Raw genomic sequence first — 57,671 nt, 5'->3', positions numbered from 1 at the left:
CGTCTCCCTGCTGCCGACGCTGTGCGACGCCCCGGGCCCGCGGCTGGACCTGGAACGGACCGAGTTCGCCCAGCCGGCCCTGTTCGCCGTGGACTACGCGCTGGCCGAGCTGTGGCGCGCCTGCGGGGTGCGGCCCGACGCCGTGGCCGGGCACAGCCTCGGCGAGTACGTGGCGGCCTGCGTCGCCGGCGTGCTGAGCCTGCCCGACGCCGTCCGGCTGGTGGTCGCCCGCGCCGGCCTGATGCAGGAGCTGGCGGAGGCCGGGTCGATGTACGCGGTCCACGCCGGCCGCGAGCTGATCGCGCAGCTGTGCGCGGACCTTCCCGAGGACCGTTCGGTGGTGCTCGCGGCCCTCAACGGGCCCGAGGACGTGGTGGTCTCGGGCGCGGAGCGGGCGGCCGCCGACCTGGCGGCCGACTGGGAGCGGCGGGGCGCGAAGGTCACCCGGCTGCACGGCACCCGGGCGTTCCACTCGCCGCTGATGGAGGGGCCGGTCGCGCGGTTCGAGCGGATCGCCGCGACGGTCGACTTCCGCACCCCCCGGATCCCCGTGGTGGCGAACCTGACCGGCGCCGTCGAGCGGGAGTTCTCGGCCGCCTACTTCGCCCGGCACGCGCTCGAACCGGTGCGGTTCGGTGACTGCCTGGCCGCCCTGGCCGCGCTCGGCTGCACCACCGTCGTCGAGTGCGGGCCGCACCCGGTGCTCGGTCCGCTCGTCGAGGCCGTGCTCACCGACGCCGTCGGCCTGCCGACCCTGCACCGGGACGACACCGACGACCACCGCTTCCGGCGCGGGCTGGCCGAGTGGTACGTCCGGGGCGGACGGGTCGACTGGGCCGGGGTCCTGCGGGACCGGGACGGGGAGCACGGCCGGCCGCCGCTGCCGGTCCCGCTGCCGGGCCACCCGCTCGCCCCGACCCGGCACTGGTTCACCGACGGCGGCGACGGACGGCACCCGCTGCTCGGCGCGCCGGTCGAGCTGGCCGGTGCCGGGAGCCACTGGTTCTCCCGCACGCTGACCGCCGGGCAGCCGTGGTACCTCGACGAGCACCGGGTGGCCGGGCGGCCGGTGCTGCCCGCCGCCGCGATGACGGAGTGGGCCGACGCGGCCGTCCGCGAGGTCGCCGGTGACGGGCCCCGGACGCTGCAGGGCGTGTCCTTCACCGCCTTCCTCGCCCTGCCGCAGGACGCGCCCGTCACCGCCCAGGCGGTCGTCGAGCCCCTGCCGGACGGTCACCGGGTCCGCGGCTTCGCGCGGGTGTCCGGGGCGGCCGCCTGGACGGGGCACGTCACGGTGGAGGCCGCCCGGCCCGCCGGGCCGGCCCCGGACACCCGGGTCGACCCCGGCCTCCTGCGGGCCGCCCTGGCCGAGCGGGACGTCGACGCCCTGTACGGGACGCTGCGCGCCCGGGGCCTCCAGTACGGCCCGGCCTTCCGCGCCCTCCGGGCGCTGTGGGCGGGCGAGAAGGAGGCCGTCGGGCTGGTGGAGGCGGACCTCCCGGCCGAGGACCGGGCGGCGTACCGGGCGCACCCCGTCCTGCTCGACGCGTGCTTCCACACGACCGCCGCGTTCCTCGGCGACACCGGGGAGCTGCTCCTGCCGGTGGGCATCGACCGGATCACCGTCCACCGTCCGCTGCCCTCGCGGCTGTGGTGCGTGGCCCGGGACGCCGGAACCGGCGCCGACGGCGAACGCTCCTTCGACCTGGAGCTGGTGTCCGAGGACGGCGAACGGCTGGCCACCGTCGAGGCGCTGCGGCTGCGGCCGGTCGCGCCGGAGCGGATCGCGGCGGCGGCCGGAGCGGCGGCCGGAGTGGCGGCCGGGGCCGCGGTGCGGGGCTACCGCACCGACTGGGTGCCGGCGCCGGAGGCGGGTACCGCCGGCCGGCCGGGCACCTGGCTGGTCTGCGGGACGGACGCGTCGCTGGTGGACGGCTGGTGCGCCGAGGCGGCCGTCCCGGCCCTGGGTCTGCTGGTCGCCCCGGACGCCTCGGACGAGGCGGTGGCCCGGTTGTTCGCCGAGGCCCGCGGCCGGGTGGACGGGGTCGCCGGACTGGTCCTCCAGAGCGCCGGGGACGACGCCGTCGTGCTCGCCGGCACGGCCTTCGCGATCCTGCGCGGGTTCCTGCGGGAGTTCGGCGCGGACCGGCCCGACCTGGTCGTCTGCTCGACCGGCGCGGTGCGGGTGCCGCAGGCGCCGACCCGCCCGGACGCCGGCCAGGCGCCGCTGACCGGACTGGCCAAGGCGGTCGTCGCCGAGTACCCCGACCTCACGTGCGTCCAGGTGGACCTCGAACCGCGCCGGACCCCGCCGACGCTGGCCGGACTGCTGGCGCGGGTCGCCGGCCTCGCGGGGCGCGGCCACCTGGCGGTGCGGGACGGCCGCTGGTACGCCGCCCGGCTGCGGGAGGCCGCGCTCGGCGGCTCGCCGACGGCACCCGTCCGGGCGGACGGCAGCTACCTGGTCACCGGCGGGCTCGGCGCGCTGGGCCTGGCCACCGCCCGTCGGCTCGCCGACCTGGGTGCGCGCTGCCTGGTGCTGACGGGCCGTTCCGTGCCGGCCGAACCCCCGCGGGAGGTCGCGGAGCTGCGGGCCGCCGGTGTGCGGGTCGAGCTCTGGCCCGCCGACGTGGCCGACCTGCCGGCGATGACCGGCCTGTTCGGGCGGATCGGCCGGGAGCTGCCCCCGCTGCGCGGCGTCGTCCACGCCGCCGGGACCACCGACGACGCCCCGCTGGTCGACCTCGACCGCGGCCGCTTCGCCGCGGTCCTGCGGCCGAAGGTCCGGGGCGCGCAGCACCTGCACACCCTGACCGCCGACGCCGGGCTCGACTTCCTGGTGCTCTACTCCTCGCTCGCCTCGCTGACCGGATCGGCCGGCCAGGCCAACTACGCCGCCGCCAACGCCTTCCTGGACACTCTCGCCGAACAGCGGTGCCACGACGGGCAGCCGGCCCTCAGCATCAACTGGGGCCCGTGGGCCGAGGCCGGCCTGGCCGCCCGCCCGGAGCTGCTCGCCCGGCTCGCCCGCGCCGGCATCACCGGGATCGGCACCGACGAGGCCCTGACGGCCTTCGGGCGCGTGCTGGGCGGCGACCTGCCGGTGGTGGGCCTGGCGGCGGTCGACTGGGCCGCGTTCACGGCCGCCGACGACCGGCGGCCGCCGTACACCCTGCTGAGCGGCCTGGCCCCGGCGCGGGCCGCGGAGCCGTCCCTCGACGGGCGGTCGCCGCAGGCGCCGGCGGAGCCGGCCGGGCACCGCACCGCCGAGCAGGCGGTCGAGCTCGCCCTGCGCGACCCGCGGGCCGGGCGGGCCGCCGTCACCGAGGAACTGCTGGCCGCCGCCGGCGAGCTGCTGGGCCTCACGGCGCGCCAGCGGGACGAGCTGCGCCCGACCTTCGGACACCGGCGGCTGAACGAGCTGGGTCTGGACTCGCTGACCGCGGTCCGGCTGCGCAACCGGCTGCTGGCGGACTTCTCCGCGGACGTCCCGCCCTCCTTCGTGTTCGGCGGCAACACCGTCGCCGACGTGGTCGACCTGATCCTGCGGCAGATCACGCTCCGGAGCCTGGTCGCCGCCGACGACGGCGGGGCCGACGAGGCCGGGGACGTCGAGGTCCTCACCTTCTGACCCGCCCGCGGGCCGTGCCGTCGGCCGCCCCGGGACGTCCCGCGGTCTCCGAGGACCGCGGGCCGCCCCGGCGGCCCCGCCCCCGCACCACCGGGCGCCGTCGCGCCCCGTTCCCCACCACCCGACTCGCCCAGCCTCCCCGCGGGGCCAGGCCCGCCAGGGCCCGCGCCCCCGACCGCCCGAACAGGAGTTCCCGGAATGACAGCACACGGACGGCACGGCGACCCGGCCGAGCTGCTCGGCCGGCTCGCCCAGCACGGCGTCCGGCTGCGGCTGGTCGACGGCGACCGCATCGAGGTGCGCGCCGCCGCCGGCTCGCTTCCCGACCACATCCGGCACGAACTCGCCGAGAACAAGGCCGAGTTGATCGCCCTCTTGAAGCAGGGCGACACCGCCCGGCAGGCCGGCGCGCTGCCGCGGGCGGTACCCGACCCCGAGCGGCGCCACGAACCGTTCCCCCCGTCCGACCTGCAGATGTCCTTCCTGGTCGGCAGCACCGCCCAGTTCGAGTACCACGTCCGGCCGCACCAGTACATGGAGTTCGACTTCGCGGAGCTCGACCCGGAGCGCTTCGAGGCCGCGCTCAACCGGATGCTGCACCGCCAGCGCGGCAGCCTGGTGGTGGTGCGGGAGGACCTCCAACTGGAGACCGTCCGCGACCCGGCGCCCGTACGGGTGCGGGTGGCGGACCTGCGGCAGGCCGGCGAGGCCGAGGCGATGACCGCCGTCGAGCGGACCCGCGACGAGATGCAGGCGGCCGAACTCCCGCTGGACACCTGGCCCTGGATGGACGTGCGGATCACCCGCTACGGCGACGGCCGGGCCCGGCTGCACTACAACAACAACAACTTCTTCAGCGACGGCCCGGGCACCGGCCGTTTCCTGGACAGCGTGCTGCGTGCCTACCACGACCCGTCCGAGGCCCTGGACGACCTCGAACTGGGCTACCGCGACTGCGTGCTGGCGCTGGCCGCGCTGGAGGAGTCGGAGCGCGGCGAGGCCTCCCGGGCGTACTGGTGCGACCGGATGGCCGACTGGCCCGAGGCGCCGAACCTGCCGCTGGTGAGCGGCGCGGACACCCGGACCCGGGCCCGGCTGACCCGGCGCGAGTTCACCCTGGACGCCGAGCAGTGGGCCCGCTTCAAGCGGCGCGCCACGGACCACGGCGTCACCCCCACCAACGCGGTGTACGCGGTCTACGCCGAGACGGTGGCGCACTGGAGCGGCTCGCGGCACTTCCTGCTCAACAACATGATGACCCACCGGCTGCCGATCCACCCCCAGATCACCGAGGTGGTCGGCAACTTCGCCTCGCTCTACCCGCTGGAGGTGGACTGGCGGCACGACGAGCCGTTCCACGACCGGGCGCGGCGGCTGCAGACCCGGGTCATGACCGACATGGAGCACACCTACTGGAGCGGGGTGAAGGTGCTCCAGACCCTCAACCAGGTGCGCCGCACCCCGGGCCGGGCGGCCTGCCCGTTCGTGGTCGGCAGCGGCCTGTTCATGGGGCACCTGGACCAGCCGGTCTTCAGCCACCTGGAGACGCCCCAGGTGCTGCTCGACAACCAGTTCTGGGAGCAGAGCGACGGCGGCCTGTGGGTGGTCTGGGACCTCATCGAGGCGATGTTCCCCGCCGGGCTGATCGACGCCATGCACGCCGCCTACCGCGACCTGCTCCTGCTGCTCGCCGACGACCCGGCCGCCTGGGAGCGCCGCTCCTTCGACCTGCTGCCGGCCGCCCAGCGCGAGCGCCGGGCCGCCGTCAACGACACGGCCGGCCCCGTGCCCACGGGCCTGCTCGACCGCGCGCTCGCCCGGCAGGCCGCGCAGCGGCCCGACACCGCGGCCGTGCTGACCGCGGACGGCGCCGTGGACTACCGGCGACTGCACGCCCGCGCCCAGGAGCTGGCCGCCCGGCTGGCCGCGGCCGGGGTGCGCCCCGGGGACAAGGTCGCCGTCGTCCTGCCGAAGGGCGACGAGCAGATCGCCGCCGTGTACGGCGTGCTCGCGGCCGGCGCCGCCTACGTGCCCATCGACCCCGCCTGGCCGCGGGAACGCGTGGGCGAACTGCTCGCCGACACCCCCGCGGCGGCCGTCGTCACCTCGGCCGGGGAACGGGAATCGATCGCCGCCGTCGCCGCCTGCCCGGTGCTGACGGCGGGGGAGCCCGCCGCCGAAGCCGGTCCCGCGCCGGCCCGGGCGGGCGATGCGGGCGACACCGCGTACGTCATCTACACCTCGGGGTCGAGCGGCAGGCCCAAGGGCGCGGTGCTCGACCACCGCGGGCCGCTGAACACCGTGGTCGACATCAACCGCCGGTTCGGCATCGGCCCCGGCGACGTGGTCCTCGGGGTGTCCTCGCTCTGCTTCGACCTGTCCGTCTACGACGTCTTCGGCACCGCCGAGGCCGGCGCGACCCTGCTGCTGCCGCCGCCCGGGTCGGCCGACCCGGGGCAGTGGGCCGACCTGGTGCGCGAGCACGGCGTCACGGTCTGGAACTCGGTACCGGCGATCATGCAGCTGTTCGCCGAGGCCGCCGAGCAGGCCGGGCTGACCTTCCCCGCGCTGCGCGTGGTCCTGCTCAGCGGCGACTGGATCCCCGTCCGGCTCCCGGCGCTGATCCGGCGGATCGCGCCCGGGGCGCGTGTGGTCAGCCTCGGCGGCGCCACCGAGGCGTCGATCTGGTCCATCCACCACCCGATCGACCGGGTGGACCCGAACTGGGCGAGCATCCCCTACGGCCGCCCCCTGGGCAACCAGACCTGGCGCGTGCTGGACCGGACCGGCCGCGACGCCCCCGACTGGGTCACCGGCGACCTGTACATCGGCGGCACCGGAGTCGCGCTCGGCTACCTCAACGACCCCGCCCGGACGGCCGCCTCCTTCGTCACCGACCCGGCCACCGGCGAGCGGCTCTACCGCACCGGCGACCTCGGCCGCTACCGCCCCGACGGCGACATCGAGTTCCTGGGCCGCGCCGACTTCCAGGTCAAGATCCAGGGCTTCCGGGTGGAACCGGGCGAGATCGAACACGCCCTGGCCCGGCACCCGGCCGTACGGAACGCCGTCGTCGTCGCCCGCACCGCCGGCTCGGGACGCCAGCTCGCCGGCTACGCCGTGGCCGAGCGGGGCGCACCGCGTCCGGAACCCGAGGAACTGCGCGGCTTCCTGGCCGAACGGCTGCCCGGCCACCTCGTGCCGAGTTTCGTCGTCGTGCTCGACGACCTGCCGCTCACCGCCAACGGCAAGCTGGACCGCCGCGCGCTGGAGGCCATGGGCCCGGCCTGCGACGGACAGGACCGGACGTACACCGCCCCCCGGACGGAGACCGAGAAGGTCCTCGTGGAGATCTGGGAGTCGGTCCTCGGCATCGAGTCGGTCGGTGTCCACGACGACTTCTTCGAGCTCGGCGGGCAGTCCTTCGCGGCGCTGCGCGTCATCGGCCTGGTCGGCCAGCGGCTCGGGCTGCGCGCCCCGCTCGGGGCGCTGCTGGAGCACCGGACGGTCGCCGAGCTCGCCGCCCTCCTGGAGGCCGGGCAGGAGGAGTGGTCCCCGCTGGTGGCGCTCGACGCCACCGGCGACGGAACGCCGTGGCTGCTCGTGCACCCGGCGGGCGGGAACGTGCTCTGCTACCGGGGCCTGGCGGAACTGCTCGACGGCCCCGCCCACGCCTTCCAGGCGCCCGGCCCGGGCGTGGGCCGGGATCCGCTGGACACGGTGGAGGAGCTGGCCGAGTGCTACGCGCGGGCGCTGCTCGCCGTCCGCCCGCACGGGCCGTACCGGGTGGCCGGCTGGTCCTCCGGATCGGTGATCGCCTTCGAACTGGTCCGGCTGCTGGAGCAGCGGGGCGAGACGGTGGAGCGCTTCGTGGTGATCGACTCCCCGGCCCCCGAGCGGGCCGCTGCCCCCGGGGCCCGGGAGACGGACGGGGCCCGGGAGACGGACGAGGCGGCCGTGCTGCTCTGGTTCCTGGAGGACCTGGACATCGGCTTCGACCCGGCGGCCGTGCGCCCCGGGGCGGCCGCCGAGGTGGCCGCGGCCCCGGCGGCGGAACGGCTCGCCCGGGCCGTGGCGCTGGCCCGCGAACAGGGGCTCGACCTCCCGGACGCCGCCGACCTGGCCCTCAGCTGGCCGGTGTTCCGGGGAATCATCACCGCCTGCCACCGCTACCGCGCCGGGACGATCACGGCCGACACCACCGTGATCCGGGCGGCGCACGGGAGGGTCAGCGAGTTCGCCGACCACCCCCACGCGGACTCCGCCGAGTGGGGCTGGGCCCCGCTCACCACCGGCCGGACCACCGCCGACCGGACCGACGGCACCCACCACACCCTGCTCACCGGCACCCACGTCGCGGCCGTCGCCGCACTCATGACCACGTGTCCGGCTCAGCACTGACCCCAGGGGGACGACCCGCGATGGACCACGACCTGATCTCGGAGCTCCAGCACCTGGGCATCAAGCTGAGGCTCTCCGGCGACAGCCTCGAAGTGATCGCGCCGCCCGGCGCGGTCACCGCCCGGATCCGCGACGAACTCCGGGCCCGGCGCGGCGAGCTGATCGACCTGCTCCGCGCGGCCGGGCAGGGCGCCGGCCCGGCGCCGCTCACCGCGCGGCCCGACCAGCGGCACGAGCCGTTCCCGCTCACCGACATCCAGCACGCCTACTGGATCGGCCACAACCGGGCGCTCGAACTGGGCGGGGTGGCCACCCACTTCTACTTCGAGCTCGACCGCGACGGCCTGGAGGTGGACCGTCTGGAGCGCAGCCTGCGCAAGGTCGTCGCCCGGCACGACATGCTGCGCGCGGTGATCGGCCCGGACGGCCGCCAGCGGGTGCTGCCCGAGGTCCCGGACTACGAGATCCGCCACTACGACCGGGCGGACGCCACCGAGGACGCCTTCGAGGAGCACCTGCGCTCGCTGCGGGCCGAACTGGACCACCAGGTCCTCGCCCCCGACACCTGGCCGCTGTTCGACATCCGCGCCACCCGGCACCGCGAGGGGCTGCGCCTGCACGTCAGCCTCGACCTGCTGATCATGGACGCCTACAGCTTCGACCTGTTCTTCCGCGACTGGCAGCGCCACTACGAGGACGAGCAGTGGGCGCCGGAGCCGTTCGCGATCGGCTACCGGGACTTCGTCCTCGCCGAGGAGGAGAAGCGCGGCGGCGCCCGGTACCGGGCCGCCGAGAAGTACTGGCTGGACCGCCTCGACGAACTGCCCCCGGCCCCGGACCTGCCGCTGGCGATCCAGCCCGGCTCGGCCGAGCGGACCGTCTTCACCCGCCGCCGGGCCTCGCTGCCCCGCGAGCAGTGGGAGCTGGTCAAGAAGACCGCCAGGGAGCGCGGCCTGACCCCCTCGTCGGTCCTGCTGGCGGCCTTCGCCGACGTGCTGCGCCAGTGGACGTCGCAGGGCGACTTCACCCTCAACCTGACCCTGTTCAACCGGCCCGCCGAGGCGCACCCGCAGATCGGCGGGATCATCGGCGACTTCACCTCGCTGACCCTGCTGCGGATCAGCGGCGGCCAGGACGAGAGCTTCGCCCGGCGCACCGCCGGCTTCCAGCAGCAGCTGATGCGGGACCTGGAGCACCTGGCGTACAGCGGCGTGCGCGTGCTGCGCGAGCGGGCCCGCCGGCTCGGCAGCGGCCTCGGCGCCGGCATGCCGATCGTCTTCACCAGCGCCCTCGGCTTCTCGGGCGACGCCGACACGATGGACGGCATGGCGTTCTTCGGCGACTACCGCCACGGGGTGAGCCAGACCCCGCAGGTCTGGCTCGACCACCAGGTGCTGGAGGAGAACGGCGAACTGGTCTTCAACTGGGACGCGGTGGAGGCGCTGTTCCCCGACGGCCTGCTCGACGACATGTTCGCCGCCTTCCGGACCCTGCTCGGCCGGCTGAGCGACGATCCGGCCCTCTGGGACGACCTGGCCCCCACGGTCGGGGCCCCGGCCGCGCAGCTGGAGGAGCGCGAGCGGGTCAACGCCACCGCCCTCGACCTGCCCGGCGGGACGCTGCTGAGCCTCGTGGCCGACCAGGCGCGGCGCACCCCGGACGCCACGGCCGTCGTCTCCGAGGGCGGCGCGCTCGCCTACGGCGACGTGCTGGCCTCGGCGCACCGGCTCGGCCACCGGCTCGCCGGCCTCGGCGCCTCCCGCGGCGAGCTGGTCGGCGTGGTGCTGGACAGGGGCCCGGAGCAGATCCCGGCGGTCCTCGGGGTGACGGCCTCCGGCGCGGCCTACCTGCCGATCGATCCGCAGTGGCCCGCGGCGCGCCGCCGGCAGCTGCTGGAGTCCGGCCGGGCCGCCCTGGTGGTCACCTCGACCCGCTACCGGGACGAGCTGGAGTGGCCCGCCGGGACGGTCCTGGTGACCCTGGACGACGAGGAGACGCTGGCACAGCCGGCCACCGAGCCGCCGACCGCGCCGGCCCCGGAGGACCTCGCCTACGTGATCTTCACCTCCGGCTCCACCGGCGTCCCCAAGGGCGTGATGATCGACCACCGGGGGGCCGTCAACACCGTTCGGGACATCAACCGCCGCTTCGCGGTCGGATCGGCCGACCGGGTGCTCGCCCTCTCGGCGCTGACCTTCGACCTGTCCGTCTACGACGTCTTCGGCACCCTCGCGGCCGGCGGCACCGTCGTCGTGCCGAGCCCCGAGCGCTCGCACGACCCGCTGCACTGGGCCGAGCTGGCCGAGCGCCACGGCGTCACGGTGTGGAACTCGGTGCCCGCCCTGATGCAGCTGTGGGCGGACTCCTCGGCCCGCCTGTCCGACGAGCGGGCCGGCGACCTGCGGCTCGTGCTGCTCAGCGGCGACTGGATCCCGGTGGCGCTGCCCGACGCCGTCCGCGCCCGGCACCCGCGCGCCGAGGTGGTCAGCCTGGGCGGGGCGACCGAGGCCTCCATCTGGTCGGTGCACTACCCGATCGGGGAGGTGCCGGCCGAGTGGGCCAGGATCCCCTACGGCAAGCCGCTGGCCAACCAGACCCTGCACGTCCTCGACGACCGGTTCCGGGCCCGCCCGCTCTGGGCCACCGGGGAGATCTGGATCGGCGGCACCGGCGTGGCGAAGGGCTACTGGGCGGACCCGCAGCGCACCGCGGAGCGCTTCGTGCGCCACCCGGAGACCGGCGAGACGCTCTACCGCACCGGGGACCTGGGCCGCTACCTGCCCGGCGGGGACATCGAGTTCCTCGGCCGCCGGGACTTCCAGGTGAAGCTCAACGGCTACCGGGTGGAACTCGGCGAGATCGCCGCCACCCTGGAACGGCTCCCGGGCGTCGGCCGGGCGATCGCCCGGGTCGACACCAACCCCGCCACCGGCCGCCGCCAGCTCGTGGCCTACGCCGTCCCGGCCGGACCCGGCTGCGACCCCGGGGCCGCGGCACCCGGCGGCCCGGTGCGCCCGGACCCGGCCGTACTGCTGGCGGAGCTGGCCGAGCGCCTCCCCGACTACATGGTCCCCAAGCACTGCCTGCTCGTCGACGCGATCCCGCTGAGCGCCAACGGGAAGGTCGACGCCGCCGCGCTGCCGGCGCCGTGGAGCGAACTGGACGAGCAGGAACTCGTCGCCCCCCGCGACGAGTTCGAGGCGGCCGTGCTCGCGATCTGGGCCGAGGTCATGGAGTTCGACGGCTTCGGGGTCGAGGACAACTTCTTCGAACTCGGCGGCGACTCCCTGTACGCCGTGCACATCCTCACCAAGGTGCGGGAGGCGTTCCAGTGGGAGGGCGACACCGAGGAAGGCCTCCAACTGCTCTTCGAGAACCCCACGGTGGCCGGACTGGCCGCCCTGGTCAAGGACCGGCGGGGGGCGTGAGCAGGTGAGCACGGAGAGCGGGATCCCGTACTGGGACGACGTGGTCGTCGGCGCGGGCTCGGCGGGGGCGGTGCTCGCCGCACGCCTGTCGCGACGGCCCGGGCGCCGGGTGCTGCTGATCGAGGCCGGCGAACTCCCGGACGGCGACGGCGCGTCCGACGAGCGGGCCGGGGTGCCCGTCCTGACCGGCCGCAACTGGGACTTCACCGCCAAGGCGTCCGAGGGCGCCAGGCGCGGGTTCCCGTACGGGGTCGGCAAGGTGGTCGGCGGCTCCTCCGCCGTCAACGGCGCGCTCGCGCTGCGCCCGCTGCCCGCGGACCTCGACGCCTGGGCGGCCGCCGGCAACCCGGAGTGGACCTGGGAACGGATGCTGCCGTACCTGGTCGCCCTGGAGACGGACCACGACGCCGAGGGGCCGGCGCACGGCACGCGGGGACCGGTACCGATCCGCCGGACCGGCGAGGGCGCGCTCGCCACCACGGCCCGGGCCTTCCTGAACGGCTGCGCCCGGCTCGGCGTGCCCGTCCTGGCGGACCTCAACTCCGGCGCCGCGCTCGGCGCCGGCGTCACGCCCGCCAACGCCGTCGACGAGCGCCGGATCTCGACGGCCGAGAGCCACCTGCGCCCTGCCCGGGAGCGGGGCGACGGCCCGACCCTGTGGACCGGCAGCACGGTGACCCGGGTCCTGCTGGACGCGCGGAACCGGGCCACCGGGGTCGAGGTGCGCCGCGACGGACGGCTCCGGCAGGTGGCGGCCGGCCGGGTGACCCTGGCCGCCGGGGCGGTCAACACCCCGGCGGTGCTCCAGCGTTCGGGCATCGGCGACCCGCGGCTGCTGGCCGCCCTGGGCATCACCCCCGCACTGGACCTGCCCGGCGTGGGACGCAACCTCGTCGACCACCCGGCGGTCGTGCTCTGGTCCGAGCCCCGCGCCGGGGTCTGCCGGGCCGGCGACAGCTGGCACCAGGTCACCGCCCGCTGCGCCGCCGACCCGGCCGGCGCCGCGGCGGACCTGGGGCTGTTCCTGCTGGACGCGGTGCCCGTCGCGGCGAACCCGCTGATCGCCGGCATGCTCCGCGCCGAACTGGCCGTCGGGCTGTCCGCCATGGTGCTGCGGCCCGCCTCCCGCGGCTCGGTGACGATCCGGGACGCGGACGCCGCCACCCCGCCGGAGATCCTGCTCGGCCTGGCGACCGACCCGGCCGACGTCGAACTGCTGATGGCCGCCGTCCGGCAGGCCTGGGAACTGCTGCGGTCGGCGCCGATGGCGGGGCTGCTGGAGCGGGTGCTGGTCTGGACCGACCGGATGGTCCGGGAGGACCGGCTGCTGCGCGGCGCCGTGACCAGGTTCGTCTCGCCGAGCTGGCACGCCGTCGGCACCGCCCGGATGGGGCCGGCCGACGACCCGGAGGCGGTGGTGGACCAGCGCTGCCGGGTGCACGGCGCCGAGGGACTGTACGTCGTCGACGCCTCGGTGCTCCCGGTGATGCCCAGCGCCCCGCCCAACCTGACCTGCCTCGCACTCGCCGAAAGGGTGGCCCGATGGATGGACTGACCGGGATCCCGGCCGCCCCCCGGGCCGGGGAGTGGGCCGTGCGCCGCCGGGGACGGCCCCCGGCCCGGCTCCGGCTCTTCTGCCTGCCGCACGCGGGCGGCGGCGCGGCCGCCTTCCGCTCCTGGGCCCCGCACCTGGGACCGGAGATCGAGGTCGTGCCGATCCGGCTGCCGGGGCGCGAGTCCCGCTTCCGGGAGCGCCCCCACGACCGGCTCGGCGACCTGCTGCCGCCGCTGCTGCGCGACGTCGCCCCGCTGCTCGACGGGCCGCACGCCTGGTTCGGCCACAGCATGGGCGCGGGCATCGCCTTCGAGGTCTGCCGGGCCCTGCACCGGCTCGGCCTGCCCGAACCGCGGCGGCTCCTGGTGGCCGGCCTGCCGGCGCCGCAGCTCCCGCGCCGGGCGACCCCGGTGCACGACGCGCCCGCGCCCGAACTCTTCGAGCGGATCGGAGCGTTGAACGGGCACGGCGCCGAGGCCCGGGCCGGCAACCCGCTGCTGAACGTCATGCTGCCCACCCTGCGGGCCGACTTCGCGGTGGCCGAGACCCATGTGCACCGGCCCGGCCCGCCGCTGGACTGCCCGATCACCGTCTACGGCGGCCGCTCGGACGCCTCCACGACCGAGGACGAGCTCCGGGCCTGGGGACCGCACTCCACCGCCGGCACCACCGTCCGCCTCTTCGACGGCGGGCACTTCTTCCCGCACGACGCCCCGGAGGCGTTCCTGCCGGTCCTGGCGCGGGACCTGCTCGACCTTCGGCCGGCGCACCGCGGCTGATCAGTCGTCGGCCGCCGCCGACGGAGCCCTCCGGCGGCGGCCGGCCGCACCCGGCAGCAGGATCCAGGAGAGCACCGCTCCGGCCGCCACCACCGCCGCGGCGACGCCGAGGGCGGCCGCGGCGGCTCCGGCGAAGGCGTGCTCGGCGACGGCGACGACCGCCGAGCCGGCCTCCGGGTCCTGTCGGCCCGCGTACTCGACGGCGCCGCCCAGGCTCCGACCGGCTTCGTCCGGCAGCGCCGCCGTACCGTCGGCGTAGCCGCGTGCGAGGACGGTGCCGACCACGGCCACCCCCAGGGCGTTCCCCAGTTCCTGCAGGGTGTCGTTGAGCGCCGCCGCGCTGCCGGACCGTTCGGCCGGCACCAGCCCGATCACCGTGTCCGTCGCCGGGGTCAGCGCCAGACCGCCGCCGACGCCGATCAGGACGCACCCGAGCAGGACCGGGGGATAGTCCCCGGACGCCCGGCCGAGACAGAGGATCCCGCCGGCGGCCAGGGCCAGTCCGCCGGCCACGCCGCCCCGCGGACCGCCCCGCCGCGCCACCGCCGGTGCGAACGCCGATCCCACGCCGACCGCCAGCGCCAGGGGTACCACCGCCGCCCCCGCGCGCAGCGCGCTGTAGCCGAACTCCAGCTGGAGGCGCTGGGTGAGGACGAAGAGCGTTCCGGCGATGCCGAGGAACAGCAGCATGTTGCCCGCGCTCGCGCCCAGGAACCTCCGGTCGCGCAGCAGTTCGAAGTCCACGACGGGGCTGGGATGCCGGCGTTCCCAGGCCACGAACGCGGCCGCCGCTCCGGCGGCCAGCGCCAGCGCGGCGACGACCGGCCGCGCCGTCCAGCCGTGCCCGGAGGCCTGGATCACGCCGTACACCAGGGCGGCCATCGCACCGGCGCCCAGCAGCGCCCCGACCGGGTCCGCGGGTCTGGGTACCGGTGCGGCGGACTCGGGCAGCAGGACGGCGCCCGCCAGCAGGGTCACCAGCACCGGAGCCAGGTTCACCAGGAAGACCGAGCCCCACCAGAAGTGGCTCACCAGCAGGCCGCCCAGCACCGGTCCCACGGCCACGCCCAGCGCGGAGACGCTGCCCCAGACCGCGATGGCGCGGGGACGTTCACGGGCCGGGAAGACCTGGTTCAGGATCGACAGCGTGCCGGGCATCACGAACGCGGCGCCCAGGCCCATCGCGGCCCTGGCGGCGACGAGTTGGGCCGGGCCGTCCGCCGCCGGGGCCAGCAGCGACGCGCCGCCGAACAGCGCCGCGCCCAGCAGCGTCGCGCGCTTGCGGCCGTACCGGTCGGAGAGGGCACCGGCGGTGAGCAGCAGGGCCGCGAAGGTCAGCGCGTAGGCGTCGACGATCCACTGGGTCCGGCCGAGGTCGATGCCGAGGTCCCGGACGAGTCCGGGGACCGCCACGTTGAGCAGCCCGTTGTTGAGCACGGTGGTGAACAGCGCGAGGGACAGCACCCCGAGGATCCACCAGCGTTTGGGGTGCCCGGAACCGTCCGGTGCTGGGGTCTGCATGGGGCGGCTCCTCCGCGCTTCTCGCCGCGCGGTGGTCCGCACGGCCCGGGCGCCCAGGGTCCGGCGGTGCTCTTTAGCCGAGCCAAAGCCGCTCCGCCGATCATGCGGGGAAGGTCCGTGCTGAGAGGGAGCGACCCATGCGCTTTGAAGACGTCTACGTGGCGGGAACCGGGGTGTGGCTGGCGGAGCCGGAGTCGGCCCGCACGGCCGTGGAGGACGGTCGCTACGACGCGGAGCAGGCCGAGCAGGACGACCTGCTCTCGGTCTGCGTGGCCGACGAGAGCACCGCCCCGCCGGACATGGCGGTCCAGGCCGCCACCACCGCCCTGAAGCGGTCCGGCCTGGACGCCTCGGAGGTCGGGCTGCTGATTCACTCCGGCGTCTGGTTCCAGGGTGTCGAGATGTGGCCGGCCGCGTCCTACGTCGCCGGCCACGCGCTGGGCCGGGACGCCATCGCCTTCGGCTTCCAGCAGGAGTGCAACGCCGCCCTCGGGGCCCTGGAACTGGCCGCCCGCCAGATCGCCGGTCAGCCGGAGAAGGCGGCCGTGGTCACCACCGCCGACCGGTTCGGCGCCCCGCTGATCAAGAGGTGGAGCAGCGAGCCCGGTTTCGTCTACGGCGACGGCGCGACCGCGATCGTGCTGTCCGGCCGGGGCGGGATCGCCCGGCTGCTGTCCACCGCCAGCGGCTCGGACAACGCCATGGAGGCGGTGGTCCGCGGCCCCGAGCTGAAGGCCGTCCCCACCGGTGAGCCGCTGGACCTGCTCGGCCGGGTGGGCCACTTCATGCGCACCGACGCCGGAGGCCTGCGCGAGGCGACCCAGCGGGTCGGCGCCGTGATGAACGCCGCCGTGGACACCGCCCTGGCGGACGCCGGCGTCGGCCGGGAGGACATCGCCCGGGTGGTGGTGCTCGCGAGCGGCCGCAGCCGGATGGAGTGGCAGGTGCCGCAGCTGCTGGGCATCCCGTTCGAGAAGTCCACCTGGGACTTCGCCCGCCGGGTGGGCCACCTGGGCGCGGGCGACCAGATCGCCGCCCTCAACCACCTGCTGGAGCACCGCCGGCTCGCCCCGGGCGACCGGGTCCTGATGGTCGGCGGCGGATCCGGCTTCAGCTGCACCTGCGCGGTCCTGGAGATCACCGGGCAGCCGGACTGGGAGCCGGCCGGTCTGCGGACGGCGGGCTGACCGGACGGGACCGGGCCCGGCCCCGTCCGGCCGTCCAACGGCAAACCGCCGTGGTACGAGCGATACTGACGATCAGTGCCCTGACGGAAGAGGCGCATGACACGGAAAGCGGAGACGACATGACCCCAGAGACCGCCGGCGTCCGTCCCACCCCCACCCCCGCGTCCGGAGCCGGACGCGCGGCCTGGGGCGGGCTCGGACTCCTCCTGCTCGTCTGGACGGTGTTCGAGGCGGCGAAGTACACCGGCCTCACGCTCGTGCTCGCAGTCGCCGGGCTCCTCGTCCCCCTCCTGGCCGGGCTCGCGCCCCGGGCGGCGGTCGTGCGGCACGCGCTGCTGCGGGTCTGGATACCGCTCGCCGTCATGCTCGTCTGCACGGCGATACCGGGCCCTCCCGAGGACACCTCCGCGCCCTTCACCTTCGGGATGGCCTGGCTGACCCACCTCGCGCTGGGACACGCCCTGCGCCGGGGGCCCGCCGCCTCCTGACGGACCTCGCGATGCCGGGCCCGCGTCCTCACGGCCGCGGGCCCGGGGCGTGTCCGGCCGGCCCCGCCCCGGTGTCCTTTACCGGGCCGCTAGCCCCGGCTGCGAGCGTGGGCGGCGACCGACCACCACCCAGCAGAAGGAGCATCCAGCCCATGGACAGCACCGCGTCCTCAGCCGGCCAGGACCAGCTTCAGTACCCGTTCCACCGTCCCTCGGCGGTGCAGGTTCCCACCGTCTACGCCGACCTGCGCGCCCAGTGCCCGGTCGCCAAGGTCCGGCTCCCCAGCGGCGACGAGGGCTACGTGGTCAGCCGCTACGAGGACGTCCGCACGGTCCTGTCCGACCTGCGCTTCAGCCGCGCCGCCACCGTGGAGCCGGACGCGCCGAAGCTGACCAACCTGCCGCCCATGCCCGCGAGCCTGTTCACCATGGACCCGCCCGAGCACACCCGGCTGCGCCGCCTGGTGTCGCGCGAGTTCACCGCCCGCCGGGTGCAGAACATGCGCCCGCGCATCCAGGAGCTGACCGACGAACTGCTCGACCGGATGGAGCAGTCGGAAGGGCCGGTCGACCTCAACACGGTCTTCGCCTTCCCGCTGCCGGTGATGGTGATCTGTGAGCTGCTCGGGGTGCCCTTCGAGGACCGCGAGAAGTTCCGGGGCTGGTCGGACGCGTTCGTCTCGCTGACCTCGATGTCGCCGGAGGAGATGAACGCCAAGCGCATGGAGCTGTTCGGCTACCTCGGCCGGCTCGTCCAGGCCAAGCGCGAGGAGCCCGGCGAGGACCTCATGAGCGCCCTGGTGAACGCCCACGACGAGGAGGGCAGCCTCAGCGAGATGGAGCTCATCGTCATGGGCATCACGCTGCTGGTCGCCGGCCACGAGACGACCGTCAGCATGATCGGCACCTGCGTGCTGACCCTGCTGCGCCACCCCGAGCACCTGGCCGCGCTGCGCGAGCGGCCGGAGCTCATGGAGCACGCGGTCGAGGAGCTGCTGCGGATCAACCCCATCGGCGACGGCGGCCCGTACCGGGTCACGCTGGAGGACGTCGAGATCGGCGGCACCGTGATCCCGAAGAACAGCGGCGTGATCGCGGCGACCAGCTCGGCCAACCGGGACGCCGACCGCTTCTCGGACGGCGACCCGGACGCCTTCGACCCGACCCGCGCCTCGGCGACCGGGCACCTCGCCCTCGGCCACGGTGCGCACTTCTGCCTCGGGGCCGCGCTGGCCCGGGCGGAGCTCCAGATCGCGCTGTCGACGCTGCTGCGCCGCTTCCCGACTCTCGCGCTCGCCGACGAGGTCGACAACCTGCGGATGACCACCGGGATGATGGTCCACGGCCTGGAGCGCCTGCCGGTCACCTGGTGACCGGCCACGGTCGCGGTACGCCGCTGCCCGGGTCCCGAACGGGACCCGGGCAGCGGCGTACCGGGTGGAGCGGTGCCGGGCCGTCAGGTCCCGGCCCGCATCCGCGCGGCGCGGTGCGCCGCACTGGGCTTCTGCAACTGGAAGTAGGCCCCGGCCAGGACGCGCTGCTTCAGCCGGGGGCTGAGGTCGAGCACCTGGTAGAGCGAACGCCGCAGCGTGCCGCCCAGCGGTCCGTGCAGCGCGAACAGCTTCTCCTGGCGCAGCTGAAGCCCCCGGGAGCGGCTCACCGGTTCCTCGCGCGAGCGCTGGAACTGTGCGGTGGCCCGGGTGACCGCCGCCCCGCCGCCGGCGGTGAACGCCCGCTCCAGCAGCGGGGCCAGGGTGACGGCGTCGATGATGGCGTGGTTGACGCCCTGCCCGAGGATCGGCGTCAGGGTGTGCGCGGCGTCCCCGACCAGCACCAGCCCGGGCATCGACCAGTTCGGCACCACGCTGGTGAAGATGTCCAGCATGGAGGTGTCCGACCAGCTGGTGATCTCCTGGCGCACGGCACCGGACAGCTCCGGGGCCAGCTGGTCCAGCCGTTCGTACAGGGCGTTCAGGCCCTCGGCGCGCAGTTCCTTCAGGCCGCCCTTGGGGATGTTGAAGCCCACCCGGACGCTGTCGGGGTGGGTGGGGATGAAGAGGCCGTGCTGGTCGCCCCGGATGCGGATGCGGTAGGTGCGGTCGTCCCACTCGGCGGGGAACGGCAGCTTCAGCCAGACCACGTCGCGGTCCAGCGGCACCTTCCGGTACGGCAGCCCGGCCATCTCGCGGACCTTGCTGAACCGCCCGTCGGCGCCGACGGTCAGAGCCGCCCGGACGGTGATCTCGCCGTCCGGGGTGCGGGCCCGCACCCCGGTGACGGTGCCGTGCCCGTCCTGCTCCAGCGCGACGGCGGTGGCGCGGCGCAGCAGCGTGAAGCCGGGCAGGCCCTCGCCCACCTCCGCCAGCGCGGACAGCAGCGCGGGCTGCGGCAGTTCCACGGGGTAGGGGTGGGGGTAGGGGAAGTCGTCGAAGTCGGCTCGCATGACGGTCCGCCCGCCGTCCACGATCTCCATGTGGTGCATCTGCTGGTAGGCCCCGTCGAGGGCGTCGAGCAGCCCCAGCCGCTCCAGCAGCCACACCGAGTCGGGCGACACGGACTCGCCCCGGAAGGAGCGGTTGAAGTGGCTGCTCTGTTCGAGCACCACCACGGAGACCGAGCGCTTGGCGAGCTCCACCGCGAGGGTGAGGCCGGCCGGTCCACCGCCCACCACGCACACCTGGGCGGTCAGCTCTGCTGTCATCGTCATCCTGCCTCTCCGGGGGTCACGGGTCGATCGATGGTCCAGCGGTGGGCTAAAGGCGCTCTTGCAGGGCCTGCTCCTCCACCCGGGCCTTCAAGGCGTCCGTCAGGGTGACGAAACCCCGGGCGCTCTGACGCACGATCGAGCCGGTCAGCGGGACCAGCAGCCCGCTGAACCGCTCGCTCTGCAGGACGTGGGTGCCGCCGTCCCGGGCGGTCAGCTCGAAGGCGTGCACCCCGTCGAAGATCCCCGGGACCCCGAGTCGGCCGCGCCACCGCAGCAGCCGTCCCGGCTCCGCGGCCAGCACGGTCGGCGTGAAGTCCATCTCGCGGCCGCCGGGCAGCCGGAAACGGAGCGCCAGCCGGGCCCCGGGCTCGGCCTTTCCCGCGGCGCGGACCAGGAACGGGTTCCACTCCTGGAACCGGGCGAAGTCGGTGAGCACGGCCCACACCTCGCCGGGAGTGGCGGCGATGTGGACCTCGGACGAGATGCGGCGCATGACAGGCGCGCTCCTTCGGTGCGGCGGCGTCGGACACTGATCCGGGCAGGGTGCCCCACCCGTACCGTGCCGCCCCGGGCTTCAGTCCCGCTTAACGCGCCCGATGGCGGGCCGCACCCGCCGTCGCGCCCCGCCCGGCCGGCGACGGCCACCGGCGCAGCGCAGCCCGTTCTTTAGGGCCCGCGCCAAAGCTGACGGACCGTCGGCCGGTGTCGCCCCCCACCGGCCGCACCCGCCGCTCCGCCCGCCCGGCCCGGCACCCCCGACCGGGGCCGGGCAGGCGGAGCGCCAGGCAGGACCGGCGGGCACCCGGGCGGCGGCGCGGGGCTCGGCCGCCGGGCGCCGCCCGGCCGAGAGGAGACCCAGCACCATGACGCGCTACCTCACCCGCACCCCGCCGCCCCCGGGACGACTGCGGGTGTTCTGCTTCCCGTACGCGGGCGGCGGGGCCTCGGCCTACGCGGGCTGGCAGCGCCGGATCACCGCGGACGCGGAGCTGCTCCCGGTCCAACTGCCCGGCCGGGAGGGGCGGATGGCGGAGCCGCGGTTCACCGACCTGCACGCCCTGGTCGCCGACCTCGACGCGGAGATCGGGCCGGAACTCGACCACCCGCACGTGCTCTACGGGCACAGCATGGGCGCCCTGATCGCCTTCGCGCTCGCCCAGCACCGCCACGCCCGCGGCGCCCGGCTGCCCGCGGCCCTGGTGCTCGGCGGCCACCGGGCGCCGCACCTGCCGGCGCCGCTGCCCGACGAGCCCGGCATCCCCGACGCCGACCTGGTGCGGACCCTGGACGCCTACGGCGGACTGCCCCGGATCCTGCTGGACCACCCGGAGTGGCTCGCCGCCCTGCTGCCGATCGTCCGCGACGACCTGCGGCTGTGCGCCGCCGCCGGCACCGTCGCCCGCACGCCGCTGCCGGTGGCGCTGCACGCCTTCGGCGGGGCCGAGGACCGGCTGGTCACGGTGCCCGAGGTCCGGGAGTGGGCGCGCTACTCCACCCGGGAGAGCGAGATCGCCGTGGTGCCCGGCGGCCACTTCTTCCCCCGGGAGGCGCCCGGGTTCCCGGAGCTCCTCTCCGCCGTGCTGCGCCGCTACGAGGCGGCCCCCGGCGCGATTCCCGGCACGGCCCCCGGGCCGGCCGGGGCCGGGCAGGGCTGACCGGAGCCGGGACGGCGCGCTTTTAGCGGTGCCAAAGCCCCCTCTCGGACGATGCGGAACGAGGCCGGGGCCGCGGCACCGCCGGATGCCCGACCACCCGTCACCGTCACCGACCAGGGGGAGCATTGACCACGCGCACGTTCGAGACCGTACCCGTACCCGGGGTCGCCACCGCCGCCGGCTCGGAGCACGCCGCCCGGATCGCCAACGCGGCCGAGGAGTTCCTCGGCGCCGCTGCCGCCGCCCGCCCGGACGCACCCGCCGTACGGGACCGCTACGGCGCCTGGACGTACGCCGAGCTGGACGCCGCCGCCGACTCCTTCGCCCGGATCCTGGCCGGCCACGGCATCCGGCCGGGCGACCGGGTGCTGGCCCGGGTGGGCAGCGGCCGCGAGTTCACCGCCCTGCTCTTCGGGGCCTGGCGGCGCGGCGCCGTGCTGGTTCCCGTCAACCCGGCGATGCGGGCCTTCCACCTGGGGCCGGTGCTGGCCGACTCGGCGCCGTCGCTGATCGTGGCGGAGGCGGCGGAGCGGGAGCAGGCCGACGGGCTGCGCTGGCCCGCCGGGGTGCCCGTCGCCGTGGTCTCCGAGCTGGACCTCTCCGGGCCCGCCGACCCGGCCGGCCGCGGAGAGGCGCAGGTGCCCGCCGACCGGCTGGCGCTGCTGATCTACACCTCCGGCAGCACCGCCGCGCCCAAGGCCGTGGCCTGCCCGCACGCCCAGGTGGTGTTCGCCGCGCGGGCGATCGCGCGGCGGCTGAACTACCGCCCGGACGACGTCGTGCTGACCGCCGTGCCGCTCTCCTTCGACTACGGCCTCTACCAGGTGCTGCTCTCGGCGCTGGCCGGGGCCGAACTGCTGCTGTCCGGCCCGGAGGGCCACGCCCGGCTGCTCGGGTTCGCCCGCGACCACGGCGCCACCGTGGTGCCGCTGGTGCCCTCGCTCGGCGAACTGCTGGTGCGCCTGGCCTCCCGGGACCCGCGGCCCACCGGGGTCCGGCTGTTCACCAACACCGGTGCCGCGCTCAACCCGCCGCTGATCGCCTCGCTGCGGGAGGCCTTCCCCGGCGCGGCGGTGGCCCCGATGTACGGCACCACCGAGTGCAAGCGGATCACCGTCCTGGAGCCCGACGGCGACCTGGCCCGGCCCGGATCGGTGGGGCGCGCGCTGCCCGGCACCGAGGTGCTGACGCTGGACGACGACGGCCGGCCGCTGCCGCCGCACGAGGTCGGCGAGATCGCCGTCCGCGGCCCGCACGTGATGGCCGGCTACTGGCAGGCACCGGAGCCCACCGCGCAGCGGTTCCGGGTGAGCCCGGAGGACGGCCGGGTCACGCTCCGCACCGGCGACTACGGCTGGCTGGACGAGGACGGCCACCTGTACTTCCAGGGCCGGCGCGACGACCTGTTCAAGCGGCGCGGCTCGCGGATGAGCACGGTGGAGATCGAGGCCGCCGTCCTGGACATCGACGGGGTCCGCGAGGCGGCCCTGCTCGCCCCGGAGGAGGACCGGGACATGGTGCTGTTCGTGGTCGGCGAGGTCACCGCCGAGCAGGTGCTGGGCAGGCTGGCCGACCGGCTGGAGGCGGCCAAGGTCCCGGACCTCTGCCGGGTGCTGCCCGCGCTGCCGCTCACCGCCAACGGCAAGACGGACGGCAAGGCGCTGCGCGCCCTGCTGGCGGGGGAGCCGGCCTGACCGTCCGGCCGGAGTGCGGCGCGCATCGGTGACGTGCAGTCAGCGGACGGGCACGCCCCGCTCAAGCGAGAGCCAAGGGCCTTCGCCGAGGGTGGGGCGGCCGTGTCCGCCTCTGCGCCCGCGCTGCCGCACCACGGCCGCGCGACGGAAGGAATACCGATGTTCACCGCTCTGGGCTCCGCTCTGCACGGGCGACGGAGAGCCTCCCTGCTGTTGACCCTGCTGATCACCGTGCTGGCCGCGGTCTTCGGCGGCTCCGTCGGGGACAGGCTCACCAACGGGCTGTCCGACTACGACGACCCGGGCGGCGGCAACGTCGTCGCCCGGGAGACGATCACCCGCGCCACCGGCATCGACTCCCAGCAGGGCTACCTGCTGCTGGTCCGCACCGACGAGCAGCTGCGCGGTGCCGGCGCACCCCCGGCCGCCGTGACCGCGGCCGTCCGGCTGCTGAAGGACCGGCCCGAGGTCGAGCAGGTCGTCGACTACTCGGCCGACCCCGCGCTGATCTCCCGGGACGGGCACAGCACGGTGGTCGTCGGCGCCGTGCGCCCGATGGCCGAACCGGAGACCAAGGCCGCCGAGCAGGAGCTCCAGCGGGCCGTCAAGGACGACCCGGCGCTGAACGGCCGGGCCTGGCTCGGCGGCGCCACGCCCGGCCACGTCCAGGTGGCCCAGGTCTCCGACACCGACCTGGCCGAGGCCGAGGGCCTGGCCACGCCGGTCATCCTGATCGCGCTGTTCCTGGTCTTCCGCGGCCTGGTGGCCGCCCTCGTCCCCCTGCTGGGCGCCGTCGTCTCGCTGCTGCTCACCATGGCCGGCCTGCGGATCGCCACCACCGCGATGGACGTCTCCACCGGGGCGATGAGCCTGGCCTTCGCCCTGGGGCTGGGGCTGTCCATCGACTTCGGCCTGCTGATCGTCACCCGCTACCGGGAGGAGCTGGCCGAGCACGGCCCCGGCGCCGAGGCGCTGCGGCGGACGGCCGCCACCGCCGGGCGCACCGTGCTGTTCAGCGCGCTCACGGTGGCGGCCGCGCTGCTCGCGATCATGGTGTTCCCGCACCCGTACCTGCGGTCCATGGGCCTGGCCGGCGTCATCACCGTCGTCTCGGCGGCCCTGTTCGCCCTGCTCGGACTGCCCGCGCTGCTCGCCGTGCTGGGTCACCGGATCAACGCGCTGGCGCCGCGCCGCTGGCAGCGGTCCGCGGCGGCCGGGCAGGCCACCGCCGGGCGCTGGCACCGGCTGGCCTCGGCGGTGATGCGCAGGCCCGCGGTCTTCACGCTGGTCGCCACCGCCGTCCTGCTGCTCGTCGCCTCCCCGCTCACCGGGGTGCGGTTCACCGGCGTCGACCCGACCTCGCTCCCCAAGGACATCAGCGCCGGGCAGGTCGCCGCGCGGCTCGGCGGCGACTTCGACGAAATCGCCACCAGCCCGTTCCAGATCGTCCTCGACACCGCCGACGACACCGGGCTCCAGGAGTACGCCCGGCGGGTCGCCGCGGTGCCCGGGGTGGAGTCGGTGGGCGAGCCGCAGCGGCTGGACGCCGGGCACTGGGAGATCGACGCCGTCCTCGCCGACAACCCGCTGGACGGTCCGGCGCTGCGGGCCGGCGAGCAGGTCCAGGACGTGGCGGCGCCCGTCACCGCCCGCTTCACCGGGACGACGGCGGACTTCCTCGCCCAGCGGGGCAGCATCGCCGACCGCCTGCCCCTGGCGTTCGGCGTGCTGGCCGGCGTGACGGTGCTGCTGCTGTTCGCCTTCTCCGGATCGGTGCTGCTGCCGCTGCTGGCCCTGGTGATGAACCTGCTCTCCACCGGCGCCGCGTTCGGCTTCCTGGTGTGGGTCTTCCAGGACGGCAACCTCGGCTTCGCCGCCCACAGCGGGCTGGAGACCACCACGCCCGTGCTGGTCTTCGCGCTCGCCTTCGGCCTCTCCACCGACTACAACGTCTTCCTGCTGGGGCGGATCAAGGAGGCCCGGGCCGCGGGCCGCGGCGACCGGGAGGCGGTCGCCGACGGCCTGGCGCAGATCGGCTCCACCGTCACCAGCGCCGCCGCGCTGTTCTGCGTCGCGGTGGGCGCGCTCGCCATGTCCCGGCTGGTGTTCGTCCAGGAGCTGGGCCTCGGCGCCGCGTTCTCCGTCCTGCTGGACGCCACGGTGGTGCGGGCGCTGCTGGTGCCCGCGCTGATGGCGCTGCTCGGCTCCGCCACCTGGTGGGCCCCCGGTCCGCTGCGCAGGCTGCACGCGGCGCTGCGGCTGGACCGCATGGAGGGCCCGGCCGCCCCGGAGCCGGCCGCCGCGCCGGCCGCCGAGAGGGTGCGCCGGCCGGTCGCCTGATCCGGGAGCCCCGGGCCCGCACGGCGGGACGCGGGGCCGGATCGCTTTTAGCGGCGCCCAAGTCCACGCTCGCAAGATGGTGGTGGCGGTGCGTCAGGAGACGCTCGCGCGCTCCCGGCGCGCCGCCACCAGGCAGGCGACCGGCCGCGCGCCGGCGGGGCACCGACCGCGAGGCGCCGCGCACGCCGCTACGAAAGGACCGCGATGACCACCGATCCTGAACTCGTCTCGGCGTACGGGAGTCCGCTGTACGTCTACGACGCGGCCCGGGTCCGGGCCGCCGCCCGGGACCTGCGCGAGGCCGTCCCGCAGCCCTCCCGGATCTACTACTCCCTGAAGGCCAACCCCCACCCCGCCCTGGTCGCCGAACTGCGCCGCAGCGGCGTGCACGCCGAGGTCACCTCGCGCGGCGAGCTGGCCGCGGCGCTGGAGGCGGGGCACCCGGCCGGGGAACTGCTGTACTCCGGGCCGGGCAAGGTGGCGGCCGAGCTGGACGAGGCGGTGCGCGCCGGGGTGCGCGCCTTCTCCGTCGAGTCCTTCGGGGACCTGGAGCGGGTCGGCGCGGCCGCCGCCGCCCATGACGCGGTGGCCGACTGCGTGCTGCGGATCAACGCCGCCGGCGCGCCGGGCACCGCGGGGCTGCGGATGACCGGCGGCCCCTCCCAGTTCGGCTTCGACCTGGACTGGCTCGCGGAGGAGGCCGACCGGCTGCGGGTCGCCGGCACCCGGGTCGTCGGGCTGCACTTCTTCCCGCTGACCAACTCCGCGGACGAGGACGGCCTGATCGCCGAACTGGCCCAGAGCGTGCGCACCGCCGCCCACCTGCGCGACCGACTCGGCATCGAGCTGGAGCTGCTGGACCTCGGCGGCGGCTTCGCCTGCCCGTACGCGACGGCCGGCGAACGGCCGGTGTACCGGCGGCTGCGGGAGGCCCTGGCCGAGGTGCTGGACGAGAACCTGCCCGGCTGGCGCGAGGGGCGGCCGGTGGTCGCCTTCGAGTCCGGCCGCTACCTGGTCGGCGACAGCGGGCGGCTGCTGACCACCGTGACCGACGTCAAGCCGAGCCGGGGCAGCACCTACGCGGTGCTCGACGCCGGGATCAACCACCTCGGGGGGCTGTCCGGTCTGGGCCGGCTGCTGCCCCTGCGGGCCCAGCCGACCGGGCCGGCCCGGACCCCGGCCGCCGGGGAGCCGGCCGAGCCGGTGACCCTGGCCGGTCCGCTCTGCACCCCGGCGGACATCCTGGCCCGGGCCGTGGAGCTGCCCGGGGTCCGTTCCGGCGACCTGCTCGCCGTCCCCAACGTGGGCGCGTACGGCCTCACCGCCAGCCTGCTCGGCTTCCTCGGCCACCGGGCCCCGGCCGAGGTGCTGGTCGACGGCGACCGCGTGGTCTCCGCGACCCGGCTGGCGCTGCAGCGCCGGGCCCTGGAGCCCGGCGACGGCGCCGCCCGCACCACCGACCCATCCACCGCACGGAGGTAGCACCCATGACCGACGAGACCCGCCAGGACCGGCCGTGGGACACGGCCTTCGAGGAACTGCTGCTCCAGACCCTGCCCCGGCTCGCCGCCCGCGGCCCGCTGACGGGTGACGCCAGCCTGCGCGCCGCGGGCCTGGACTCGCTCGCCATGGTCGAGCTCCTCGTCCAGGTGGAGCAGTTGTACGGGATCGGCATCCCCGACGGGGAGCTGGTGAGCGACACCTTCTCCACCCCGGACCGCCTGTGGAACGTCGTCTCCGCCCTGCGCGCGGGGCGGACGACCGACCCGGCCTGAGGCCCGACCCGTCCCCCGTCCCAGCAGCAGAGCGGGAGTTGCCATGCGTCACGTCCAGCCCCGGGGCATCCGGTGATCTCCGCGGCGATCATCGCCGTCGTGGTCCGCGCGGCCTTCTGGGTGCGGTCCCGCCTGCGCCGCCGCCGGGCCGCCGAGGAACCGGCCGTCGTGGAACAGGCCGCGGAACAGGCCGGGACGGCCGGGAACGCCCCCGGTCCCGGACAGGCGCCGGAGCGCGACGGAGCGCCGGCCGGCCGCTGAACACCACCGTCACCACCAGCTCCCGGGCCGGCGACACGACGTCGCGGGCCCGGGAGCGGCCGTTGCGCCCCGGCCCGCGCGCAAGGACGCCTTAAGAGGGTCCGCGCAGGCTCGGCGCGTCCATCAGAGGCAGCGAAGGAGAGACCGTGACCGCGGTTGTGAACACGGCCACCGGCGAGCGGACCGGCCCGCTGGACCGGCTGCGCGCCCTGCACGGCGAGGGGCGGCTGGCCGAGGAGTACCCGCAGGTGCCCGGCCTGCTGGCCGAACTGGCGGCGGGCGCGCCGGCCGGGACGTCCGGGCGGGACCTGGCCCGGGCCGGGCAGTTGCTGGCCCGGCTCGACCCGGCCGAGGTGCTGGCCCGCCACGAGGGGCTGGAGGCGGTCGGCGTGGCCGTCACCGGCCACTCCACGCTCGGCGCCCTCACCGCCCCGCTCACCGCCGAGCTCGCCCGCCACGGCTTCGTGGCGAAGGCGACGACCGCCGACTACGGCTCCTGGCTGCGGGACCTGCAGGACACCGGCAGCGAGCTGTACGCGGCGGGCGTGGACCTCGCCCTGTGCGTGCTGGACGCCCAGCTGGTGTTCGACGAACTGCCGCACCCCTGGCGGGCGGAGGACCTGGAGGACGCGGTCGCGGCCAAGCTGCGCCTGCTGACCGCGCTGGCCGCCCGCTACGTCGGGCACGGCACCGGCACCCTGGTGCTCAACACCGTGCCGCTGCTGCCCGTCCACACCCGTCAGCTGGTCGACGCGCGCTCCCGGGCGCGGATCGGCATCGCGTGGCGGGAGTTCAACGCGGGGCTGCTGCGCATCGCCCTGGACCACGAGCGGGTGCGCGTGGTCGACCTGGACCCGCTGGTCGCCGCGGGCGGGCCGGTGAACGAGCCCCGGCTGGCCGCCTACGCCAAGGCGCAGCTCGGCGAGGAGCTGCTCGCGGCGTACGCCCGCGAGGTCGGCCACCTGGTGCGCGGCCTGCGCGGCCGGGCCAGGAAGGTGCTGGTGGTCGACCTCGACAACACCCTGTGGGACGGCATCCTGGGCGACGACGGTCCGGAGGGCATCGCCGCGGCCACCACCTACCGGGGCGAGGCGTTCGGCCGCTTCCAGCGGGTGGTGGCCCAACTAGGCGCCCAGGGCGTCCTGTTGGCGGTGTCCAGCAAGAACGACCAGGAGGCGGTGCTCGGGGTGCTGCGCGACCACCCCGACATGGTGCTCCGGGAGGGCGACTTCGTCCGGGTGAACGCCAACTGGGAGCCCAAGGACGGCAATCTGCTGGACATCGCCCGCCGGCTCAACCTGGGCGTGGACAGCTTCGTCTTCGTCGACGACTCGCCGTTCGAGTGCGGGCTGGTCGCGAGCAGCCTGCCCCAGGTGGCCGTCGTCCGCCTGGACGAGGAGCCGGCCCTGCACGTGGAGCGGCTGCTCGCGGACGGCTGGTTCGACGTGGCCGCGCTCACCGCGGAGGACCGGGTCCGCGCGGACCAGTACCGCTCCGAGGCCGCCCGGCAGGACCTGCTGGACGGCGCCGGCTCGATGGAGGACTACCTGGCCCGGCTCGACGTGCGGGTCTCGCTCTCGCCGGTGCGGGAGCACGAGGTGGCCAGGGCCTCCCAGATCACCCTGCGCACCAACCAGTTCAACCTCACCACCGAGCGGCTCCAGGCGGCCGACGTCCGGGCCCGGATGGACGCGGACGAGCACCTGGTGCTCGCGGTCCGCGCCACCGACCGGTTCGGCGACAACGGGCTGGTGGGCCTGGTCCTGGTGCGCACGGCCCAGGACGGCTGGCACATCGACAACGCCCTGCTGAGCTGCCGGGTCTTCGCCCGGGGCATCGAACAGGCCGCGCTGGCCGCCGTGCTGGAGCGCGCCCGGCGGGCCGGGGCGCCGGCCGTGCACGCCCGCTTCCGGCCCACCGCCAAGAACGGCAAGGTGCGCGGGCTCTACCCGTCGCTGGGTTTCGTGCCCACCGGCGAGGACGCGGCCGGGGAGGTGTCCTTCCGGCACGACCTGGGGGTCCTGCCCGAGGTGCCGGGGCACGTCGCCCTGACCGCGGACTTCGACCGGGCCCCGGACCGGGGGGCGTAGCGGTGGGGCCGGGGGAGCGGCGGCGTGCGGTGCTGCGGCGGATGGCCGTCGGCTGGGTCCGGGCGCTGGCCAACCTGGGCGCGATGTTCGGGGCGGTGACGGTCGAGTACCACCTGACCGTCGGCCGGGAGCCGGCGCCCGCGCCGTTGGAGGAACCGCCGGCGGACCATCCCGAGCGCCTGCTGCGCGGGGTCCCGCTGTCGGAGCGGGAGCAGGAGCTGTGGGCCCAACTGGAGGGCCTGCGCAGGCGCGTGTAGCGCAACGGCGGCTTTAGTGCTCGAACTGATGATCGGTCCGGACGTGTCGACCGAACGAGGGGGATTGACGGTGGCGGGTTTCCGATCGTTCGCGGAGCTGGTGCTCGCGCGGGCGGCAGAGCGTGGGGATGCGGACGCCTACCTGTTCCTGGAGAACGGGGTGCGGGGGGTGGAACCGGAACGGCTCACGTACGCGGGCCTGGACCGGTCGGCGAAGGAGCTGGCGGCCTGGCTGCAGGACCGGGGGATGACCGGCCGGCAGGTGCTGCTGCTGTACCCGTCGGGACTGGAGTTCCTGACGGCGTTCATCGGCTGCCTGTACGCGGGCGCGGTGGCCGTCCCGGCGCCCCTGCCCACGGAGCAGGGCCAGCACTTCCAGCGGGTGTCCGGGATCGTCCGGGACGCCCGGGTCGGCGCCGTGCTGACCATCGGCAAGCACGCGCCGGACGTCGGGGCGTGGCTGGCGGACGAGGGCTTCTCCGACGTGCTCTGCCTCGCCACGGACGGGCCGGTGGGCGACGCCGCCGCCTGGCGCGACCCGGGGCTGCGCCCCGAGGACCTGGCCTTCCTCCAGTACACCTCCGGCTCGACCAGCGAGCCCAAGGGGGTGATGGTCTCGCACGCCAACCTGCTGGCCAACGAGGCCGCCATCCAGCGCTCCACCGGCAGCGGCCCGGACACCGTGCTGGGCGGCTGGCTGCCCTTCTACCACGACATGGGCCTGATCGGGCACGTGCTCCAGCCGCTGTGGCTGGGCACCAGCGCGGTGCTGATGTCCCCGACCTCCTTCCTGCGCCGTCCGGTGCGCTGGCTGGAACTGATCGGCGAGCACCGGGTGACCATCTCCGCCGCCCCCAACTTCGCCTACGACCTCTGCCTGCGGCGGGTGACCGACGCCCACCTGGAGGGCGTCGACCTGTCCAGCTGGCAGGTCGCCTGCAACGGCGCGGAGCCGGTCCGGGCCGACACCCTGCGGGCCTTCGCCGAGCGCTTCGGGCCGTACGGCTTCCGGGCCGACACGTTCTTCCCCTGCTACGGCATGGCCGAGACCACGCTGCTGGTCTCCGGCAAGCGGCACGGCCGGCCGGCCGTGCTGCGCGAGGTGGACGCCGCGGGCCTGGAGGCGGGCCGGCTGGAGGGGCCGTTCCTCCGGGAGCCGACGCGGGCCCTGGCCTCCAGCGGCGTCGTGGGCTCCGAGGACTTCGAGGTGCGCATCGTCGACCCGCAGACCCGTGCGGAACGCCCCGAGCGCGAGGTCGGCGAGATCTGGGTGCGCGGCGCCAGCGTCTCCTCCGGCTACTGGGACCGCCCCGAGGTCAACGCGGAGGTGTTCGGCGCCCGGATCGCCGGCGCGGAGGAGCTCGGCCGCTGGCTGCGGACCGGCGACCTGGGCGCGGTGGAGCGCGGCGAGCTGTTCGTGACCGGCCGGCTGAAGGAGATGATCCTGATCAACGGCCGCAACATCTACCCGTACGACGTGGAGAACGCGGTGCGCGCCCTGGAGCCGACGGCCTTCGGCGCCGGAGCGGTCTTCGCCGTCGACACCGGCCAGGAGCACCTGGTGGTGATCCACGAGGTCCGCCCGAGCGCCCTGGCGGACCAGGACCTCAAGAAGCTCACCGCCACCGTCCAGGCCCTGGTCAGCCGGGAGTTCGCGGTGCCCGCGGGCAACGTCCTGCTGGTGCGCCCGGGCACCGTCCGCCGCACCACCAGCGGCAAGATCCAGCGGACCCTGATGCGCAAGCTGTTCCTGGAGGGCGCCGTCACCCCGCTGCACGCCGTGCTCGACCCGGCGGTGCGCGAGCTCGTCGGCACCCGCGACCCGGAACCGGTGGGCTGACATGGACCACGCGCCGTACCGCGTCGCCGAGGAGCTCGAACAGTTCCTCGGCGACCCGGACGCCCCCGGCACCGTGTTCTCGTACGCCCGCAGCCTGGAGCTGGACGAGAGCGAGACCTTCCCGGCCGACATCTGCCGGGTCCTGGAGGACTGGCGCCTCCAGGACCACTACGTGCCCGCCGAGCACGGCGGCCGGCTCACCGACTACGAGACCGTCATGCAGGTCATGCGGACCGTCGCCCGCCGCGACCTCACCGTGGCGATCGGCCACGGCAAGACCTACCTGGGCGGCGTCTGCGTCTGGGTGTCGGGCAGCCCCGAGCAGGCCGCCCGGCTGGCCGCGGACATCCGCGCCGGCGTCCCGGTGTCGCTGGGCCTCACCGAGCGGGCGCACGGCAGCGACCTGCTCGCCGACGAGGTGCACGGCGAACCGGACGGCGCCGGGGGCTGGCTGGTCAGCGGCGAGAAGTGGCTGATCAACAACGCCACCCGGGGCAGCGTCCTGTCCGCGCTCGTACGCACCGACCCGGCCGGCGGCCCGCGCGGGTTCAGCGTGCTGCTGATGGACAAGCGCGGCCTCGGCCCGGAGCACTACCGCTGCCTCGACAAGATCCGCACCCACGGCATCCACGGCGCCGACATCAGCGGCATCGCCTACGACCGGGCCCCGGTGCCGGCCGCCGCCCTCGTCGGCACCGAGGGCGGCGGCCTGGAGACGGTGCTCAAGGCGCTCCAGCTGACCCGGACGATGTGCGCCGCGCTGTCGCTGGGCGCCGCCGACCACGCCCTCGCGCTGGCCCTGGACTTCGCCGAGCGGCGGGAGCTGTACGGCCGCCGCCTGGTGGACCTGCCGCAGGCGCGGCAGGTGCTCGCCTCGGCCGCCGCCGACGTGCTGGTCGGCGAAGCGCTGGCGACGGTCGCGATCCGCTCGGTCCACACCCTCACCGGCGAACTCGGCGTGGCCGCCGCCGCCACCAAGTACCTGGTGCCCACCGGCACCGAGCAGGTCGTCGCCGAACTGACCCGGCTGCTGGGCGCCCGCGCCTTCCTCAAGGGGGAGCACGCCGGAGGCATGTTCCAGAAGGTCGACCGGGACCACCGGATCGTCGGACTGTTCGACGGCAACACCCTGGTCAACCTCAACTCCCTGGTCAACCAGTTCCGTTCACTGTCCCGCGGCTGGGAGCGGGGCACCGGGGACACCGCCGGGGCCGCCACCGCCTTCGACCTGGCCGCGCCGCTGCCGGCCCTGGACCCGTCCCGGCTCTCCCTGGTCGCCAAGGGCGGCAGCGGCATCGTCGCGTCGCTGCCGGCCTCCGTGGCCTCCCTGCGTGCCGAGGCCGGGCACGACCCCGCGCTCGACGGCGCCCTGGAGGCCGCCGAACTGCTGCTCGCCGCGACCGGCCGCGTCCACGCCGAGATGGCCGCCCACCGCTCCCCGGTCTCCGACGTGCCGACCGCCGCCTTCGAGGTCGCCCGGCGCTACAGCCTCTGCCTGGCGGGCGCCGCCTGCCTGGGCCTGTGGGCGCACAACCACCGGGCCGCCGCCCGGGGACGCACCGGCGCGCTCTGGCGCGACGGCGTCTGGCTGTGGCCCGCCCTGGACCGGCTGCTGGTCCGGCTCGGCGAGCAGGACGGCCCCCGGCCGGAGGCCTACCCCGCGCTGCTGGCACGGCTGCGCGACACCCGGGCGGCCGGCGAGCTGCACTCCCTGCTCCCGCTGCGGCTGCACCGCCCCGCACCCACCGACGACCGTCCTGCCGAGGGGGCGCCATGCTGACCGACTCCGCGGCCCCCGGACTCCCCCGTCCGGAGGCCCCCGCCGACCGCCCCCGGGAGGGGGCCCAGGAGACCGCGGCCCGGGACCGGGTCGCCGAACTCGAACGCCGCTTCGGCGACCCGGGCGACCCGGCCAACCCCGTCGGCACCGAACGGCTGCTGGCCGCCGACGAGGCCGGCGAGCTGTCCGGGGCCGGCGAACACCTGCTGGACGACCTCGGCCTGACCGCCGAATTCGTCCCCGCCGAACTCGGCGGGCGGCTCACCCGGATCGACACCCTGGCCCGCACCCTGCGGCCGGTCTTCCGGCGCGACGTCGCACTCGGCCTCGGCTACGGCGTCACCTCGTTCATGGCGGCCGTCAACGTCTGGACCGCGGGCAGCGCGCAGCAGCGCGCCCGGCTGGCCGACCTGCTGCTCGGCGGCGCCAAGGTCTCGGTCGCCTACCACGAGCTGGCGCACGGCAACGACTTCCTGCGCAACGACTTCCGGGCCCGGCCCGAGCCCGGCGGCTACCGGCTGCACGGCCGCAAACAGGTCATCAACAACGCCGACCGGGCCGCCGCCTTCGCGCTGTTCGCCCGCACCGACGACGCGCCCGGCGCCCGCAGCCACTCGGTCCTGCTGGCGGAGCGCGACCAGCTCGACCCGGCCCGCTTCGCCACCCTGCCCCGCTACCCCACCGCCGGGGTGCGCGGCTGCCGGATCTCCGGCCTGGACTTCGACGACTGCCCCGTCCCGGCCGCCGCCCTGGTCGGCGAGCAGGGCCAGGGCGCGGAACTGGCGCTGCGCTCCTTCCAGATCACCCGCAGCGTCCTGCCCGGGATGGCGCTCGGAGCCGCCGACACCGGCCTGCGCACCGTCGTCGGGTTCGCCCTGGGCCGGCGCCTCTACCGGCGCCCGGTCGCGGAGATCCCGCACGCCCGCTCCACCCTCACCGGCGCCTTCCTGGACCTGCTGGTCTGCGACAGCCTCTCGCTGGTCGGAACCCGCGCCGTGCACCTCCTGCCGGAGGAGACCAGCGTGTCCGCCGCCGTCGTCAAGTACCTGGTGCCCAAGGTGCTGACGGAGGTCATGCACGACCTGTCGATCGTGCTCGGCGCCCGCTTCTACCTCCGCGACGGCGAGTTCGGCGCCTTCCAGAAGCACCTGCGCGACCTCCCGGTGCTCAGCCTCGGCCACGCCGGCTCGGCGGCCTGCCAGGCCACCGTCGTCCCGCAGCTGGCCAGGCTCGCCCGGCGGGCCTGGTTCACCGGCGACGAGGCGCCCGCGGCGCTCTTCGAGACCCGCACGGACCTGCCCGGGATCCCCTTCGACCGGCTCACCCTCGCCGCCGGACGGGACAGCCTCAGCGCCTCGCTGGTCGCCTCCCGCGACGACCGGCCCGACGCGACGCCCGAGGAGCGGTCCCTCCGGACCCTCACGCTCGCCATGGTCGACGAGCTGCGGCGGATCCAGCAGGACAGCCTCGCCCTCGCCCCCCAGGACCGCACCGCCCTGGCCGGCCCCGGCGCCTTCGCCCTGGCCGACCGCTACGCGGTGGTCCTCGCCGCGGCCGCCGTCCTCGGCGTCCGGCGCGCGGCCCGGGCCGACGGCACCGACCCCTTCCTCGCCGACCCCTCCTGGGCCGCGGCCGCCCTGCACCGGCTCGCCCGGCGCCTCGGACGCCGCCCGGCCGACCTGCCGGCCGGCTGCGAGGAGACGGTCCACCAGGAACTGCTGCGCCGCTTCCACGAGCGCCGCGGCTACGACCTCTACGACACCCCGCTGGCCGGCTGACCGGCCGCCCCGTCCTTTCCCACGCAGCGAGGAGCACCTCATGACCGTCCCCACCACCGGCCTTCCGGCCACCCTCGGCGAGCACACCGTCGAGACCCTGACCGGCTGGCTCGCCGACCGGATCTCCCTCTACCTGAAGCGCCCGGCCGACGAGATCGCCCCCGGCGTCCCGCTCGCCGAGTACGGCCTGGACTCGGTCGCCGCGCTGAGCCTGTGCGGCGACATCGAGGAGGACTTCGACCTCGTCCTGGAGCCCACCGTGGCCTGGGACTACCCGACCGTCGACGCGCTCGCCGGATACCTGGTGGAGGAGCTGCGCGCCACCGTGGGAGAGGCATGATGCAGCCCGTCGCCATCGTCGGCATCGACTGCCGCTTCCCCGGCGCACCGGACCCCGCCGCGTACTGGGACCTGCTGATGCGCTCCGGTGACGGCGTCGGGCGGGTGCCCGAACAGCGGTGGAATGCCGACGACTTCTACTCGCCCGAAGGCGCCGAGGGGCACTCCAACACCACCAGCGGCGGCTTCATCACCGACCCGGACGCCTTCGACCACGAGTTCTTCGCGATCTCGCCGCGCGAGGCCGCCGCGATGGACCCCCAGCAGCGGCTGGTCCTGCAGTGCGCCTGGCGCGCGGTCGAGGACGCCGGAATCGCGCCGCAGAGCCTGGCCGGGACCGACACCGGGGTCTTCGTCGGCATCATGGGCAACGAGTGGGCCCACCTCCACCTCACCGACTACGCGCGGGTCACCGCGCAGGTCGGATCCGGCAACGGCTACTGCATGACCGCCAACCGGATCTCCTACCACCTCGACCTCAAGGGCCCGAGCCTGGCCGTGGACACGGCCTGCTCCTCCTCGCTGGTCGCCGTCCACCTGGCGTGCAACGCCCTGCTGGCCGGGGAGTGCGACACCGCCGTCGCGGCCGGGGTGAACATCGCCCTCACGCCGGCCCTCGGCATCTTCTACACCCAGGCCGGGCTCTCCGCGCCCGACGGCCGCTGCAAGCCCTTCAGCGCCGACGCCGACGGCATCGGCCGCGGCGAGGGCGTCGGCGCGGTGGTGCTGCGCCGCCTGGAGGACGCGATCGCCGACGGGCAGCCGGTGTACGCGGTGATCCGCGGCACCGCCGTCAACCAGGACGGGCGCAGCAACGGCCTCACCGCGCCCAACCGCTGGTCGCAGCAGGAGGTGCTGGCCTCCGCCTACCGCCGGGCCGGGGTCGAGCCGTCCGACGTCGCCTTCACCGAGGGCCACGGCACCGGCACCGTGCTCGGCGACATGATCGAGGTCAAGGCGCTCGGCGACCTGCACGCCGACCGCGCCGGCAAGCCGCTGGCACTTGGCTCGGTCAAGGGCAACCTCGGCCACACCGAGGGCGCCGCCGGGATCGCCGGACTCATCAAGGTGGCGCTCTCCCTGCACCACCGGGTGGTGCCCGCCAGCCGGTTCGCCGCCAGGGAGAACCCGGCGCTGAAACTCTCCAAGTACGGCCTGCGGCTGCTCAAGGCACCCCTGCGGCTGGCGGCCGGAACCACCGTCGGCGGCCTCAGCAGCTTCGGCATGGGCGGCACCAACGCCCACGCGGTGCTGGAGTCCGCGCCCGGCGGCGCCGCCCGGCCCACGGCCGGATCCGCCGCCCGGCCCACCGGCCTCGGGGCGGCGGTGTTCACCCTGACCGCGCCCACCGCGCAGGCGCTGCGCCGCAACCTGGTGGCGCAGGCCGACGCCCTCCAGCGCCACCGGGTGACCCCGGTCGGCGCCGTGGGCTGGAGCAGCACCCGGCTCAAGACCGGCCACCGGCACCGCTTCGCCGTACCGGCCACCGACACCGCCGACCTGGCGGCCGTCCTGCGCCGGGCGGCCGACGACGAGGACCTGCTGACCCGCCTCACCGGCGGGCCGGGCGGGCGGCCGCGGGTGGCCCTGCTCTTCACCGGGCAGGGCTCGCAGTACCCGGGCATGGCGGCCGGCCTCTACCGCGACGCCCCGCTGTTCCGCCGCCACCTCGACCGGGCGGACGAGGCGCTCCGGCCGCACACCGAGGGCTCGGTGCGCGACCTGCTGCTCGCCGCGGACCCCGCCGTCCACCGCACCGGCTGGGCGCAGCCGGCCCTGTTCGCGGTCGGCTACGCGCTGGCCGCCACCCTGACCGAACTCGGGGTGCGCCCCGGGATGCTGCTCGGCCACAGCATCGGCGAGTACGCGGCCGCGGTGCTCGCCGACGCGCTGCCGCTGGAGCAGGCGGCCCGGCTGGTCTCCGCGCGCGGCCGGCTGATGCAGGAACTCCCCGCCGGCGGCGGGATGCTGGCGGTGCGCGCGGAGGCCGCCGTGCTGGCCGAGCGGATCGCCGGCGAACCGCTGATCGGGATCGCCGCCGTCAACGGGCCCACGGCCACCGTGCTCTCCGGAGACCTCGCGGCGCTGGCCCGGATCGAGGAGGAGCTGACCCGCGCCGGGGTGCGCTCGCGCCGCCTGGAGGTCTCGCACGCCTTCCACTCGCCGCTGATGGAGCCCGTGCTGGAACGCTTCGCCGCGATCGCGGAGGAGGCCGGCGGGAGCGTCCCGGCCCTGCCGGTGTACTCCACGCTGCGCGGCAGACTGCTGGAGGCCGAGCCGATGGACGCGGCCTACTGGGTCGAGCACATCGGCGCCCCGGTGCTGTTCGCGGACGCCGCACGGCAGTTGCTCGCGGACGCGCCGACCCACCTGCTGGAGGTCGGCCCGCGGCCGGTGCTCGTCCCGATGGCCCGCCGGCTGGGCGGTGCCCCCGCCGGGGCGGGCCCGCGCGGCGTCCTGCCGGTGCCGGGCGAGCAGGCCGGCGGGCGGGAGCTGGCCGAGGCCGTCGCCGAGCTGTTCCGCGGCGGGGCCGACCCGGACTGGCACGCGGTGTACGCCGAGGAGGACCGCAGGGCGCACCGGCTGGCCCCGTACGCCTTCGCCGACGACCGCCGGTTCTGGGCCCGCCCGCCCGTTCGGTCCACGTCCGCTCCGTCCGCGCTCGACCCGTCCGCGACCGTCCCGTCCGCCGCCGACCCGCGGCCGGCCGGGTCCGACCCGGGCCTCCGGGCCCCGGACCCGGTGGCCGGCGCCGTCCTGGCCGCCGTGGCGCAGGTGGGCAGCTACGCGCCCGAGGAGATCACCCCGCACGCACGGCTCTTCGAGGACCTCGGCTTCGACTCGGTGATGGTCATGGAGCTCAAGAAGCGCATCGAGGAGCGGCTGACCGGCCTCGAACCGCTGAGCGTGGAGGACCTGTTGCCCCGGCTGTCCTCGGTCGGCGACCTCATCGGCTTCCTGGGCGAACGGCACACCGCCGCCGCCTGAACCCGTCCCGCAGAAAGGACCGCACACCATGCAGCCGCCACCCGAGCGCGATCCCGTCCAGGCGTACCTCGCCTCGGTCGGGACCGCCCTGCCCGGCGACCCGGTGGACAACGCCGCGCTCGCCAAGGTGCTGGGGGTCAACGAGGAGTGGATCGACCTCTTCATCGGCACCCGCACCCGCCACTTCGCCCGCGACCTCGCCACCGGCACGGTGCGCTGGTCGCTCGCCGACCTGTGCGCCCAGGCCGGCGCCCGGGCCGTCGCCGCCGCCGGGATCGACCCGGCGGAGATCGGTTTCGTGGTGCTCGGCACCGCGACCCCGGACCACCTGATGCCCGCCACCGTCAACCACATCGCCGACCAGCTCGGCCTGGACCAGGTGCCCACGTACCAGCTCCAGTCCGGCTGCGCCGGTGCCGTCCAGGCGCTCGGGCTCGGCCGGACCCTGATCGCCGGCGAGGGCCACCGGGCCGGCCTGGTGATCGGCGGCGACGTCTGCAGCAAGCACCTCGACCTCGACCGGGACCTGGCCGGCGCCGCGCCGAGCGACCTGGTCAACTACGTGCTCTTCGGCGACGGCGCCGGCGCCGCGGTGCTCACCGCCGAGCCCAGGGGCGAGGCGGTGGCGCTGCGCCGGGTGCTCAACCGGTTCACCGGCCTCGGCCGGGAACCCGGCCAGGTCATCGACTGGTTCGGCCTGGCCGACCGGTACGACGACCGGCAGGCCGTCCGGGAGGACTACAAGGCCATCGAGGAGTTCGTCCCGGTGATGGCGGTGGAGATCCTCTGGGAGCTGCTCGACGACCTGGACTGGTCCGCCGAGGAGCTCGACTACCTGCTGCCCCCGCAGCTCTCCGGCCGGATGACCCGCCGCATCCACGAGCAGCTCGACGTGCCCGGTGCCACCGAGGTGTCCTGCGTCGCGGACACCGGCAACAACGGCAACGCGCTGCCCTTCCTCCAACTGGAGCGGCTGCTGGGGCGGATGTCCCGCGGCGAGAAGGCCCTCGCGGTGGCCGTGGAGTCCAGCAAGTGGATCAAGGCGGGCTTCGCCCTGGAGAAGATGTGACACTCCGTCACCGATTGGACGCATGATGCAGACCGTCGACGAGTTCGCCCGCCTGGTCCGCGAGGAACTGGGCATCCCGCTGGCGGACGGGGACATCGCCGCCGACCTCGACCGGATCCCCGAGTGGGACTCCCTCTACCTGCTCAAGCTGGTCACCGCGCTGGAGCGGAGCACCGGCCGGCCGCTGCCGGTCGCACGGGTGATGGAGGCCCGCAGCCTGGAGGAGATCTACCGGCTGGCGGTCGACCGGTGACCGCCGCCCGCCCGCACCCCGAGCGCCGCCGGCGGCACACCCTCTACTTCCTGGAGCACGCCGCCCGGCAGCGCCCGGTGCACCTGGACACCGAGGTCGACATGACCCGCGTCCAGCGCCACCGCGCCGAGGCCGGGGCGGCCGGGAGCCGCTACTCAGTGGTCGCCTACCTGCTGCACGCCACCGGCCGCGTGCTGGACCGCCACCCCGAGGCCAACGCCGTCCTGGCCCCGGGCTGGCCCGGCCTGCGGGGCCCCCGGACGGTCCGCTTCACCGGCGTCACCGCCAAGCTCGCCCTCGACCGCCCGGTGGACGGCGAGCGCACCGTGCTCTCCGCACTGCTGCCGGGCCTGGAGAGCGCCGACCTGCCCGCCATCCAGGCGCGGATCGACCGCTACCGGGACATCGCCGCCGCCGACCTCCCGGAGTTCCGCGGCGTGCGGATGCTGGGCCGGCTGCCGGTCCCGCTCGGCCGGCTGGCCTTCGCCGCCGCGCTGCGCAGCCCCCGGCGCCGCCCCGGCGTCCTCGGCACCGTCGCGGTCAGCTCGCTCGGGCACCGCCCGGTGGACGGCTTCCACGCCAGCGGCGGCACCGCGGTGACGCTGAACGCCGGCCGGGTGCTCGACCGGCCCGTGGTGCGGGACGGCCGGGTCGCGGTGGCCCCGCTGATGCGGCTCGGCCTCACCTTCGACCACCGGGTCATCGACGGCGCCCTCGCCGCCGACGTCCTCGCCGACCTCAAGCAGGCCCTGGAGGGCTTCGAGGACGGCGCGGGTCCGGACCGCCCCGCCGGTGCCGCAGGGACGGCCTGAGCCGCCACCCGCACTGTCCTTCCGGGCGGGGCCGGGCCGGGGCCGCCCCCGGCCCGGCCCGTTCCGACCACCCCGCCCCCCGCCGACCGCCCACCCGAGGACGCACCATGGACCATCTGGCAGAGCTCAAGGAGTTCGCCCGGCTGCACGGACGCGGCCAGGGCCTGACGGAGCAGTACGTCCGGTCCGTACTGTCCCGGATCACCGGGGACGAACCCGGCGACCCCGGCTCCTGGGCGCGGGTGTGGACCGCCGAGGGCGACCGGCTGCGGGCCGGCCGCCCGCTCGACGCCTGCCGGCGCTACGCGCTCGCCCGCTTCCCGTACCACGGCGACGAGGACCGGCTGGAGGCCCAGCGCCGCTGCGTCGACGCCTTCGACACCTGGCGGCGCACCGGTCGCAACGGCATCGAGCGGCTGGAGTTCGAGCACCCGGACGGCAACCTGGCGGCCTGGGCGTCCGGCCTGTCGGCCGACCGGCCGCGGCCGCTGCTGCTGATCATGGGAGGCATCGTCAGCGTCAAGGAGCAGTGGGCTCCGACGCTTCCGCTGTTCGCCCGGCTCGGCTTCGCCGCCGTCGCCACCGAACTGCCCGGGGTCGGCGAGAACACGCTTCCGTACCGGGCCGACTCCTGGCGCCTGCTGCCGTACCTGCTGGACCGGCTGGCCGACCGCGCGCGGGTCGCCGAGACGGCGGCGCTCGCCCTCAGCTTCAGCGGGCACCTGGCGCTGCGGGCCGCCGCCGAGGACCCCCGCATCCGCAGCATCCACACCGTCGGGGCGCCCGTCGCCGGGTTCTTCACCGACTCCGCCTGGTGGCCCGAGGTCCCCGGCATCACCGTGGAGACCCTGCGCCGGCTCACCCGGACCGCGGACCGGGACGAACTCCGGGACGTCCTGGCCGGCTTCCCGCTCACCCCGGCCCAGCTCGGATCCGTGGACATCCCGGTCGACTACGTGGCCAGTTCCCGCGACGAGATCATTCCGCAGGGCGAGCACCGCCGGCTGGCGCTGCTGGCACCGCGGGCCCGGTTCAAGGTCTTCGACGACGTCCACGGCTCCCCGGGACACGTCGGGGCGATGCGCCGGTGGCTGATCCTCTCCCTGCTGCGCGCCCGCCTGAGCGAGGGGCGGCGCCGGCCGCCGGCCGGCGCCGCCCGGGCAGGGACGGTCGGGTCCCGCTGAGGGCCGGCCCGCGCGGGCCGGCCCTCAGCGGGACTCAGAGCCGCTGGGGGAGCTGCCGGGCGAGCGGCCCGCCGGTCCGCCCGGCGCCGGCCGGGGCGAACGACGGCCGGCCCGGGTCGAGCAGCCACATGCCCGGGCGGACCTCCACGGCGGCCGCCCGCCCGTCCGGACCGGCGATCCGCTCCGCGGTGCGGCGGGCGTAGGTGGCCCAGCGGCGGTCGCCGAGCCGTTCGGCGGCCCTCCCGCACTCGTCGAGGAGCCGGAGGGCGCCGAGCGGGAGCCCCTGGTGCAGGTTCACCATCGCCAGACCGCCCAGCGCGGCCACGACCCCCCGCAGGTCGTGGCCGGCCGAGCAGAGGGCCAGCGCCCGGCCGTACCGCCGGGCGGCGGTCGTCAGGCGGCCCCGGCCGAGCAGGACGTCGGCCTCGCCGATCCGGCAGCGCGCGGCCCCGAGCCGGTCTCCGGCCAGGCCGAACAGCCGGCGGGCCTCGCCGTACCGGCCGAGCGCCCGGTCCGCCTCGCGCCGCTGCCAGGCGAGGTCGCCCAGGGAGTGGAGCACCGCCGCCTCGGCGGCCGGGGAACCCGCCCGGCGCGCGGCGTCGAGCGCGAGCCGGTGGGAGGTCTCCCACTGGTCCCAGACCGCGCAGGTCTGGAAGTACCCGGCGGTACTGCCCGCCAGGTCCCACACCAGGGACCACAGCCCGGCCGCGTGCGCCAGCCGCACCGACTGCACCAGCCCGGCGGCCTCCTGCCGGAACCAGGCCAGCGGCGCGCACGGCGCCGGTGCCCGGTCGCCCGCGCCGGACGGCGGCGCCGGGGCCGGCTCCTCGGGCTGCCGGCTGCGGCCGGGCGTGAGCAGTGCGTCGGCCCGGCGGGCGAGGGACAGGTAGGCGGCGCACAGCCGCGCCGTCGCCGCGCGCAGCGAGTCCGTGCGCTCCTGCTGGCGCAGTTCCCCGGAGAGCACCCGCAGCAGCTCGTGGAAGCCGTAGCGGACCTGCCCGTCCGGCTGCGGCCTGGTCTCCAGCAGCTGGGCGCGGACCAGGCCCTCCACCAGCTCCTCGGCGACGGGCGCCTCGACGTCGAGCAGCGCCGCCACCGTCCACAGCGCGAAGTCGGGCACGGGGGCCAGCCCCAGCAGCCGGAACGCCCGCTGCTGCTCGGGCCGCGCCTCCTGGTACGCCGTCATCAGGCAGGCCCGCAGGTCGAGGTCGCCCTCGCGCAGCCGCTCCAGCCGGGTCCGTTCGTCGCGCAGCCGGGCCGCCAGGCCCTCGGCGGTGGTGTGCGGACGGGCGACCAGCGAGGCCGCCGCGACCCGCAGGGCGAGCGGCAGGTGACCGCAGAGCCCGGCGATCTCCGCCACCGCCACCGGGTCGGCCGCCATCAGCTCCCCTCCGGCGACGTGGAGCATCTCCATCGCCTCGTCCGGGCGCAGCGGCTGGAGGACGAGGTGCCGGGCGCCGTCGAGGGCGGAGAGCATCCGCCGGCCGGTGACGATCACCGAGCAGTCGCCGACCGCCGCCAGCAGGGGGCGGATCTGCTCCTCCGAGCCGGCGTCGTCGAGCACCAGCAGCGGCCGGCGCCCCCGTAAGGCGCGCTGCAGTGCCGCGGTGAGCTGCCCGCGGTCCGCCGGGACCTGGTCCGCCGCGCCGTGGTCGCCCCCACCGAGCCCGCGCAGCAGGGCGGTTGCCGCCTCGTCGGCGGTCAGCGGCCGGCCGAGCGGCCCGCGCAGCCGGACCAGGACCTGGCCGTCCGGGAACGCGTCCGCGACCTGCCGGGCCAGCCGCACCGCGAACGCCGTCTTGCCCACGCCGGCCCGTCCGGCCACCGCCACCAGCCGCACCGGCGGCCGGCCGGCGTCGCCGCGCAGCATCCGCTCGGCCGAGGCGGTCTCCTCGTGGCGTCCGATGAGCCTCTCCGTCCCGCCGGGCAGCCCCCGCAGCGGCCCGGCGGTCGGGGAGGCGGCCCGGGCGGCGGACCCGCCGGCCGGCTCGGGAGGTCTCCAGTCGAGGGACGGGTCCGAGCGCAGGATCCGCTCCTGGAGGCGCTTGAGCGAGCGCCCGGGTTCCACGCCGAGCTCCTCGACCAGCGAGCGCCGCAGCCTGGCGTAGACCCGCAGGGCGTCCGACTGGCGGTCGGTGCGGTACAGCACCACCATCAGGTGGCCGTGCAGCGCCTCCCGCAGCGGGTGCTCGGTGGCCAGCGCCATCAGTTCCCCGGCGAGCTTGCGGTGGTGGCCGAGCCGCAGGTCCGCCCGGATCCGCTGGTCGAGCGACTCCATCCGCAGCTCGTCCAGCCGGATGGCGGTGCTCTCCAGGCGCACCCCGTGCGGCACGCCGGACAGCGCCGGGCCGGTCCACACCGCCAGCGCGTCGTGCAGCAGCCGGGAGGCGGCGGCGAAGTCGCCCTGCTCGTAGGCGGTACGGCCGGCCACCCGCAGCGTCTCGAAGCGGGCCAGGTCGAAGTCCTCCTCGGGCACCCGCAGCAGGTACCCCGGGGACCGGGTGAGCAGCAGTTCCTCGGTCTCCAGTCCGGGGGGTCTGCCCTCGGCCAGCAGCTTGCGCAGCTGGGAGATGTACACCTGGAGGGTGGTGGTCGCGGTGCGGGGCGGTTCGGTCCCCCAGAGCTCGTCGATCAGGCTGTCCGAGGAGATGACCTCCCCGGCGCGCACCAGCAGGGTCGCGAGCAGCGCGCGCGGTTTGGCGGCGGACGGCGTGCGGGGGGACAGCGAGACCGGCCCCAGGATCCGGAAGCGCATCACATGGTCCTTTCGATCGGCCGGGTTCAGCAGTCCTGCAGGAGGGAGGCGGAGGCACTGGCGACGACCCGGCTGCCCTGGCTGAAGACGACCCGCATCCGGGCGACCGGCCGGCCGGCCGCGTCCCGGGTGGGGCGGCGGGAGGAGACCGTGCAGGCGAGCGGCAGGTCGGTGTCCCCGAGGCCCCGGTAGGAGGTCCGCCAGTGGGTCAGGACGGCGTGGCCGGGCTCGAAGCCGTGCAGCTCCGCGGCCACCAGCAGGGACGCCTGCCGGGAGGCCTCCAGGAACAGCGACCCGGGGATCGGGCCGTCGGCCGCCGCGCGGAAGAGTCCGTGCTCCGGGGCCGGGTCGACCGGCAGCAGGAACTCCCCGTCGAGGACCCTGAGCGGCGGACCGACCAGCACGTTGCGCGGGTCGCTCCGTCCGACGCGGGCCGGGCGCAGCGCCCCGTCCGCGCCGGGCGCGGACACCGCGCAGGAGTCGTTCAGGCTCTCGCGCCTGCCCCGGGCGCGGTGGCTGCGGTGCACCCCGGGCATGACGAACACCAGCCTGGTCCGGTTGAGTCCGCAGTTCACTCCGTCGATGGCCACCCGGGCCACGCACTCCAGGCCGCGCGGGACGCCGTTGACCACGTCGCCCGGGGTCAGGGTGAGCTCCATGGCGAGGTGGGCGGCCCGCCCGGTGCGGCGCCACGGCGAGAGGTCCAGGACGTCGACGCTGCTGGAGGCGAAGGCCTCGGGCCGGTCGGCCGGGACCCGGAAGTACTGCTGGGCGATGAAGTGCGCCGCCTGGTGCATCGTCTCCGCCGGGAACAGGACGTCGTGGAAGGTGCCCGGACCGTCGGTGAACAGCTCGTGGTCGTCCGGCAGTTCGGCCGACAGCACGAAGTGCTGCTCCTCCGGGGCGGTGGTGTCCAGGGCGAAGCCCTCGGCGGTGGAGGGGCGGCGCAGCAGGTGCAGCGGCGCGGCGGGCCGGCCGCCGGTGGGGAAGGGCCCGTCCGGTCGGGCGGGCGGGTAGGGGAACGGGAGCGCTGTATCCATGGCAGTGGTCCTCGGGTCGGTGGCGCCCGGAGCGTCGGGTCGGGTGGGGGCCGGGGCCCCCGGGGCTACCCGTGCGGCGCGGAGACCGTCCGCAACGGCGCGGAGGTGACCACGCGCAGGGACCGCGCGGCCTCGACCGAGTCGCAGCCGGCCAGTCCGAGCGCGTCCCGCAGCTCCTCGGTCAGCATGCGCAGGACGCCGCCGACCCCGGCCTGGCCGCCGGTGGCGAGGCCCCAGAACACCGGGCGGCCGACCAGGACGCCGTCGGCGCCGAGCGCCAGGGCCTTGACGATGTCGCTGCCGGTGCGCACCGCGCCGTCGACCAGGACCTCGCAGCGGCCGTCCACGGCTTCCCGGATCTCCGGGAGCACCGCCATCGGCGGTACGGCGCCGTCGAGTTGGCGCCCGCCGTGGTTGGAGACGACGATCGCGTCGACCCCCTGGTCCGCCGCCTGCCGGGCGTCCCGGGGATCGAGGAGGCCCTTGAGGACCAGCCGGAGTCCGGTGCGCTCGCGGAGCCGTTCGATGTGCCGCCAGGAGAGCGAGGCGGTCATGAAGGCCTTGGTGTGCTCCGCCACCGCGGACGTCCGGGACCCCTGGGCGTGGGCCCGGGAGGCCGAGCCGTCACCGAGGTGGGCGGCCTGGACGTCCAGCGGCAGGGTGAACTGGTTGCGCACGTCGCGCAGCCGGCGTCCCATCCAGGGCAGGTCCACGGTCAGCATCAGCGCCTCGCAGCCGGCCTGCTCGGCCCGGTCGACGAGGTCGAACAGCCTGGCCTCGTCGTTGAGCCAGTACAGCTGGAGCCAGAGCCGGCCGCCCTGGGCGGCGATCTCCTCCAGCGGGTAGCTGCTCAGGGTCCCGGTGACGAAGGGGACGCCGGCGTCCCGGGCCGCGCGGGCCACGGCGAGTTCGCCGTCCGGGTGCACCAGCCGGTGGTAGGCCATCGGGGCGACGGCGATCGGCGCCGCGGCGTCCCGGCCCAGCAGCGGGGACGCGGTGGCGCAGTCGGCGACGTCCCGCAGGACCCGCGGCACCAGGTGGAGCCGGTCGAAGGCGTCGCGGTTGGCGTGCACCGAGGACTCCGTGCCGCTGCCGCCGGCGACGAAGTCCCAGATGTCCGGCGGCAGGACCGCGGCGGCTGCCCGCTCCAGGTCCTGGAGGCAGGCGGGTTCGCGCTGCCACCGGGCGGCGGGCTCGTCGCGGACCGCCGGGGTGGGGAAGGAGGGGGCGGTCACCGCGCGGCACCGCCCTGCTTCGCCCGGTCCAGCTCGACGGCCTCGTACAGCGCCTTGATGTTGGAGCTCCCGAAGGTCTCCGCGCCCAGGCGCTCGATGACCTCGAAGAAGAGGGTGCGGCGGGGGTGGGCGGAGCGGGTGAAGATCTGGAACAGCTGGCCGGCGTGGTCCTCGTCCACCAGCAGGTTCCACCGGCGCAGGTCCTCCAGCGGGTGGTTCTTCGGGGTCAGCCGCCGGCCGAGGAGGTCGTAGTAGGAGCCGGGGGCGGTCAGGAACCGCACTCCGCGCTCGGACAGGGCGGTGACGGAGCGCACGGCGTCCTCCACCGAGAAGGCGATGTGCTGCACGCCCGCGCCGCCGTGGCGGGCGAGGAACTCGTCGATCTGCCCGGGGTCGGCGGTGGTGTCGGGTTCGATGACGGTGAAGGTCACCGTTCCCGAGGGGCTCTGGACGACCTTGGAGTCCATCCCCTGGGAACCGGTGACGATGCGTTCCTCGAAGATGGTGTCGAAGCCCAGGACCCGGCCGTAGTGGTCGACGGTCGCCTGGAGCTCGCCGGCGTCGACGCACACGGCGAAGTGGTCGATCCGCCGGAGGCCGACGGGCGGCGCGACCTCGCGCGCGGCGGCGAGGGCGGACGGGTCGACGACCAGTCCGTGGGGCAGCGCGGGCGGTGCGGCGCCGTCGTCCGGGACGAAGGTGTGCACGACGTCGCCGAAGCCGCCGACGGTCGCCGTGGTGCCGCCCGCCGGGTGCGGCGCCGGGGCGGCCACGGGCCGCGCGCCGCGCCGGGTGGCCTCGGCGAAGGCCGCGGTCACGTCGGGGACCCGCAGGGCGATGTCGGAGACCCCGTCGCCGTGCCGTGCGGTGTAGGCGCCGGCGGGGTGGTCCGTGTCCCGGCTCTCGGTGAGGACGAGCGTGACGTCCCCCTGGGCGAGGGCGGTGCTCCTGAGGCCCGTTCCGGTCGCCACCTGCGGGGCGACGACCCGGAACGCGTACTGCCCGACCCAGGTGGCCGTGCCGGCCTCGATGTCGTCCACGCACAGCTCGACGTACTCGATGCCGAGGTTGCCGTAGACCGCGGACCCACTCACGTGATTCTCTCCTTGGAAATGTCGCAGGGCTCCACCGGCGCGGGGCGGGCGCGCCGGCCGCGCAGGCTCGGGGGGCGTGCCGTCCGCTGCCCGGGGCGGCCCGCCCCGGGCAGCGAACGGACGTGCGGCGGCGCTCAGTCGGCGGCCATGGCCTCGACCAGGCTCTTCGGGCGCATGTCCGTCCAGTTGGCCTCGACGTAGTCCAGGCACTCCTGGCGGCCGGCCTCGCCGAACGCGGTCTCCCAGCCGGCGGGCACCTCGACGGAGGCGGGCCACAGCGAGTGCTGCCCCTCCGCGTTGCGCAGCACCAGGTACGGGGCGTCGTTGTTCTCGAACGGGTTCGTCACTGTCGTCTTCCTTAGCGGTGGTGGTGACGGCGCCGCGGGTTCGCGGCGGCCTCGGTTCAGTCGGCGGCCGGGACGCCGAGCCGGGACAGCAGGTCCCGCAGCAGGCCGGCCTGCTGGTCGGTGAGGTAGAAGTGCCCGCCCTCGAAGGCCCGCGCGGTGAAGGACGCCCGCGTCACCGGGGCCCACGCGGCCACCGACCCGGCGTCGGTGTCGGCGTCCTCGTCCCCGTAGTACGCGACGACGGGGACGTCCAGGACGGCACCGGCGGGATCGGCCCGGTACTCCTCCACGATGCGGTAGTCGGCCCGGACCGCCGGGAGCACCAGCTCCAGCAGGTCCGGGTGGTCCAGCGCGGCCGTCTCCGTGCCGCCCAGCTCCTTCAGATGCCGGACGAGTTCCCGGTCGGGCGCGGTCGCGTACGACTGCTCCGGGACGCTCTCCCGCCCGGGGCCGGACCGCCCGGAGACGAACAGGGCGGTGATCCGGGCGCCGTGCGCCTCCTGGAGCCGGCGGGCGGCCTCGAAGGCGACCGACGCGCCCATGCTGTGGCCGAAGAACGCCAGCGGCCGGTCGAGCAGCGGGAGGCACTCGGCGACCACCGGGGCCACCAGGGCCTCCATGGTCCGCGCGGGCGGTTCGAGCAGCCGGTCCTCCCGCCCCGGGTACCGCACAGCGAGCAGCTCCACGCCGTCGGGGAGGGACGGCCCCCACGCCCGGTAGAAGCTCGCCGCGCCGCCCGCGTGCGGGAAGCAGACGATCCGGGTGCGGGGGTCCGCCGACGGTTTCACTACTCGCAACCACTGGTGTGCTGGGCGCACGTCTTTCCTCTCAGCCTCGGTCTCGATGGCACCCCGGGGGCCCGCGCCGCGCGGGCCGGCCTCACCGCGCGGCGGCCGCGGCCTGCTCCCGGACGAAGCCGGCCAGCCGGTCCAGCCCCTCGTCGATCTCCGCGGGGAGCAGGTGGCTGAAGGACAGCCGCATCACGCGGCGCGGCTCGGAGTCCGCGTAGAAGTGGTGCAGCGGCGTCCACAGCACGCGGTGCCTGCCGGCGCTGAGCTCCAGCAGTTCGTCGCTCGCCGCGAAGGGCACGGTGAGCAGCAGGAAGAACCCGCCGCTCGGGGTGTTCCAGGAGACGCCGGGCACCTGTCCGGCGCCGAACCGCGCGGCCAGGCCGTCGAGCATCAGCCGGAGGTTCGCGCGGTACGTCTCCCGCTCGCGCGCGTTGGCCGCCCGCAGGCTGTGCCCGTTCTCCAGCAGCTTCCCGGCGATGACGGCCTGGGCGATCGGCGAGGTGTTCACCGTCGTCATGCTCTTGATCTTCGCCAGCTCGTCGGCCAGCAGGCCGGCCCCGCCCCGCGGGCCGGTGACGGGCTGGTCCGCGACCACGTAGCCGACCCGGGCGCCGGGGAGCCCGGTCTTGGCGAACGAGCCGAGGTAGACGACGCGTCCGTCGGTGTCGAGGGCCTTCATGGTCGGGGGCCCGTCGGGGTCGCCGAGCAGGCCGTACGGGTTGTCCTCCAGCACCAGGAGGTCGAGCTCCGCGGCGGCCCGCAGGGTCCGCAGCCGGTCCTCCCGGCTCATCCGCACCCCGCCGGGGTTGGCGAAGTCCGGTACGAGGTAGAGGGCCCGCGGTCGCCGGCCCGCCGCCCTGGCCTCCCGCACCACGGCGGTGAGGTCCGCCAGGTCGACGCCCGCCGCGGACTCCCGGACCGGGAGCAGCGGCATGTCGACGAGCTGGGCGGCCCCGTGCACCCCGACGTAGCTCGGCGTCACCGCGAGCAGCACGTCCTCGGGGGTGGCGCGCAGCGCCCGCAGGGTCAGGTAGAGCGCCTCCTGGCAGCCCACGGTGACCACGACGGCCTCCGGGTCCACCACGATGCCCTCGTCGACGGCCAGGTGGGCCGCGACCAGCTCGTGGATGACGCCCTTGGTGCGGCCGTACTGGAGGACGGTGCGCCGGACCTTCGCCTCGTCACCGTCGAAACGCTCGGAGAGGTGGCGGCGGTAGACGTCGAGGTGGCGGTGGACGTCGTCGAGGTCGAAGTAGCCCTCGAACGGTCGGCCCGCGGCGAAGGACACCGCGTCCGGGTAGTCCTGGGACACCTCGTTGAGAAAGTTCATCGACGCGCTCACCGGGGAGCCCAGCGATTCGTGCAGGTCCCGGACGTCGAGGGGCAGGGACGAGCCTGCCACGGTGCGGTTGCCCAACGGGCCCACTTCCCTTCTGACGGTTCGGCTCGGAGGTTCCGGCTCAGCGCACGGAGGCGACGGCGCGCGGTCGGCTGCCGGTCGCGAAGGCGTCCAGCACGCGCGCCGCGACCTCGTCGGGGGAGTCGCCGCGCGAGACCAGCCACGCCCGCGGCGCGGCGGCCGGGGCGTCGGCGTACAGCCTCCGGCGTCCGCCGCCCGTCACGTTGAGCAGGCAGGTCGCGTCCGGCGCGAGCCGCCCGTCCCGGACGGCGTCGCGCAGCGCCGCCACGGCGACGGCGGCCGCCGGCTCGATGTCGATGCCCTCCAGCTCCTCGAACATCGCCCGGGCCGCCTCCGCCTCCGCGCGGCCGGCGACCAGCATGTCGCCGGAGCCGGCGCGCAGGACGTCCCGGACACCGCCGCCGACGAGGTAGGGGGGCGTCGCGTTGGCCAGCTCCGGGGCGTAGAGGTCGAGCGGTGCCGCGGCCCGCGCCGGGTCGTCCGGCTGCCCCTGCCACGCCCGGCTGAGCGGGGCGAAGTCCGCGTTCTGGCACAGGAGCATCCGCGGGACCGACTGCCCGTCGGCGGCACCGGAGGCGATGACGCGCTCGGCGGCCTCGTGGACGGCGATCGCCCCGGCTCCGCTTCCCACGGCCTGGACGTAGACCTCGGGAAGGACCCCCATCTCCTCGAAGGCGGCGAGGGCGACCACGCCCAGCCCGTCGCGGCGGCCGACGTTGCGGACCCCGCCCTCGGCGAAGAACCCGGGACCGCAGGCGATCAGCTTCCGGCTGAAGTCGATCGCGTCGTTGTAGGTGGCGTCCTTGAGTGCGACCACCTGGACGTCCGCCGAACCCGCGTCGGCGGCCGCCACGGCCGGCAGTGCCCGGCTCGGGACCACCAGCAGCCGAGGGACTCCCTCGCTCCGGGCCGCGGCGAAGGCCGCCGCGGTGTTGCCGGCCGAGGCGATGACCATCACACCGGCCTGCTCGGGGGTGCGTCCCAGCACCGCGAAGGCCTCGAACTCCTTGAAGGAGCCGGAGGTCATCCGGCAGCCGCGTTCGGGCCAGTACCCGCTGAAGGAGATCCACAGGTCGGTCAGGCCGAGGGCCTTCCCGAGCCCCGCGCTCCGGTAGACGGCCGGCCGCTGGGAACCCTCGACCTCGCGTCGGACCGGAAGCCAGCCGTAGCGGAAGATGCCGGACCTCTCCGGCGTGACGGTGAACCGCTGTTCCGCGTACTCGCTGCGCAGCAGGGTGTCGTCCCCGCATCGCGGGCAGCTCAGGCAGAGCCCGTCGTCGGAGCTCCGCCAGTCGCAGCCGGCGCAAACGAGCAGGTAGGTACAAGCAGGATCCACGAGGGTGCGTTCCTTTCGCGTCGAACGGCGTCCCCGCCGTGGGCGCACCTGTCCGCGGACATCGCGGACCGGCCCCTGCCGCACGGTCGGAGGCATGCGTGTTCAGCCCTTTTCCGGCGCGCACCGGGACTTGCCGGGCACGCCGAAGTGCGACGCGCGACAATCGCGGCGTCGATATCCGGAAAAAGGGAAAAGACTGCCTGATAAACGCCTCGGCGGCCTTCGGATGGAAGGGGGCCGATGGGCTTTATGACATGTTCAGGACAGATTTCAGAGAGGTGTGGCCCCGAAAAGAAGGATTGCTGTGGACCCTGATGGAATGGGTCGGAAACTGTTCATCATACCCCGTTGTCCCCCGACGTGTGCAGCAAGCGTGTTCTGCAGGCTTGCGAGTGACCAGCATAGACGCCGCAATCGCAGTTTTCCTGTGACCGGGCTCACATTGCAGGGCTTCTGAAGATCGACTTTACTGTCCTGACGCCTGCTCAGGAGCCCGTCGGATGTTGGCCGAGTCTGCCATCCGGACGCGGGAGCGGCGATCGCCGCGCATGGTTCATCATGTGCGCTTCGCGTGGCGAAGTGTCGGCAATACGGGGGAAAGTCAATGTGTGAGCGTTGTGGCGGGAATGGTCTCGCCGGATGTACCGAAGCGGGTCCTTCGATTCGCGGGCGGGGCCTTCGGCCCATTCCACGCAGGGGGGGTTCTGCGTCAATGCCCGCCATTTTCTCCACACTTCTTTCGCCGGCGCTTCACTGACGCGTCGGCCGGTCCGCGCCAGGATTGATCCGAAAGCGGACAGACCATGACCGGCCGCCCGGGATTCCCGCGGTTCCGGTTTCCCCGAGGGGGCGGCTCGGGCTGCCCGGCGCCGGAGCGGCCGCCGTCCGGCCCGCCCGCGTCCCTCGTCGCCCGCCCGATTCCGCGCCCGGCCGCCCCTCCTTCGCGGGGTCCGGCCGAGGCCTCGGCCTGCCGTCGCGGCGGCCTCCCGGCGCCGGCACCCCCTGCGGGAGGCCCCTGCCCCGAGGCCGGACGACCCCGGGCCCGCACGCACGCACGCGTGGAAACACGCTCACAACGGGACGATGGAGTGGTATGAGCACGTCAGAAGTCGGCGTCGCGTACAAGGAGCTCTCTGCCGCGCAGCGAGGCATCTGGAACGCTCAGCAACTCGACCCGGACAACCCCGTCTACAGCGTGGCCCAGTGCCTGGAGATCGAAGGGGACCTGGACCCGCAGCTGTTCGAGCGGGCCGTGCGGGAGATCACCGGACGGGTCGAACCCCTCCACGTGCGCTTCACCGGATCGGGCACCTCGCTGCGCCAGTACGTGGCCGTCTCGGACGACTGGCCGCTGCACACCTTCGACGTCAGCGCCGAGCGCGACCCGGTCGCCGCCGCCGAGGCCTGGATGCGCGCCGACCTGGCCCGGCCGATGCGGCTGGACCGCGACCGCCTCTTCACCTACGCCCTGTTCCGCGTCGCCGCCGACCGCCACCTCTGGTACCAGCGCGGCCACCACATCGCCGCCGACGGCTTCAGCGGCGCCATCGTCGCCTCGCGGGTGGCCGCCCACTACACCGCCCTCGCGGCCGGCGGCCCGGTGCCCGAGCCGCGGACGGTGCCGCTGGACACCCTCCTGGACAAGGACACCGAGTACCGCGCCTCGGCGAGCTTCGCCGAGGACCGCGCGTACTGGGCCGAAACCCTGGCCGACCGCCCGGACATGCCCAGCCTCAGTGGCGGACGCCCGCCCGTCGGCACCCCGCACACCCTGGCCCGGCACGCCGAGACCGTCGACGCCGAGACCTCCGCGCACCTCCGCACGGCCGCACGCGGTCTGCGGACCACCGTCTCCGGCCTGGCCATCGCCGCCTCCGTGCTCTGCTTCCACCGCCTGACCGGCGTCGAGGACGTCGTCATCGGCGTCCCCGTCCTCGGCCGGAGCCGCCAGGAACTCGACGTCCCCGGCATGGCGGCCAACATGCTGCCGATCCGGGTGGCCGTGTCGGACGACCTCACCCTCCAGCAGCTCGTCCGGCGGGTCGGGACCGCGATCCGCACCGCCCTGCGCCACCAGCGGTACCGCTACGAGGACATCCTCCGGGACCTCGGGCTGGTCGGCCGCGGCAACCTGTTCAGCCTGGTCATGAGCGCCATGCCGTTCGACTACGACCTCGCCTTCGGCAACTGCTCGGTCCGGCTGAAGCCGCTGGGCGGCGGCCACTTCAACGACTTCTCGCTGTCGCTCTACGACAACTCCACCGACGGCCTCATCGGCATCGCCGCGGACGTCAACCCCGAGCTCTACAGCGACGACACCAACCGCGCCAAGGTGGCCCTCTTCCGCAACACCCTGCTGGCGATGGCCGCCGCCCCCGCCGACACCCCGCTCCGTCGGGTCGAGGTGTTGGGCGAGGCGGAGCGGGAGCTGGTGCTGTTCGGGTGGAACGACACGGCGCGTGAGGTGCCGGCGGTGACGCTGCCGGAGCTGTTCGAGGCGCAGGCGGTGCGGACGCCGGGTGCGGTGGCGGTGTCGGACGCGTCGGGTGGTGTGACGTACGGGGAGTTGAACGAGCGGGCGAACCGGTTGGCGCACCTGCTGGTCGCCGAGGGTGTCGGGCCGGAGGACCTGGTCGCGGTGTGCCTGCCGCGGTCGGTGGATCTGGTGGTGGCGCTGCTGGCGGTGGGGAAGGCGGGGGCGGCGTACCTGCCGCTGGACCCGGAGTACCCGGTCGAGCGGCTGGCGGCGACGGTGGCGGACGCCCGGCCGTCGGTGCTGGTCGCCTCCGGTGCGACGGCGGGGCTGGGCCTGGGCGTTGATGCCGGGGTGCGGCGGATCGACCTGGACGCAGCGGAGACCGCCGATGCGCTGAGCGTGCTGCCGGTGTCGGATCCGGAGCGTGCGGGGCACGGCCTGGAGAGTCCGGCGTATGTCATTTACACCTCGGGGTCGACGGGTCGGCCGAAGGGTGTGGTGGTGACGCAGGCGGGCCTGGTGAACTACGTGGTCCGGTGTGTGGAGGTGTATCCGGAGGTCGCGGGGCTGACGGTGCTGCACGCGTCGGTGTCGTTCGACGCGGGTGTGACGGGTCTGTACGGGGCTCTGGTGTGCGGTGGCGAGGTGGTGGTCGCCGCGTTGGACGATGCTCTGCCGGGCGTGTTGGGTGGTCGGCGTCCGTCGTTCATGAAGGTGACGCCGAGCGCGTTGGCGGTGCTGGACTCGCTGGGCGATCGCGTGAGTCCGACGGGCCGGCTGATGGTGGGTGGTGAGGCCGTCCAGGCGGCGGCGGTGGCGCAGTGGCGCGAGCGTCATCCGGGTGTCGTGGTGGTGGATCATTACGGTCCGACGGAGGCGACGGTCGGCTGTACCGACTTCGTGCTTCCGGAGGAGCTGGACGGGTCGGAGGTCGTCCCGATCGGTCGGCCGATGTGGAACACCCGGGCATACGTGCTGGATTCCGGGCTGCGTCCGGTCCCGGTGGGTGCGGCGGGTGAGTTGTACATCGCGGGTGTTCAGCTGGCGCGCGGCTACCTGGGCCGTCCGGGGCTGACGGCGGAGCGGTTCGTGGCGTGCCCGTTCGGTTCGGCCGGGGAGCGGATGTACCGCACCGGTGACCTGGCGCGGTGGCGCGAGGACGGGGCGCTGGAGTACCTGGGCCGCACCGACGACCAGGTGAAGGTGCGCGGTTACCGCATCGAGCTGGGCGAGATCGAGTCCGCGCTGCTCGGCCAGGCGGGCGTGGCCCAGGGTGTGGTGATCGTCCGCGAGGACGTTTCGGGCGACAAGCGGCTGACGGCCTACGTCGTCCCGGACATGGATGCGGACGTTGAGCTGGATGCCGTCGCGCTGCGGGATGCGCTCGCGACGGCGCTTCCCGACTACATGGTCCCGTCCGCGGTCGTGCTGCTGGAGGCGCTGCCGCTGACTGTCAACGGCAAGCTCGACCGCCGGGCCCTGCCGGCCCCGGACCGGACCGCCGAGCTGGAGGCCTCCTACCGCGCGCCCCGGACACCCGAGGAGACCCTCCTGTGCGAGGCGTTCGCCGAGGTCCTGGGCCTGCCCCAGGTGGGCATCGACGACAACTTCTTCGAGCTGGGCGGGCATTCGCTGCTGGCGGTGACGCTGGTGGAGCGGCTGCGCTCGCGCGGCCTCCAGGTCTCGGTGCGTGGACTGTTCCAGGTGCCGACGCCCGCTGGGCTGGCGGCTGCCGACATCGGTCAGGCCTTCGTGGTGCCGGAGAACCGGATCCCGAGCGACGCGACCGTCCTGACCCCGGACATGGTCACGCTGGCCGAGCTGAGCCAGGCGGACCTCGACCGGATCAGTGCGGCGGTCCCGGGTGGTGCGGCGAACGTCGCGGACGTCTATCCGCTGGCGCCGCTGCAGGAGGGGATCTTCTTCCACCACCTGCTGGACGCCGACCAGGGCCGTGACGTCTACACCCTGCCGACCGTGCTGGCCTTCGACTCGCGGGAGCGGATCGACGGATTCGTGTCCGCGGTGCAGGCGGTGGTGGACCGGCACGACATTCTGCGGACGGCGGTGCTGTGGGAGGGACTGTCCCAGCCGCTGCAGGTCGTGCTGCGGCAGGCTCCGCTGGTGGTGTCCGAGATCGCCTTGGCGGCCGGTGCCGGTGACGACGCGGTCGCCCGGCTGCTGGCGGCGTGCCCGCCGTCGATGGACATCCGCCGGGCGCCTCTTCTCGATCTGACGATCACTCAGGACATTGATGGTGGGCGGTGGTTGATCGCTCTGCGCAGCCACCACCTGATCCGCGACCACCAGGCGCTGGAAGTCCTGTTGGACGAGGTGCGCGCGCACCTGGAGCGCGAGGAGGACCGCCTTCCGGAGCCGGCGCCGTACCGCGACTTCGTGGCGCACGCGCGAATGGCGGTCACCGCCGAGCAGCACCGTGCGTTCTTCGAGCGGGCGCTCGGGGAGGTGGAGGAGCCGACAGCGCCGTACGGCGTTCTGGACACGCACGGCGACGGCGGCGAGGTCGGTGAGGCGATCGTCGAGCTGTCGGACGAATTGGCCGACAGGGTGCGTGAGTTGGCCCGCCGGTACGGTGTGAGTGCGGCTGCGTTCTTCCACCTGGCGTGGGCGCGGGTCGCGGCGGCGACGACGGGGCAGACGCATCCGGTGTTCGGTACCGTGCTGCTCGGTCGGATGGACGCGGGAGGTGCGGCGAGCCGTACGCCGGGTCTGTACATCAACACCCTGCCGATCCGGGTCGACGCCACCCGGCGACTGGGCGAAGGGCTGCGGTCGGCGCAGGCGCAGTTGGCCGAACTGCTGAACCATGAGCATGCCCCGCTGTCCCTCGCCCAGCAGGCGACCAGCCTGCCGGCGCAGAGCCCGCTGTTCACCTCGATCCTCAACTACCGTCACAGCAAGCCGCGTTCGGATTCCGGTCAGGGGAACCTGCCGGAGACCGGGATCGCGGGCATCGACATCCTGTACGCCCATGAGGGCAACAACTACCCGTTGACGGTGTCGGTGGACGACACCGGTGTCGGGTTCCGGCTCACGGTGCAGGCGTGCGCTCCGATGGACTCGGACGTGGTCTGCGGTCTGCTGTGCACGGCGGTGGAGAATCTGGTCGGCGGGCTGGAGGGGGACTCCGCCGCCACGCTCGACCAGGTCTCGGTGCTGGACGCCGGGCAGCGGGAGTTGGTGCTGCGCGGGTGGAACGACACGGCGCGTGAGGTGCCGGTGGGGACGTTGCCGGGGCTGTTCGAGGCGCAGGTGGCGCGGACGCCGGACGCCACGGCTGTGGTGTTCGGTAGTGGTGCGGCGCGTGAGGTCGTGTCGTATGCGGAGTTGAACGAGCGGGCGAA

Annotated in this window: 37 protein-coding genes (1 of these 37 running past the window's edge); 26 read left to right on the top strand and 11 right to left on the bottom strand. The window is 75.2% G+C overall.

All coding sequences use genetic code 11. From position 1 onward, the window contains the following. The 5 genes from ACZ6EM_RS34425 to ACZ6EM_RS34405 all read left to right on the top strand — a co-directional run. Positions 1 to 3,631, top strand: the 3' portion of a protein-coding gene (locus ACZ6EM_RS34425; RefSeq protein WP_465774115.1) for a type I polyketide synthase. The gene continues 3,782 nt to the left of window position 1, outside the view; the window shows 3,631 of its 7,413 coding nt (coding positions 3,783-7,413); its start codon lies off the left edge, out of view; it ends in the stop codon at positions 3,629 to 3,631. Between the two features lie 198 nt (positions 3,632 to 3,829). Beyond that, the gene (locus ACZ6EM_RS34420) at positions 3,830 to 8,032 is read left to right on the top strand and encodes a non-ribosomal peptide synthetase (RefSeq protein ID WP_465774114.1); all 4,203 of its coding nucleotides are present in this window, start codon (positions 3,830 to 3,832) and stop codon (positions 8,030 to 8,032) included. Between the two features lie 20 nt (positions 8,033 to 8,052). Next, complete coding sequence (locus ACZ6EM_RS34415) at positions 8,053 to 11,460, top strand: non-ribosomal peptide synthetase (RefSeq protein WP_465774113.1); 3,408 nt, start codon at positions 8,053 to 8,055, stop codon at positions 11,458 to 11,460. Between the two features lie 4 nt (positions 11,461 to 11,464). Further along, positions 11,465 to 13,015, top strand: a complete 1,551-nt coding sequence (locus tag ACZ6EM_RS34410; protein WP_465774112.1) for a GMC family oxidoreductase — start codon at positions 11,465 to 11,467, stop codon at positions 13,013 to 13,015. Next, entirely contained in the window at positions 13,003 to 13,794 is a 792-nt protein-coding gene (locus ACZ6EM_RS34405; RefSeq protein WP_401043945.1) for a thioesterase II family protein, read from the top strand. Before ACZ6EM_RS34410 ends, ACZ6EM_RS34405 begins: the two co-directional genes overlap by 13 nt. Here ACZ6EM_RS34405 and ACZ6EM_RS34400 read toward each other — a convergent pair whose 3' ends face one another. Beyond that, positions 13,795 to 15,315: an MFS transporter gene (locus ACZ6EM_RS34400; RefSeq protein ID WP_401043948.1), complete on the bottom strand. Its 1,521-nt coding sequence runs from the start codon at positions 15,313 to 15,315 to the stop codon at positions 13,795 to 13,797. Positions 15,316 to 15,452: 137 nt separating this feature from the next. Between ACZ6EM_RS34400 and ACZ6EM_RS34395 the strand changes: the two genes are divergently transcribed. From ACZ6EM_RS34395 to ACZ6EM_RS34385, 3 genes are all read left to right on the top strand, one after another. Then, positions 15,453 to 16,502 carry a ketoacyl-ACP synthase III family protein gene (locus ACZ6EM_RS34395; RefSeq protein WP_401043951.1) on the top strand — a complete coding sequence of 350 codons (1,050 nt, stop codon included), beginning with the start codon at positions 15,453 to 15,455 and terminating at the stop codon, positions 16,500 to 16,502. A 119-nt stretch (positions 16,503 to 16,621) separates the two neighbouring features. Then, positions 16,622 to 16,990, top strand: coding sequence for a hypothetical protein (locus ACZ6EM_RS34390; protein WP_401043954.1), 369 nt, complete (start codon positions 16,622 to 16,624; stop codon positions 16,988 to 16,990). Between the two features lie 152 nt (positions 16,991 to 17,142). Next, the gene (locus ACZ6EM_RS34385) at positions 17,143 to 18,363 is read left to right on the top strand and encodes a cytochrome P450 (RefSeq protein WP_452181028.1); all 1,221 of its coding nucleotides are present in this window, start codon (positions 17,143 to 17,145) and stop codon (positions 18,361 to 18,363) included. An 83-nt stretch (positions 18,364 to 18,446) separates the two neighbouring features. On the opposite strand, the gene ACZ6EM_RS34380 is transcribed toward ACZ6EM_RS34385, so the two are convergent. Continuing rightward, on the bottom strand, positions 18,447 to 19,697 hold the full coding sequence (locus tag ACZ6EM_RS34380; protein ID WP_465774111.1) for an FAD-dependent oxidoreductase: 1,251 nt from the start codon (positions 19,695 to 19,697) through the stop codon (positions 18,447 to 18,449). Between the two features lie 46 nt (positions 19,698 to 19,743). After that, positions 19,744 to 20,190 carry an SRPBCC family protein gene (locus ACZ6EM_RS34375; RefSeq protein ID WP_465774110.1) on the bottom strand — a complete coding sequence of 149 codons (447 nt, stop codon included), beginning with the start codon at positions 20,188 to 20,190 and terminating at the stop codon, positions 19,744 to 19,746. Between the two features lie 370 nt (positions 20,191 to 20,560). Between ACZ6EM_RS34375 and ACZ6EM_RS34370 the strand changes: the two genes are divergently transcribed. The 17 genes from ACZ6EM_RS34370 (at position 20,561) to ACZ6EM_RS34290 (ending at position 41,812) form a co-directional block, all read left to right on the top strand. Then, positions 20,561 to 21,352, top strand: coding sequence for a thioesterase II family protein (locus tag ACZ6EM_RS34370; protein WP_465774109.1), 792 nt, complete (start codon positions 20,561 to 20,563; stop codon positions 21,350 to 21,352). Between the two features lie 200 nt (positions 21,353 to 21,552). Continuing rightward, positions 21,553 to 23,046, top strand: a complete 1,494-nt coding sequence (locus tag ACZ6EM_RS34365; protein WP_452180352.1) for a class I adenylate-forming enzyme family protein — start codon at positions 21,553 to 21,555, stop codon at positions 23,044 to 23,046. Positions 23,047 to 23,205: 159 nt separating this feature from the next. Further along, positions 23,206 to 25,386, top strand: coding sequence for an MMPL family transporter (locus ACZ6EM_RS34360; protein ID WP_465774108.1), 2,181 nt, complete (start codon positions 23,206 to 23,208; stop codon positions 25,384 to 25,386). Between the two features lie 204 nt (positions 25,387 to 25,590). Beyond that, positions 25,591 to 26,868, top strand: a complete 1,278-nt coding sequence (locus ACZ6EM_RS34355; protein WP_452180349.1) for a type III PLP-dependent enzyme domain-containing protein — start codon at positions 25,591 to 25,593, stop codon at positions 26,866 to 26,868. A gap of 5 nt (positions 26,869 to 26,873) precedes the next feature. Next, the gene (locus tag ACZ6EM_RS34350; RefSeq protein ID WP_401054954.1) at positions 26,874 to 27,161 is read left to right on the top strand and encodes a phosphopantetheine-binding protein; all 288 of its coding nucleotides are present in this window, start codon (positions 26,874 to 26,876) and stop codon (positions 27,159 to 27,161) included. Positions 27,162 to 27,233: 72 nt separating this feature from the next. After that, positions 27,234 to 27,422, top strand: a complete 189-nt coding sequence (locus ACZ6EM_RS34345) for a hypothetical protein (RefSeq protein WP_401054955.1) — start codon at positions 27,234 to 27,236, stop codon at positions 27,420 to 27,422. 146 nt (positions 27,423 to 27,568) lie between these two features. Next, positions 27,569 to 29,512, top strand: a complete 1,944-nt coding sequence (locus ACZ6EM_RS34340; RefSeq protein ID WP_465774107.1) for an HAD-IIIC family phosphatase — start codon at positions 27,569 to 27,571, stop codon at positions 29,510 to 29,512. Between the two features lie 29 nt (positions 29,513 to 29,541). Beyond that, a complete protein-coding gene (locus ACZ6EM_RS34335; protein WP_452180347.1) occupies positions 29,542 to 29,769 on the top strand; it encodes a DUF6059 family protein in 228 nt (75 codons plus the stop codon). 70 nt (positions 29,770 to 29,839) lie between these two features. Then, positions 29,840 to 31,609: a fatty acyl-AMP ligase gene (locus ACZ6EM_RS34330; protein WP_401054021.1), complete on the top strand. Its 1,770-nt coding sequence runs from the start codon at positions 29,840 to 29,842 to the stop codon at positions 31,607 to 31,609. A gap of 1 nt (position 31,610) precedes the next feature. Further along, a complete protein-coding gene (locus ACZ6EM_RS34325) occupies positions 31,611 to 33,389 on the top strand; it encodes an acyl-CoA dehydrogenase family protein (protein ID WP_465774106.1) in 1,779 nt (592 codons plus the stop codon). Further along, positions 33,383 to 35,167: an acyl-CoA dehydrogenase gene (locus ACZ6EM_RS34320; protein WP_465774105.1), complete on the top strand. Its 1,785-nt coding sequence runs from the start codon at positions 33,383 to 33,385 to the stop codon at positions 35,165 to 35,167. Before ACZ6EM_RS34325 ends, ACZ6EM_RS34320 begins: the two co-directional genes overlap by 7 nt. Positions 35,168 to 35,207: 40 nt before the next feature. Then, positions 35,208 to 35,507: an acyl carrier protein gene (locus tag ACZ6EM_RS34315; protein ID WP_359914414.1), complete on the top strand. Its 300-nt coding sequence runs from the start codon at positions 35,208 to 35,210 to the stop codon at positions 35,505 to 35,507. After that, a complete protein-coding gene (locus tag ACZ6EM_RS34310; protein ID WP_452180351.1) occupies positions 35,507 to 38,494 on the top strand; it encodes a type I polyketide synthase in 2,988 nt (995 codons plus the stop codon). The genes ACZ6EM_RS34315 and ACZ6EM_RS34310 overlap by 1 nt, the downstream gene beginning before the upstream one ends. Before the next feature lie 28 nt (positions 38,495 to 38,522). After that, entirely contained in the window at positions 38,523 to 39,563 is a 1,041-nt protein-coding gene (locus tag ACZ6EM_RS34305; RefSeq protein ID WP_465774104.1) for a 3-oxoacyl-ACP synthase III family protein, read from the top strand. Positions 39,564 to 39,585: 22 nt separating this feature from the next. Next, positions 39,586 to 39,816, top strand: a complete 231-nt coding sequence (locus tag ACZ6EM_RS34300) for an acyl carrier protein (RefSeq protein ID WP_401054552.1) — start codon at positions 39,586 to 39,588, stop codon at positions 39,814 to 39,816. Further along, positions 39,813 to 40,628, top strand: coding sequence for a 2-oxo acid dehydrogenase subunit E2 (locus tag ACZ6EM_RS34295; protein ID WP_452180343.1), 816 nt, complete (start codon positions 39,813 to 39,815; stop codon positions 40,626 to 40,628). The genes ACZ6EM_RS34300 and ACZ6EM_RS34295 overlap by 4 nt, the downstream gene beginning before the upstream one ends. Positions 40,629 to 40,735: 107 nt before the next feature. Further along, complete coding sequence (locus tag ACZ6EM_RS34290) at positions 40,736 to 41,812, top strand: alpha/beta fold hydrolase (protein ID WP_465774103.1); 1,077 nt, start codon at positions 40,736 to 40,738, stop codon at positions 41,810 to 41,812. Between the two features lie 34 nt (positions 41,813 to 41,846). Here ACZ6EM_RS34290 and ACZ6EM_RS34285 read toward each other — a convergent pair whose 3' ends face one another. The 8 genes from ACZ6EM_RS34285 to ACZ6EM_RS34250 form a co-directional block, all read right to left on the bottom strand. After that, positions 41,847 to 44,567, bottom strand: coding sequence for an AfsR/SARP family transcriptional regulator (locus ACZ6EM_RS34285; RefSeq protein WP_465774102.1), 2,721 nt, complete (start codon positions 44,565 to 44,567; stop codon positions 41,847 to 41,849). A gap of 26 nt (positions 44,568 to 44,593) precedes the next feature. Continuing rightward, a complete protein-coding gene (locus ACZ6EM_RS34280) occupies positions 44,594 to 45,607 on the bottom strand; it encodes an AfsA-related hotdog domain-containing protein (RefSeq protein ID WP_452180757.1) in 1,014 nt (337 codons plus the stop codon). A 65-nt stretch (positions 45,608 to 45,672) separates the two neighbouring features. After that, positions 45,673 to 46,842 (bottom strand): alpha-hydroxy acid oxidase, encoded by a 1,170-nt coding sequence (locus ACZ6EM_RS34275; protein ID WP_465774101.1) that lies wholly within the window; start codon positions 46,840 to 46,842, stop codon positions 45,673 to 45,675. Then, positions 46,839 to 47,936: a 4-hydroxyphenylpyruvate dioxygenase gene (gene hppD, locus ACZ6EM_RS34270; protein ID WP_401049116.1), complete on the bottom strand. Its 1,098-nt coding sequence runs from the start codon at positions 47,934 to 47,936 to the stop codon at positions 46,839 to 46,841. Before hppD ends, ACZ6EM_RS34275 begins: the two co-directional genes overlap by 4 nt. A gap of 134 nt (positions 47,937 to 48,070) precedes the next feature. Then, positions 48,071 to 48,283 carry an MbtH family protein gene (locus ACZ6EM_RS34265; protein ID WP_401049118.1) on the bottom strand — a complete coding sequence of 71 codons (213 nt, stop codon included), beginning with the start codon at positions 48,281 to 48,283 and terminating at the stop codon, positions 48,071 to 48,073. 56 nt (positions 48,284 to 48,339) lie between these two features. After that, positions 48,340 to 49,071: a thioesterase II family protein gene (locus tag ACZ6EM_RS34260; RefSeq protein WP_465774100.1), complete on the bottom strand. Its 732-nt coding sequence runs from the start codon at positions 49,069 to 49,071 to the stop codon at positions 48,340 to 48,342. Between the two features lie 91 nt (positions 49,072 to 49,162). Further along, positions 49,163 to 50,491, bottom strand: coding sequence for an aminotransferase-like domain-containing protein (locus tag ACZ6EM_RS34255; protein ID WP_401049122.1), 1,329 nt, complete (start codon positions 50,489 to 50,491; stop codon positions 49,163 to 49,165). A gap of 43 nt (positions 50,492 to 50,534) precedes the next feature. Further along, entirely contained in the window at positions 50,535 to 51,830 is a 1,296-nt protein-coding gene (locus ACZ6EM_RS34250; RefSeq protein WP_465774099.1) for a cysteate synthase, read from the bottom strand. A 1,093-nt stretch (positions 51,831 to 52,923) separates the two neighbouring features. Between ACZ6EM_RS34250 and ACZ6EM_RS34245 the strand changes: the two genes are divergently transcribed. Then, on the top strand, positions 52,924 to 57,671 hold a 4,748-nt coding region (locus ACZ6EM_RS34245; RefSeq protein WP_465774098.1), incomplete at its 3' end, for an amino acid adenylation domain-containing protein.

The organism is Kitasatospora sp. NPDC041917 (genome assembly GCF_055589745.1).
The sequence above is the reverse complement of the archived record's forward strand: the minus strand, read 5'-3'. Positions and strand labels throughout refer to the sequence as shown.

Bases quoted from the DNA above. Each gene is read 5' to 3' on its own strand.
- ACZ6EM_RS34355 (WP_452180349.1), top strand. From the start codon at position 25,591: ATGACCACCGATCCTGAACTCGTCTCGGCGTACGGGAGTCCGCTGTAC.
- ACZ6EM_RS34420 (WP_465774114.1), top strand. From the start codon at position 3,830: ATGACAGCACACGGACGGCACGGCGACCCGGCCGAGCTGCTCGGCCGG.
- ACZ6EM_RS34415 (WP_465774113.1), top strand. From the start codon at position 8,053: ATGGACCACGACCTGATCTCGGAGCTCCAGCACCTGGGCATCAAGCTG.
- ACZ6EM_RS34320 (WP_465774105.1), top strand. From the start codon at position 33,383: ATGCTGACCGACTCCGCGGCCCCCGGACTCCCCCGTCCGGAGGCCCCC.
- ACZ6EM_RS34360 (WP_465774108.1), top strand. From the start codon at position 23,206: ATGTTCACCGCTCTGGGCTCCGCTCTGCACGGGCGACGGAGAGCCTCC.
- ACZ6EM_RS34310 (WP_452180351.1), top strand. From the start codon at position 35,507: ATGCAGCCCGTCGCCATCGTCGGCATCGACTGCCGCTTCCCCGGCGCA.
- ACZ6EM_RS34285 (WP_465774102.1), bottom strand. From the start codon at position 44,567: ATGCGCTTCCGGATCCTGGGGCCGGTCTCGCTGTCCCCCCGCACGCCG.
- ACZ6EM_RS34405 (WP_401043945.1), top strand. From the start codon at position 13,003: ATGGATGGACTGACCGGGATCCCGGCCGCCCCCCGGGCCGGGGAGTGG.
- ACZ6EM_RS34380 (WP_465774111.1), bottom strand. From the start codon at position 19,697: ATGACGATGACAGCAGAGCTGACCGCCCAGGTGTGCGTGGTGGGCGGT.
- ACZ6EM_RS34350 (WP_401054954.1), top strand. From the start codon at position 26,874: ATGACCGACGAGACCCGCCAGGACCGGCCGTGGGACACGGCCTTCGAG.
- ACZ6EM_RS34300 (WP_401054552.1), top strand. From the start codon at position 39,586: ATGATGCAGACCGTCGACGAGTTCGCCCGCCTGGTCCGCGAGGAACTG.
- ACZ6EM_RS34385 (WP_452181028.1), top strand. From the start codon at position 17,143: ATGGACAGCACCGCGTCCTCAGCCGGCCAGGACCAGCTTCAGTACCCG.
- ACZ6EM_RS34315 (WP_359914414.1), top strand. From the start codon at position 35,208: ATGACCGTCCCCACCACCGGCCTTCCGGCCACCCTCGGCGAGCACACC.
- ACZ6EM_RS34390 (WP_401043954.1), top strand. From the start codon at position 16,622: ATGACCCCAGAGACCGCCGGCGTCCGTCCCACCCCCACCCCCGCGTCC.
- ACZ6EM_RS34325 (WP_465774106.1), top strand. From the start codon at position 31,611: ATGGACCACGCGCCGTACCGCGTCGCCGAGGAGCTCGAACAGTTCCTC.
- ACZ6EM_RS34280 (WP_452180757.1), bottom strand. From the start codon at position 45,607: ATGGATACAGCGCTCCCGTTCCCCTACCCGCCCGCCCGACCGGACGGG.
- ACZ6EM_RS34370 (WP_465774109.1), top strand. From the start codon at position 20,561: ATGACGCGCTACCTCACCCGCACCCCGCCGCCCCCGGGACGACTGCGG.
- ACZ6EM_RS34400 (WP_401043948.1), bottom strand. From the start codon at position 15,315: ATGCAGACCCCAGCACCGGACGGTTCCGGGCACCCCAAACGCTGGTGG.
- ACZ6EM_RS34305 (WP_465774104.1), top strand. From the start codon at position 38,523: ATGCAGCCGCCACCCGAGCGCGATCCCGTCCAGGCGTACCTCGCCTCG.
- ACZ6EM_RS34395 (WP_401043951.1), top strand. From the start codon at position 15,453: ATGCGCTTTGAAGACGTCTACGTGGCGGGAACCGGGGTGTGGCTGGCG.
- ACZ6EM_RS34290 (WP_465774103.1), top strand. From the start codon at position 40,736: ATGGACCATCTGGCAGAGCTCAAGGAGTTCGCCCGGCTGCACGGACGC.
- ACZ6EM_RS34375 (WP_465774110.1), bottom strand. From the start codon at position 20,190: ATGCGCCGCATCTCGTCCGAGGTCCACATCGCCGCCACTCCCGGCGAG.